The following is a 56,405-nucleotide window of genomic DNA, read 5'->3' as shown; positions in this document are numbered from 1 at the left end:
GGACTGCGGTCCTGCCGGGCATGGTGCATCTCGGACTTGGCGCCTTCCACCGCGCGCATCAGGCGACCTTTGTCGATGACTGTATGAAAAGCGGCGAGACGGAATGGGGCATCGTCGGCGCCTCGCTTCGCAGCGCCGATACGCGGGATGCGCTGGCTCCACAGGACGGTCTTTACACGCTGTCGATCGTCGACGGTGATGGCGAACGGCTGCGGGTGATCGGCTCTTTGCTGGAGACTCTGGTCGCGCCTGACGATCCCGGCGTTTTGCTTGACGTCATGAGTGCCCCGCATATCAGGATCGTCACGCTGACGGTGACGGAGAAGGCCTATCTGCGGGCTTCGACGGGAGACCTCGACCTGAACCATCCCGATATCGTCTGGGACCTTGCCAATCCCTCCAAGCCACGCACGATCCATGGCTTTCTAGCCGAGGCGATCGCGCGCCGAAGGGCGGCAAGATCAGCGCCGTTCACCATCCTTTCGTGCGACAACCTTCCCTCCAACGGCGCCACTCTGAAGCGGCTTCTCGTCACCTTTGCAAAGGCGCGCAATGCGGAACTCGGCGCATTCGTGGAGCGTGAAATTGCCTGCCCTTCCAGCATGGTGGACCGCATCGTTCCGGCAACGACCGACGAGGATCGCGCCCGTATTGCCGAAAGGCTCGGTGTTGACGACGCCTGGCCGGTGACGACCGAGCCGTTCCTGCAATGGGTGGTGGAGGATGATTTTCCGGCCGGCCGCCCACAGTGGGAACGGTTCGGCGTCCAAATGGTCGGGGATGTCGCGCCCTTCGAAGAGATGAAGTTGCGCCTGCTCAACGGCTCGCACTCGTCCATTGCCTATCTCGGCCTGCTGCTCGGTAAGCCTACGGTTTCTGACGCATTCTCCGATCCGCTGATCCGGCGTTTCGTGGCAAGGCTCTGGGCAGAAGCGATCCCGTCGCTTCCGGCGGATGCCGGCCTGAACCCGGTTGCCTATACCGCGCAGCTTGAAAAGCGCTACGACAATCCCGCGCTGCGGCATCGCACGGCACAGATCGCCAATGATGGCAGCCAGAAACTGCCTCAGCGCATCATCGCGGTTGCACTGGAACGGTTGGCGGCAGGTGGCTCGGTCCGGCATCTGATGCTGGCTCCAGCGGCATGGCTCGCGGCGGCGTTGGCGCGTGGGCGAACCTTGCCCGCCAATCATTTCACCGATCCGCTGGACGCGGCACTTGAGGCAATATTCGCGCGGAATGCCGATGCGCTGCAGACAGTCTCCGCGGCTTTCGAGGCCGCCGGTTTCGCGGCGGGATCGCCCCATCGCGATACGCTGGTCCGGATTGCTGCGGACCATCTCGATTCGCTTCGGCGTCATGGCGCGGAAGCCACATTGAAGGAGTTGCTGGCATGAAGGAGACCTGGCGCTGGTTTGGGCCGGACGACACGGTGAAGCTCGCCCATGTGCATCAGGCGGGTGCGAGCGGTATTGTCAGTGCGCTGCACCACCTCAATGATGGCCGCGCCTGGCCGGCGGACGAGATCGCCAAACGCAAGGCAGAAATCGAGGCGGCGGGGCTAACCTGGGATGTCGTCGAGAGCATCATCGTGCACGAGGACATCAAGACACGCTCCGGCCGTTACAAGGATTATATCGAGAACTACAAGCAATCGGTGCGGGCGATCGCGGCCGCGGGCATCAAGACGCTCTGCTACAATTTCATGGCGATCACCGACTGGACGCGGACCGACCTGCACGCCCCGATGCCGCATGGCGGCGACGCGCTGCGCTTCGATATCGTCGATTTCTGTGCCTATGACCTGTTGGTTCTGAAGCGGAAGGGCGCGGAGGGCGAGCATCCGCCGGAACGGATCGCCGAAGCGCACAAACGCCTTGCGGCGATGAGCGAGAGCGATCTCGCCCGGCTGGAAAACAATCTCATCGGCTGGGTTCCGGCGCGCGAATTCGTCTTCGACCGCGACAGCTTTCGCCGGGCGCTCGCCGTCTATGATGACCTGACGGTCGATGGTCTGCGCGAAAATCTCTTTGCCTTCCTGCGTGAAATCGTGCCGGTCGCGGAAGAGGTCGGCGTGCGCATGGCAATCCACCCCGACGATCCGGCGTTCCCCATTTTCGGCCTGCCGCGCGTTGTCTCGACGGCGGATAGTGCGAGGGCGCTGCTCGACGCGGTCGATTTGCCCGCAAATGGCTTGACGCTGTGCACCGGTTCCTACGGCTCGAACGCCGCCAACGATCTGCCGCACATGGCCAAGGCGTTCGGCCCGAGGATCCATTTCGCCCATCTGCGCAATGTGACCAAGGAGCCGGACGGCTCGTTCCACGAAGCAGAGCATCTGTCGGGGGATACCGATATGGTTCGCGTTGTCGCCGGCCTGATGCGAGAGGAGGCGCGGCGAAAGGACGAAGGCCGGGCGGACTGGCAGATCCCCATGCGCCCGGATCACGGCCACGCCATCGTCGATGATATCGGCAAGAAGGTAAACCCAGGCTATTCCTGCATCGGACGCCTGAAGGGGCTGGCGGAGTTGCGCGGCATCCAGACCACGCTGACCGCGACAGGAATTCCGGACTGGCTGTAGACGAGGTGCCGCCCATGAACGCTTCCGGCAGATATCGTGCGGGCATTGTCGGCCTCGGCATGGCAGCGCCGCCGCATGTGCAGAGCCTGATCGATCTCGGGGGCCGGGTTGAGGTCGCCGGTTCCTTCAGCCCGAGTGCAGCGCGGCGGGATGCCTTCACGCGACGTTTCGGCCTGCCGGTCGTTGATGATGCGGCGGCGATCTTCGAAGATCCGTCGATCGACTATGTTGTCATCCTCACGCCGCCCAACACGCATCTCGAACTGGTGCAGCGCGCTGCGCGCGTCGGCAAGCATGTGCTCCTTGAAAAGCCGCTGGACGTGACGCTCGAACGCTCGGCGCAGGTCGTCGAGAGTGCGCGGCAAACCGGAATCAAGCTCGCCATCACTTTCCAGCGCCGCTTCTGTCCCACGATCGCGGCGACGGCGAGGCTGATCGCGGATGGGGAGCTGGGCCAGATCATTTCAGCCTCCCTGCAGGTGGCGAACTGGCGGCCGCAGAGCTATTACGACGAGCCCGGCCGTGGCACCTTCGCCCGCGACGGCGGCGGCGTGTTGCTGACCCAGGCCATCCATACGATCGACCAGTTCATCGCGCTTGTCGGTATGCCGACGCGGGTTCATTGCCTCTCGGTCACGAGTGCAGCCCATCGCATGGAGACCGAGGACCTCGTCCACGCGACCTTGCGCTTTGGGAATGGTGCGATCGGTGCGCTCTCGGCGACCACCGCAGCCTATCCCGGTTTCCCGGACCGGATCGACATCCTTGGAACCAAGGGATCGGCACGGCTGGAGGGCGACCGTGGCACCATCAGTCTGATGGACGGGCGAACGCTTGTTCTTGAAGACGGTTCTGACGGCGGAGGGGCAGGGGCGGATCCAATGGCTTTTTCCCATCACAACCATCGTGCCCTGCACGAGGACTTCCTCGATGCCCTGTCCGAGGATCGCCAGCCGCTCGTGAATGGTCACGAGGCACTCAAGGCGCATCGACTGATCGATGCGCTCCTTCGTTCCGCGAAAACAGGCGAAACGCTGTTCGTGGATGAACCGGTTTGACGTTCACGCGCCTGCCTAGAAGCGCGCGAATCTTGTCGAACGAGGCTTGAGCGTCGCCCGTTACGACATGATCAGGCCGCCATCGACATTGATGGTCTGGCCGGTGATGTATGCAGCATCAGCCGAGGCGAGGAAGGCGACGAGGGCACCGACTTCGGCGGGCGTGCCGGCGCGGCCCATCGGGATGCCTTCGACCCATTCCGCCATCAATTCACCCGGACCATATTCGCCGAGCATCTGGCCCCAGACGCGGTCGTTATAGTCCCACATCTCCGTGTGGATGATGCCGGGGCAAATGGCGTTGGCGGTAATGCCTTCGCGGGCGAGTTCCTTGGCAAGGCTCTGGGTCAGGCCGACGACGCCGAATTTCGAGGCGGCGTAATGCGGGGTGTAGATGAAGCCCTGACGGGCCTGGCCGGATGCGGTGTTTACCAACCGCCCCTTGGTTCCGCTGGCCCGAAAACGGCGGATCGCCTCTTGGCAGCAGAGGAAAACGCCCTTGGTGTTGACGTCGAGGTTGAGGTCCCATTCCCTCTCGGTCAGGTTCTCGACCTTGGCGATGGTGATGACGCCGGCGTTCTGGACGGAAACCAATAGTGCGCCCAGCTTGGCCTCGGCCTCGCCATAGGCTTCCTTAACAGCCTTTGCATCGGTGACATCAAGCACTAGGCCGAGGATTTCGGCGCCGGTTTCGTGGGCGAGCACCGCCGCGGCCTCGACCGTATCCTTTTCGATCGCGGCAATCGCGACCTTTGCGCCTTCTTCGGCAAAGCGCTTGGCGATGCCGCGCCCAATGCCCTTGTTGCCCCCGGTGACGAATACCGTCTGGCCTGCGAAACGTCTCATGGTCTTTCCTCCATAAAGCGCAGCAGGCCAGCGGTCGATCCGGGATGGATCAGGCCGTGAGCCGTGCTGCTGTGAACTTGTCTGTGACAAGCACATCAATGACGCCCAGTTTCAGGGCGCCGGCGATGGCCTGGGTTTTGGATTCTCCGCCGGCGAGAGCCATGACGCGGTCGGTCTTGCGCAGTTCTTCGAGCGACAGGCCGATGACCCGGTCGTTGAGCGGGGTTTCGACCGGTTTGCCGTCCTTGTCGTAGAACCGGTAGGAAATTTCGCCGACCGCGCCGGCATCATGCAGCATGGTCATTTCCTGCCGCGAGAACGTATTGCCCGAACGAGCCAGCAGTTCCGACGGTTCCACGGCGCCAATACCGACGATGGCGAGGCTCAGGCGGCTGAAGAGATCCATCGTTTCGCGCACGACGGGGTCGGCAAGCATGACGAGCTTGGCTTCACGCGAGGAGGTGATGCCTTGCACCAAGAGCAAGCGGGGCTCGCCGCCGGTTAGCTTGGCAAGCCGCGCGGTCAACTGCGTCGCGTGGGTCTGCACCGACGCATCGCCCATGCCGCCGAGGATCTGGACGATATATTTTGCCTTGGCATTCTTCAGCGGGTGGATGTTGTCGACCATCCGCAAGATCGTCTGGCTCCAGCTGGAAACGCCGACAATCTCGTCCTGCTGGAGCGTGACTTCGAGAAAATGCGCAGCGGCTTCGCCGATCCGGGCCATGATGGCGCCGTCGCGATCTTCGGAACAGTCAATGACGATGGCTTCTGTGAGGCTGTATCTGTCACGCAGCGCCGTTTCGAGTTCTGCGAAGGTTCCAGCCGGTGGAATGACCGTCGTGCGGACGATGTCTTCCTGCTCCGCCCGCTTCAGCATGCGCGAAACGGTGGCCTGCGACATGTGCATGATCTCGGCGATCTCTGCCTGCCGCTTGCCTTCGACATGGTACATCTGGGCAATTCGGGCGATCAGTCGCAGCTCGTTCAGTCGTCCCACGGAGGCCTCCATTAGTGAATTTTTATTCACTCATAAATGAAGGTTTGGAGACGGTCGAGCGATAGATTGCGTCCTGCCAAACTTGAAGACGTGCTGGTGCATCGGAGGCACGCGGCGTGATCGGATTGTTCGAACGCGGCAAGGCGGCGATCGCGGCGATATCCGGCCAGATGCCCAGCGAAAGACCAGCAAGGTAAGCCGCGCCAAGGGCGGAAGCTTCCGGCGCGTCGCACTGGATGATGGCGTGGTTCAACATATCCGCCACGCATTGCATCAGGAAATCATTTCGGCTCGGGCCACCGTCCGCATAAAGCCGGCCGAGTGCGGTGGGAGACTGCGACGACATCGCCTTGAAGACGTCGTGAACCTGGAATGCGATCGAATCGGTCACGGCGCGCGCCATCTGGGCGCGGGTGGTGTTAAAGGTGATTCCGGAGAAAAGCGCGCGCGCGTCGGCGTGCCAATAAGGCGCACCGAGGCCGACGAAGGCGGGAACGAAACCGGGGCCTTCCGGCTCCGCTGTTGCCGCAAGCTCCGTCAGTGCCTGCACATCGGTCAGCCCGAGCATCTCGGCCATCCATGGAAGCGAGGCTGCCGAGACGAGAATATTGCCTTCGAAGGCATAGGTGGGCTTGCCGGCAATCGACCAGGCGATGGTCGTCGTGATGCCCTGTTCCGGCGCGATGAAGCGCGGCAGGGTTGTCATGATCGATGAGCCGGTGCCGAAAGTCACCTTGCCGTCACCGGGCTCGAAGGCGCCATGACCGAACAGGGCCGCATGGCTGTCACCGATCGCAGAGGCAATTGGAATGCCGTCCCGGAGACCGGGCACGTTCCTTGTGACGCCGAAATGAGCGGCACTGTCGCGAACTTCGGGCAGGGCGGATTTCGGTACGCCGAAGAGGTCGCAGAGTTCGTCGCTCCAGACCTGACGGTTGAGATCGTAGAGCTGGCTGCGGGCGGCATTGGCAGCGTCGCAGGCGTGAACCGCGCCATCGGTGAAGCAGTGGATCAGCCAGGCATCGATCGTCCCGAGCCGGACATCGCTGCCAGCAGGCACTCGATCCAGCAGCCATTTCATCTTGGGGCCGGGGAACATCGGGTCGATGGGAAGGCCGGTCAGTGCCTGGACACGCGGCGCATGGCCGGCAGCGATCAGGTCGGCGCAGGTCGGCGCGCTGCGGCGGCATTGCCAGCTGACCACCGGGCCAAGCGGCCTGCCCGTCCTGGCATCCCAGATGGTGACGGATTCACGCTGGTTGGAAATGGCGATGCCGAGAATATCGACGGCGGGTGCTGCCTGAAGGCATGCAGCAATTGCCTCCTGGACGGACTGCCAGAGACGGACCGGGCTCTGTTCGACCCAGCCGGGCTGTGGGTGTTCGATGCCGACCGGCGACGCTCCGCGCGAGATGATGTCGCCGGAGGTAGAGACGAGCACGGCTTTCGAGTTGGTCGTGCCCTGGTCTATGGCAAGGATGGCGGTCGTCATGGGTTGCTCCGGCAGGCAAAAATTAGAGGGCGCGACCAGGGAGGTCTCGTCGCGCCCCACACGGGATCTAAACGCACATCAGGATATGCGGGAAGACGTCCGTGCAATCAGTGCAATGGCCGCCTCGGCAATGGCTGCCGGCGACATTCCGAATTCATCCAGCAGAAATTCCGCGGAGCCGGTCGGGGCGAAGATACCTGGCACGCCGAGAATTTTCATCGGAACCGGCGCTTCGGCGACAACCACTTCCGCGATCGCCGAACCGAGCCCGCCGAAGGTCGAATGCTCTTCCGCTGTCAGGATGGCGCCGGTTTCTCGGGCGGCGGCAACGACGGCATCGACGTCGATCGGACGAACCGTCGCCATGTTGAGCACGCGCGCCTCGATGCCTTGTTCGGCAAGAAGGGCGGCGGCCTTCATCATGCGATGGGTCACCGTACCGTTGGCAATCAGCGTAATCGCATCGCCATCGCGCAGCAGGTTCGCCTTGCCGAGCTCGAACTTATGGCCTGCCGGCAGCAGATCCGGAACGCCGACGCGGGAGAGGCGGAGGAAAACAGGGCCATCATAGCTCGCGGCCCATTCCACGGCGGCAGCCGTTTCGATCGAATCGCACGGGGCGACGACCGGCAGGTTCGGCAGAACGCGGGTCCAGGCGAAGTCCTCGATCGAATGGTGCGTCGGGCCGAGTTCGCCATAGGCCATGCCGGAGGAAATGCCGATCAGCTTCACATTGGCGTTGGAATACGCGATGTCGGCCTTGATCTGCTCCAGGGAGCGACCCGTCAAAAAGCAGGCGGCGCCGCAGACGAAGGGCAGCAGTCCGCCATTGGCGAGACCAGCCCCGACGCCGACCATGTTCTGTTCGGCGATGCCAACGTTGACCAGACGTTCCGGCCACTTGGACTTGAAGCCGCCGAGCTTGGAGGAGCCGACGGAGTCGTTGCAGACGGCGACGATCTTCGGGTTTTCGGCGCCAAGACGTTCCAGCACGCTGACGAAAGCGTCGCGGCAGTCATGCAGCTTGGGCGAGGATATTACGTCTTTCATCACAGGGTCTCCGAAAGCTCAGCAACGGCAATCTTGTACTGGTCGGCATTCGGCACCTTGTGATGCCAGTCGACCGTGTCCTGCATGAAGGAGATGCCGTGCCCCTTGTTGGTATGGGCAACGATGCAGTGCGGACGATTGCCGCGCTTTTCGAGCGCCGGAACGATCTCGTCCATGGCATTGCCGTTGATCTCGGTGACATCCCAGCCGAAAGCGGAGAGCTTGGCCGGGAAGGGGGCGAGGTTGTTGGTATCTTTCAGCGAAGCGCCCTGCTGGAATCGATTGTGGTCGATGATCAGGGTCAGGTTGTCGAGGCCGAACTGCGCTGCCGATGCGATCGCTTCCCAGTTGGAGCCTTCCTGCATCTCGCCGTCACCGGTCATGACATAGGTGTGGTATTTCGCACCCGTCAGCTTCGCCGCCTTCGCCATGCCGACCGCGACCGGCAGGCCATGGCCGAGCGGGCCGGTATTGGTCTCGACGCCCGGTACCTTGTTGCAGTTCGGATGGCCGTTGAGGCGCGAATGCGGCTTCAGGAACGTGGCGACCTCATCCTCCGGAATGAAGCCGCGTTTGGCGAGCGTAACGTAGAGCGCCAGCGCAACGTGCCCCTTCGACAGGACGAAGCGGTCGCGGTCCGGATTTCTCGGCTGGTCCGGCCAGATGCGCAAAACGCGGAAATAGAGCGCCGTAAGGATGTCGATAGCCGACATTTCCCCGCCGATATGGCCGGCGCCGGCTTCGAAAACCGCTTGCAGATCGCGAAGGCGGATCTGTCGAGCGATGCGGTCGAGATCGTTCGGCTGCATGTAATCCTCTCAGTGAATAAATATACAGTTGTCTTTATATTTGCACGAGAAGGCGGCAAGTCAAGTCAAAAATATGCGGCGTTCGCCTAAATTAAGTTTCTCGTCATGTGTTGACACTCGGAATTTCGCAGGTTACGAATTTACACACATTACTGAATATTTATGCGATGCGCTGTATGGATGCGGCGCATCGGCCCTGGAGGAGACGTGCTGATGGTGGCAGCGGTAAAGGAAAGACAGGCATTCGCAGGCGGACTTCTTCCGTCGCTTCGCGGCGCGACCGGTCCTTTGATCGGCCTGATCGTGCTCTGCCTGTTCCTGACATTGGCGACCGACAAGTTCCTGTCGATCCGCAACTTCCTCAACGTGCTGGATCAGATCACGGTTCTGGGTGTGATGGCCGTCGGCATGACGATGGTCATTCTGATCGGCGGTATCGATCTCGCCGTTGGCTCGGTGCTGGCGCTGGCGATGATGGTACTCGGTTATCTCAATGTCGTGCTCGGCGTTCCGATGTGGCTGGCGATTACGCTGGCGCTTGGCGCCGCGTCATTGAATGGTCTTGTGGCCGGCTTGCTGATCACGCGGTTCAACGTGCCGCCATTCATTGCGACATTGGCCATGATGTCGATGACGCGTGGTCTCGCCAACATGATTACCGACGGCCAGCAGATCATCGGCTTCCCGGCCTGGTTCAACATGATGGCCATCGTCCGCTTCGGTGGCTTTTTGACGCTGACGGTCGCCGTGATGGTCGTGGTCTTCATCGTCGGCCTTCTCTATCAGCGCTATCGTCACGGCGGGCGCGTGCTGTACGCCATCGGCGGTAACCCGGAAGTCGCCCGTCTCGCCGGCATCAACGTCCAGCGTGCGACGGTCCTCGTCTATGTCGTCTGCAGCTTCCTTGCCGGTCTTTCGGGCATGGTTCTCGCCGCCCGGCTCGACTCGGTGCAGCCGTCCTCGGGCGTTTCCTACGAACTCGACGCCATCGCGGCGGTCGTGATCGGCGGCACCTCGCTGTCGGGCGGTACGGGTGGTATCGGCGGCACCATCATCGGCGTCCTCATCATCGGCGTCCTGCGCAACGGCCTCAACCTGCTCAGCGTCTCGCCTTTTCTGCAGCAGGTCATCATCGGCGCGGTCATCGTGCTCGCCGTTACGGCGGAAACCTACCGCAAGCGCAAATAACGGCTTTCCCCTCGCAGCTGGAGCGTGGCGAGGGGCTGAAAACGGTTCGCAATGGTGCGGACCGGCAAAAGGGAAGGTGGCACCTGTAAGCGCAGGAGATCACCGGGTAACTCGGAGGAGAACCATATGAAACTGTCCAAATTGCTGCTCGCAGCCACCGCCGCTTCCATGCTGGCACTGCCGGTAACGGCTGCCGAAATCAAGAAGATCGGCCTTGCCGTTCCGAACCTGCAGGCCGACTTCTTCAACCAGATCAAGCTGGGCGTCGAAAAGTACGCCAAGGAAAAGGGCATCGAAGTCATCGTCGTTGATGCGAAGAACGACACCAACACCCAGGTCAGCCAGGTGCAGGACCTGATGACGCAGGACATCAACGCATTCATCTATATCCCGGCCGGTGCTGCCGCTGCCGCCGTCCCGACCCGCCTTGCCCGCGAAGCCGGCATTCCGGTCATCAACGTCGATCGCGTTCCCGAGGGCGCACCGGGCGACACATTCATCGCTGGTGAAAGCGTCGAATCCGCCTATCAGGTGTGCAAGCACATCATCGAAAAGGCTGGCGGCAAGGGCAAGATGGCGATCATCCACGGCCAGAAGGGCACGACGCCGGAAGTCGATCGCTTCACCGGTTGCAAGCGCGCCATCGACGAGAATTCAGGCGTCGAACTGGTCGATCAGCAGTGGAGCCAGATGTGGTCGGCTGACGAAGGCTTCTCGATTGCCCAGAACATGCTGCAGGCCAACCCGGATATCACCATCATCTTCGGTCAGGCCGATGGTCTCGCCATGGGTGCCGCCAAGGCTGTCGATGTTGCCAACCTCTCCGACAAGGTGATCATCGGCGGTTACGACGGCGACGTCTCGGCTCTCGAATATCTGGCGAAGTGCAAGGGTCCGTTCATCGCAACCGCGACCCAGAGCACGCAGAAGATGGGCGTTCTCGCCGTTGAATCCGCAATCGCTGTCGCTGCCGGCCAGAAGGTCGAGGAGCGCCAGACCCCGAATGCGGTTCTGACGACCTGCGAAAACGCACCGGAATTCGTCAAGAGCCACCCGTAATCCGTCCTGATGCGAAAGGCAGCGCCATGACGACCCGCTCTCCCATCCTCTCGCTCCGTGGGGTTCAGAAATCCTACGGTCCGATCAAGGTTCTCCATGGTGTCGATCTCGACATCTATCCGGGGGAGGTCGTGGCACTGCTCGGTGAAAACGGCGCCGGAAAATCGACCCTGTCGAACATCATTTCCGGCACTGTCCAACCGTCCGCAGGAGATATGACCTGGTCGGGGGCGCCCTACGCCCCCGCCAACCCGCGTGCCGCCATCGATGAAGGTGTCGGCATGATCCACCAGGAGTTGAAACTGCTCCCCAAGCTCTCGATCGCCGAAAACGTCTTCGTTGGTCGCTATCCGATGAAGGCTGGGCGGATCGATCGCAAGGGCATGGAGGAGCGGGCGCGCAGTGGCCTGAAGAGGCTCGGGCTCGACGTTTCGCCCGATCGTCTGGTCGAGGGGCTGTCGACGGGAAAACAACAGCTCATCGAAATCGCCAAGGCGCTGACGCTGAATGCGCGGCTTCTCATTCTCGACGAGCCGACAGCCGCACTCGGCGGGGAAGAAACGCAACTTCTGTTCCAGCAGATCGCCCGCCTGAAGGCGGATGGCGTCGGCATCATCTACATTTCGCACCGGCTCGAGGAAATCCGCCAGATCGCCGACCGCATCGTCGTCATGCGAGACGGCGCCAAGGTTCAGGAATTCGACAGGGGCGATGTGCCGATCCGCACGATCGTCGAGGCCATGGTAGGCCGTTCGCTGGAACGGATGTTCCCGGCGCTCCCGACGCCGTCCGATCACGTGGCGCTTGAGGTTCGTGGCCTGTCTTCGCCCGCCAACACGTTTCGCGACATCAATTTTTCCGTCCGCAAGGGTGAGGTCTTCGGCATTGCAGGCCTGATGGGCGCCGGCCGCACCGAATTGGTTCGCGCCATCACCGGTGCCGACCCGATCTCGGCCGGCGAGGTTCTGCTGCACGGCAAGCCGGTCACACCGCGCTCTCCCATCGATGCGATCCGCAATGGCATCGTTCTGGTGCCGGAGGATCGCAAGCTGCAGGGCGTGGTTCTCGATCACTCGATCGCGGAAAACATCGGCTATGCCAATCTCCGCGAAATCTCACGCAACGGCTGGATCTCGTCGCGCCGCATCCGCGAATTTGCTGACGGGTTCATCCAGCAATTTGGCGTCAAGGGACGCGGCGGGCAGAATGCCGGCGAACTGTCCGGCGGCAATCAGCAGAAGGTGGTGCTGGCCAAATGGCTGGCGCGCAAGCCGCAGGTGGTCGTTCTGGACGAGCCGACGCGCGGCATCGATGTGGGCGCGCGCTCGTCCATCTACGATCTCATCATCAATCTCGCCCGCGAGGGTGTCGCCGTGATCGTGGTCAGCTCAGACCTTGAGGAAGTGCTGGGCGTGTCCGGCCGCATCATGGTCATGGCCCAGGGAAAGCAGGCCGGTATCCTCAACCGTGAAGACGCGAACGACGTCTCGGTGATGGAACTGGCGACGATCTGAAAAGGAAATGTTTATGTCTGACATCACGCTCAATGCGCCGAAGCTGTTCGATCTCTCCGGAAATGTCGCGATCGTGACGGGTGCGGGCAGCGGTATAGGCCAGCGTATCGCGATGGGGCTTGCCCAGTGCGGCGCCGATGTCGCGCTGCTCGACCGGCGTACCGACGATGGCCTTGCCAACACAGCCGATTTCATCGCGCGGGCAGGTCGCCGCAGCATCCAGATAGCGGCCGATGTGACGAGCAGTGCGGCGCTCAATGACGCCGTCGCGCGCATCGAGGCCGAACTCGGCGTGCTGACGCTTGCCGTCAACGCCGCCGGCATCGCCAATGCCAATCCGGCGGAGGAGATGGAAGAGAGCCAGTTCCAGACGATGATGGACATCAACCTGAAGGGCGTCTTCCTGTCCTGCCAAGCGGAAGCGCGCGCCATGCTGAAATCCGGCCGCGGCGCGATCGTCAACATCGCCTCCATGTCCGGCGTCATCGTCAACCGTGGCCTCAACCAGTGCCACTATAATGCGTCCAAGGCCGGCGTCATTCACATGACCAAGTCGATGGCGATGGAATGGGTCGATCGCGGCATCCGCGTCAACACGATCAGCCCCGGCTACACGGCGACGCCGATGAACACCCGGCCGGAAATGGTGCACCAGACCAAACTGTTCGAAGAACAGACGCCGATGCAGCGCATGGCCAATGTCGATGAAATGGTCGGGCCTGCCGTCTTCCTGCTGTCTAATGCGGCAAGCTTCGTGACTGGCGTCGATCTGCTGGTCGATGGCGGCTTCTGCTGCTGGTGATGACGCTTCCGAAGCTCGTTCGGTTATTTTGAACAGATCGTTGCAATTTTTTTGCTTGAACAGGCCTCTCGCCTCAAGCTATTGAAAGAATGTTCTCAGGGCGGGGCGAAACTCCCCACCGGCGGTATCCGGAGCGATTCGGGAGCCCGCGAGCGCCTTCCAATGGAAGGGTCAGCAGATCCGGTGCGATGCCGGAGCCGACGGTTAGAGTCCGGATGGAAGAGGACAAGTCTGTGGAACCGCTCGTGTGAGCGGTGCCTGGGCCTGTTCGCCCAAGGGATGAATGGCGGCTGAAAGCCGTGGTTTAACGCTGTAACCGGCACCCTTGAAAGGCAATGAAATGGCAGTCTCGAAAATTGAAGATGCGATCGCGGCTCTTGCGCGCGGCCAGATGATCGTGGTGGTGGATGACGAGGACCGCGAGAACGAAGGCGACATCATCGTTGCGTCCGAAGCGGTCACCTCCGAGTCGATCGCCTTCATGATGAAATACGCGCGCGGACTGATCTGCGTGGCGATGGAAGGCCAGCGGTTGGAAGCACTGGATATCCCGCTGATGGTTCCGCAGAACACCGAGCTGCACAAGACCGCCTTTACTGTCTCCGTCGATTATCTGCCGGGCACGACCACCGGCATTTCCGCGTCGGATCGCGCAGCAACCGTCAAGGCTCTGATGGATCCCGCCGCGCAGCCGGCGGAATTTGCCCGCCCGGGTCACATTTTCCCTCTGCGTGCTCATCCCGGCGGCGTTCGCGCCCGCCCGGGCCACACGGAAGCTGCGGTGGAACTGTCGCGTCTGGCCGGAATGGCGCCGTCGGGCGTCATCTGCGAAGTGGCGAACGACGATGGAACGATGGCGCGGCTGCCGGATCTCCTAGTGTTCGCAGAGGAGCACACGATGCCCCTCGTCACGATCCAGGATCTGATTGCATTCGTCAGCCGGGATACGGCTGTCGCAGCTTGAGCGCAAACGGAGCGGGCGGGCCGATCAGAGCCCGCCGTCTTCGGCCATACTCGCCTTATGCTACCGGCTGAAAGGTATAGGCCGCTATCGACTCCGGCTTCATCTCGATCGAGAAGCCCGGCAGTGACGGCGGCATATAGGCGGCGTTTTCGATGCGGCAGGGGTCGAGGAAATGCTCGTGCAGATGGTCGACGAATTCGATGACGCGGCCGTCCTTTGTGCCGGAGATCGCGAGATAATCGATCATGGACAGGTGCTGCACATATTCGCAGAGGCCGACGCCCCCGGCATGTGGCCAGACCGGAAGGCCGAATTTCGCGGCCATCAGCAGGACGGCAAGCACTTCGTTGAGACCACCCATGCGGCAGGAATCGATCTGGACAATGTCGATCGCGCCGCCGGCGATCATCTGCTTGAAGACGATGCGGTTCTGGCACATTTCGCCGGTCGCGACCTTCACAGGATGAATGGCTTCGCGGATCGCCTTGTGGCCGGCAATATCATCCGGGCTCGTCGGTTCCTCGATGAAGAAAGGCTTGTAGGGCTGGAGTTCCTTCACCCAGTCGATGGCCTGGCCGACTTCCCAGACCTGATTGGCGTCGATCATCATGTAGCGATCGTCGCCGATCACCTCGCGGGCGATGCGCAGGCGGCGCTTGTCGTCCTCCAGATCGCGGCCGACCTTCATCTTGATATGGGTAAAGCCCTGATCGACGGCCTCCTGGCAGAGCCGGCGCAGCTTCTCGTCCTCGTAACCGAGCCAGCCGGCAGAGGTCGTGTAGCAGGCGTAGCCTTCCTTTTCGAGCGTGGCGATGCGTTCGGCCTTGCCGGCTTCCGCCTTCTTCAGGATGGCAAGCGCCTCATCCGGCGTCAGGGCGTCCGTCAGATAGCGGAAGTCGATGATATCGAGGATTTCCTCGGGGCTCATCTCGGCAACCAGACGCCAGACGGGCTTGCCGGATTCCTTGGCGAGCAGGTCCCACACCGCATTGACCACGGCGCCGGTCGCCAGATGCATCGCGCCCTTGTCCGGGCCGATCCAGCGCAACTGGCTGTCACTCGTCACATGACGCCAGAAGCGGCCGGGATTTTCGCGTACCCATTCCAGATCCAGGCCAACGACCAGATGCTTCATCGCCTCGATCGCGGCGCAGCAGATGTCGTTGCCGCGACCGATGGTGAAGGTGAGGCCATGGCCTTCCAGACCGTCCGTATCGGTGCCCAGGATGACATAGGCGGCCGAGTAATCCGGATCGGGATTCATGGCGTCCGACCCATCGAGGCTCTGCGAGGTTGGAAAGCGCAGATCGAGCGAACGGAGGCTGGTAATCTTGGTCATGGGATGGCCCTTGGTCTATGGTTTCACCGTCGATCGTTCGCCGGCGGTCGTGAATGCTTCAGATGGTCCAGCCGCCGTCGATGGCGTAGGCCTGTCCGGTCGTGTAGGTGGCGCAGGCGAGATAGACGGCGAGATCGGCGATTTCCTCCGGTGTGCCGATCCGGCCGATCGGCTGGCGAGCGATGAAGGCGGCGCGCATGGTCTCGTAATCGCCCTGGGCCTTCAGGCGGTCCTGCAGGGACGGGCTTTCGACGGTGCCTGGGCAAATGCAGTTGCAGCGGATGCCCTGGGCGACATAATCGGCGGCGACGGATTTGGTCAGGCCGACGACGGCGGCCTTGGTGATGGTGTAGGCAGCGCGGTTCGGCACGCCCTTCACGCTCGAAGCGACCGAAGCCATGTTGATGATCGCCCCGTCCTTCTTCTCCAGCATGGACGGCAAAACCGCGCGGATGGTGCGCACCATGGCGCGAACGTTGAGGTCGAAGGCGAAATCGAGATCCTTGTCCGGCATGTCGAGGATGGAGCCGGCGTGAACGAAACCGGCGCAGTTGAACAGCACGTCGAAGGGGCCAGCCTCGGATACAACGGTGCTAACGGCTGCATCGTCGAGCACATTCAGGATGCGGGTCTCGATGCCAGCCTCTCCATCCAGGGCCTTCAACGCCTCGGCATTGATATCGGTGGCGACGACGCTCGCACCGGCGCGGGCAAAGGCCAGCGCGCTTGCGCGGCCGATACCCTGGCCGGCTGCGGTGATGAGGACGCGCTTGTTTTCGAGGGAAAGCGACACGGGTGGCTCCTTCAATGTTCGGCTCAGGCGGTGGCCGGCCGGCGTTCGACGATGTAGATGTGGTCGGCGGCGAGCACGACCTCACCCTTCTGATTGATGACTTCCGTGCGTTCGATAACACGGCCATGGGTCGCGCGTTTCGGATCATCCTCCTTGCCGGTGATCGTAACGCGCGTGTGGATCGTATCACCGATGAAGACCGGTTTGATAAAGCGCATGCGGTCATATCCATATGAAAATGCGACGGGATTGATGACGCTCGCGGTCAATCCCACGCCGATGGCAAAGACCATCGTACCGTGGGCAATGCGCTGGCCGAACGGCTGCGTCTTCATGAACTCGGCATCCATATGGTGCGGGAAGAAGTCGCCGGTATGGCCGGCATGCACGACGAAGTCCGTCTCGGTGATCGTACGCCCGCTCGTCTTGCGTCCCTCGCCAATTTCGTAGTCTTCAAAATATTTGACCTGTTCCATGTCTGGTTCCTGTTCAGGGCCGGGCGGCGAGCGGCGTAGCGGGGGCGGCACTGGAGGCATAGGCGGCCTCGACGAGCGCCATTGTCATCCACGCATCCTCGACCGAAGAGACGAGTTCGGCATCCTCACCGGTAACGAAGCGCTGGAGATTGGCCATGCGGCCGACAAAGGCATCTGGGAACCATGTTCCCTCAAGCGCCACCGGCACCCAGCCATCGCCACCCTTCGAGTGGATTTCCAGAATGTCCGACTCGCCGCGCGGATAATCGAGATTGACGCCAAGCTGGAGATAGGCCGCACCCTCGGTTCCCGAAACGCGAAACTCGCAGGCCTGATGCTTGCGGCCGAACTTGTGATCGTGATTGATCGACAGCGCGCAGCGGACGCGATCGCCGTAATCGAGGATCGCGGTGGTGCGCGTCTGCGCCATCCTGTGGTTGGGGTGGCCGATTGACTTGGCGTGCACACCCTGCGGATCGCCCAGAATCTGGCGGATGGCGTCGAGATAGTGGATCGAGTGCATGGCGATCTCGATGCGTGGCAGACCTTCGAGAAAGGACCACAGTTCCCACGGCGTATCGAGTGCCAGATAGACGTCGAAATCGACGACCTCACCGAGCAGGCCCTTGGCGATGGCATCCTTCAATACCAACAGCATCGGCGCGAAGCGGAGCTGGAAATTGACGGCCGCCTTGAGCTTCTTGTCTCTGCAGATGTGCAGGATTTCCGTTGCCGCTTTAAGGTCCGAGCCCATCGGCTTCTGGATCAGCACAGCCGCACCGTCCGGCAGAGCCGCGAGCACCTTCGCATGGGCAGCCGGCGGCGTGGCAAGATCGAAGATCGCGCCTTCAACGGACGCCGCTTCCTCGACCGTGCGATAGGCCACAACGCCCCATTTTTCGGCCAATGCCTTGGCCTTGTCGTGATCGGGGTCATAGACCCCGGCAACCGGAAAACCGCCCTTGCGATAGGCCGGATAATGGGCGTCGCCGACGATCGAGCCGGCGCCGAAGGTGACGATCGGGCGGGGATTTGACGGCAGGGGCCAGGATTGGGCGAGCGATGTCGGGTTGAAATCAGGCATGGAAGAACACCTCTTCCATGCCTGCCCACCACTCGCCTTCCTTGCGGGTGTCGAGCGGCGTTTGGCAGGGCATGCAGACGGCCCACCATTCCTGCGTCTTCGGATCGGCTGCCATCTTCGCCATGTCGGCGGCATAGTCGGTGCCGTGATATTCGAAGAAGGAGAACAGCAGGTTCTCCGGCTCTTTCAGGAAGATCGAGTAGTTACGTATGTCGCAAGCGGAGATCATCGCCAGAATGTCCGGCCACGCAGCCGCGTGCAGGCGCTTGTATTCCTCGATCTTCTCCGGCTTGACGCCGATCACCATGCCGATGCGCTGCATGTTTCAGGCTCCCTTGCGGATTTCGCGCTCGAACTCGGAGATCGAGCGTGCGCGAATGGCGTCCCAGTCCCAGTCTATGCCAAGGCCCGGCACCGTCGGCGCCAGTGCCATGCCGTTCTCGATCTGCAGGCGCGAGGTGGTGATATCGTCGAGCTGCGGGATGTATTCCACATATTTGCCGTTCTGCACGGCGCAGGTCAGGCTGACATGCAGTTCCATCAGAAAGTGCGGGCAGACCGGCATGTCGAAAGCCTCCGCCGCATGCGCCACCTTCAGCCAGGGCGTGATGCCGCCGATACGGCCGGCATCGACCTGCACGATGGAGCAGGCACCCTTCTGCATATATTCGCGGAAATGGCGGATCGAATAGAGGGATTCACCGATGGCAATCGGCGTCGATGTGGACTGGTTGAGGCGCACATGGCCATCGATATCGTCGGCCGGCAGCGGCTCCTCGATCCAGCCGAGATCGAGATCGCGCAGGCGCTCGGCCCGGCGGATCGCCTCGTCGACAGAAAAGCCCTGATTGGCGTCGGTCATTATCTCGTAGCCGTCGCCAACCGCCTTGCGGACGGCTGAGAGACGCGCGACATCCTCGGAGCCATGCGGCTTGCCGATCTTCACCTTCGAGCCGGTAAAGCCTTGTGCTTTGGCGTCCAGCGCGTCCTCGACCAATGCTTCCACCGGAATATGCAGCCAGCCGCCTTCGGTCGTGTAGAGCGGGCAGCGGTCCTTGGCGCCGCCGGCGAGCTTCCAGAGCGGCAGGTTCTGTTTGCGGGCGCGCAGATCCCACAGCGCGGTGTCGATGGCGGCAAGCGCGATCGAGGTGATGGCGCCGATCGTCGTTGCGTGCGTTGCGAACTCGAGTTCGTGCCAGATCGCCTCGATCTGATCCGCATCGCGACCGATAATCCTTGGCACCAGGTGATCGGCGAGCAGCCGCATGACGGAGGAACCGCCGGTGCCGATCGTGTAACTGTAACCGGTACCGACTGCGCCGTCGCTGTCGGTGATGGTGACGAGCGGCGTTTCCTGGCTGACGAAGCTCTGGATGGCGTCCGTGCGTTCGACCTTTGGGCGAAGGTCGACCATTTTCAGTTCGACGCGTTCGATCTTCGCCATGTCAGCCTCTCAGCGTGCGGCCGCTTTCGCGGTCGAAAAGATGGGCCTGGGAGAGGTCGAAGCAGAATGGCAGCGTTTCACCCGGCGAAAGCCGCCGCGGATTCAGCATGCGGCCGACCCATTCGGCGCCAGCAAAATCGGAGAAGACCAGCGTTTCGTTGCCGAGCGGTTCGGTCAGGATGACGCGGAGGTCCTGCTTGTGGACATCGGCGTCCTCACCGGAATGAATGCCGTGGCCGGCGGGGTAGAGATCGTCCGGCCGCAGACCGAAGGTCACCTTCTGGCCGGCCGTCACACGATCCTTGAAACGTGCTGGCAACGGTAGGCGGTCGCCGTTGGTGAAAACGAGCTGTCCATCGACGACTTCGGCGTCCTTCAGGTTCATCGGTGGCGAACCGATGAAGCCGGCGACGAACTTCGACTGCGGCCGTTGGAAGACATCCTCCGGCGTGCCGACCTGCTCGATATAGCCGTCGCGCATGATGACGATGCGGTCGGCAAGCGTCATCGCTTCCACCTGATCGTGCGTGACGTAGATCACTGTCGACTGCACCTTGGCATGCAGCTTCTTGATTTCGACTCGCATCTGGGTGCGCAGTTTCGCATCGAGGTTCGACAGGGGCTCGTCGAACAGGAAGACATCCGGATTGCGCACGATGGCGCGGCCCATGGCGACGCGCTGGCGCTGGCCGCCGGAAAGCTGTGAGGGACGACGGTCAAGCAGGTGCGTGAGATCGAGCGTTTTGGCGGCTTCTTCCACCTGCGGCGCGATCTCCTCCGGCTTCTGGCCGGCGATCTTCAGCGAGAAGCCCATGTTCTCGCGCACCGTCATATGCGGGTAGAGCGCGTAGGACTGGAACACCATGGCGAGGTTTCGGGCGCGTGGCGGCAGGTCGTTGACGATGCGGCCACCGATCTTCAGGTTGCCGCCGGAGACCGGCTCGAGGCCGGCGATCATGCGCAGCGTCGTCGACTTGCCGCAGCCGGAGGGGCCGACCAGAGCGATGAATTCGCGGTCCGCCACCTCAAGATCGATGCCATGCACCACTTCGAGCGCGCCGTAGCGCTTCACCAGCTTTTCAAGGGAAACGGTTGCCATGGATTATCCTTTGACTGCGCCGGAGGTGAGGCCGGAAACGAGATGCTTCTGCACGATGAAGGTGAGGACGAGGGCCGGAATGATCATGATCACCGCCAGCGCACACATGCCGCGCCAGTCGATGGTGAACTCCGACGTATAGTCGAGCAGGCCGACCGGCAGGGTCTTTGAGTTGACGGAACGGGTGAGCTGCGAGGCGAGCGCGAATTCGTTCCACGAGGTGAGGAAGGCGAAGATGCCGGCCGATGCGATGCCGGGGCCGGCGAGCGGAAACTCCACCTGCCAGAAGGCCTGCCAGCGGGTGCATCCATCGATTTGCGCGGCCTCGGCGAGGTCCTTCGGCACCTGCCGGAAGAAACCGTCGATCAGCCAGATCGTGAAGGGCACGTTGAGCGCGACATAGGCGGTAATCAGGCCGAAATGCGTGTCGATGATGCCGAGCTTCGAATAGACGAAGAACAAAGGCAGCGACAGCGCGATGCCGGGCACGGTGCGCGTCAGCATCAAACCAAGGAAGATCGACGACTTCGCCTTGAAGCGGAAGCGCGCGAAGGCATAGCCGCCAGCCATGCCGATGGCGAGCGCGATCGCCGTCGAGGTGACGGAGATGATCAGCGAATTGCGGAAATATTCGATGATCGGGATGCCCCCTTGTCCGACGCCGGAGAACATCGCGATATAGGCATCGAAGGACAGGTCCTGCGGTATCCAGACCGGCGGCTTTGCCATGATCTCGACTGTCGGACGGAAGGAGGCGAGCACGATCCACAGGCCGGGCAGGCAGATGACGGTCATCGCCAGGAACAGGCCGATCTTGTGGGCGGTGGAGAGAAGGATGCCGTTGATACGGGCTTTTGCGTTTTCGTTCATCTGACCACTCCTCCTACCATTCGGCCGCAATCTGGGTCCGCGCCGCCGCAAGCTTGCGGTAGAAATAGACGGTGAAGAGGATGGAGAGCAGGATCGCGACATAGGCCATGGCATTTGCAAGGCCCATGCGGGCATCGGCGTAAGCCGTGCGCGAGACGAGCGTCCAGAGCAGTTCGGTGCGCTTGGCCGGGCCGCCATCGGTCATGATCTTCACGATGTCATAGGCGCGGGCGACGTCGAGAGAGCGGATTGTCATGGCGATGTAGGCAAAGGGCATGATGAAGGGCCAGGTAACATAGCGGAATGTCTGCCAGGGGGTGCAGCCATCGACGCGCGCCGCCTCGATCGGCTCCTTCGGCATGGCAAGCAGGCCGGCCAGGATGAGGATGGCGAAGACCGAGGTGGACGACCAGATTTCAGCGACGAGGATCGCAAAGAAGGCAAGCGACCCGTCGATCAGCCACGGGATCGCCTGATCGGTCAGACCGAGCGACTGCAGCGCATTGTTCACGAGACCGATATTGTCGTTGAATATGAACTTGAACTGGAAGCCGACGAGGATCGGCGAAAACATCATCGGAAACATCATGATGGTGCGCAGCAGCCTTTGGCCGCGCGTCGCCTTCTCGACCAGCATGGCAAGGCCAAGGCCGAGCAGCATTTCGACATTGAGCGCGACGGTGAGCAGCAGCACGGTGCGGCCGAACGCCGTCCAGAACTCGATATCGGTCAGGATGCGCACATAGTTGCGGAAGCCGATCAACGTGAAAAGCGACGCCGGCTGTGTCAGCCGGAACGGCGTGAAGCTCGAATAGAGCGACAGGATCAGCGGAATGATAACAACGGCTGCGAGCACCAGAATGGCGGGCAGCAGAAGCAGAAACGGTGCCGGTGGCCTCCAGCCTTTCATATCGGCTTCTCCTGTCTTTACGAATGCAAGGAAAACCCGCCTGCCGAAATCGGCGGCGTTCCAGTTTTCCGAAATGTCATTAGGGGTGGCAAGTGGCGCCGCGATGCGGCGCCACAAGATGCGCTTAGAGAGCGCCGGCGTCCTCGAGGATCTGCGTGGCCTTCTGGGCGGCGGTATCCAGGGCTTCCTTCGACGTCTTGTCGCCTAGGATGGCGGCCTGAAGCTCCGGATAGACGGCGTTGGAGATTTCGATCCAGGACGGCGTCTGCGGAACGGCGAAGGCATGCTTCGCAGCTTCCTGGAACGCGCTCAGGACTTCCTTCTTGTACGGGTCGCTCTCGGCCTGCTTGATGTTGTAATCCCAGACGGCCGTGCGTGTCGGCAGCGGGCCGGCGGAGGATTCAAGCTTCTGGCTGTCCTCGTTGGTGAGGAACCAGACCAGCGAAGCGGCCGCTTCCTTGTTGGCGCAGCTTTCCGTGACCGAGAAGCCGTGGTGGCCCGACCAGCCCGTGCGCTTGCCGGACGAACCGGCCGGCTGCACCTTCACGCCGACATTGCCAGCGACCTTGGACGACTTCGGATCGTTGAAGAAGCTCGCCCAGCCAGGCCAATCGAGATTGACCGCGATGGTGCCGGACGCAAAGCCTTGTCCGAGATCGTCCCACAGATAGTTCGTGGTGCCGGCCGGAACGGCCTTTGCCTTGTAGAGATTGACGAACCAGTCGAGTGCGCGAACGCCAGCTTCGGAATTGAAGGCGGGCTTGCCGTCGGCGTTGAGATATTCGCCGCCCTCGGCCACGACCATTTCGTAGAAGCGGCCGTTGATGGCCTCTTCCTTGCCGGCATACTGCGTGCCGTAGAAATCAGGCGGGCTGGAGAAGAAGGTCGCCTGGTCCGTGACCTGCTGCCAGGTATCCGGCGGCGTCAGCTCGTAGCCGTACTTTTCCTTGAACGCCGCCTTCTTGGCTTCGTCCTGGTAGAGGCTCTTCTGGTAATAGAGCGCCGACACGTCGAACTGCGCGCGCGGCAGCATTACCAGCTTGCCGCCAAGCGTCGAGGACGAAATGTTGGCCGGCACGAAGGCGGCAATCTCTTCCTTCGGCAAGAGCGCGTTCAGATCCGTGTAGATATCCGGATACTGCGGTGCGAACGACGAATGGTTCGAGCCGACGCACCAGGTGATGTTGCCGGTCGCGATATCCGATTTGATTTCCTTGTCCAGCTCGAAGTGGTTCTTCTTCGAGAGAACGTTCACTTTCGCGCCGGTCGCCTTTTCCCACTCGGCGATGCGCGCGTAAAGCGCTTCATACTGCTGTCCACCGATGAGCTTTGCATCGATGGTTACGCCTTCGAATTTTCCCGGCAGATCCGCAGCGATAGCGGACCCAGACCATGCGCACATCACGGCGACAGCCGCGACCCCTGCTAGAAATTTCGACATCTTCTCCTCCCAATTTGGCCTAAGCCAGCCCTCACCAATGAGAACTTCATTCATATACAAACTATTTATTCATGCATCGTCAAGAGGAAACTGACATTTCCAGATTGTCAGGCCAAATTCCTGCGTATATGAATTAATCTATTCACAGGAGAGGTGGGCCGGTGTCTGAAGACGAAAGTGATCGCTACAGGGCACCCGCCCTCGACAAGGGCCTCGACATTCTCGAGCTGCTCGCCGCCGTCGATGGTGGTTTGACGCAGGCGGAAATCGCCAAGCGCCTAGACCGAAGCCCGAACGAATTCTACCGGATGCTGGATCGGCTAGTGCGGCGCGGTTATGTCACGCGCATCGATGGAGACCGGTTTTCCCTGACGCTCAAGCTGTTCGGTCTCGCGCAACTCCATGCGCCCGTGCGCCGGCTCGTATCCTTCGCCGTGCCGCTCATGCGCGAACTCGCCGAATCGTCCCGGCAGGCGAATCAGCTCGTGGTTTTCGACCGTGGCAATCCGGTGGTCATCGCCCAGCAGGAAGCGCCGGGTTACTGGGGGATTTCGATCCGTGTCGGCTCGCGTATCAGCCTTTTCGACACGGGGTCGGGCCATGTGCTGCTGGCCTTCCGTTCGCCGGCCGAGCGCGAGCGGATGATCGCCGAGAACATCGGCAGCAGTGGCGAAGATGCCCGTGTGACGTCGGAGTTTCTGGCGCGGCTCGATCTCATCCGCTCGCGCGGATATGAGATGATGCCGAGCGCCCAGACGGCCGGTGTCATCAACTTGTCCGCGCCGGTCCTGGGGGCGGATGGCACGGCCATCGCCGCGCTCACTGTCCCCTATATCACGCTGATCAACGCGCCGCTTGCCCCCGATATCTCCACGACGATCCATCTGCTCAGCGAAACGACACGCGGCCTTTCAGAGATGGCGGGAGCTGGTTTCAACGCCGGCGAATGAATTAAATTCGTATTTGAATAGGCAATTCTTCTGTGCCAGTGTCCGTTCCGTCGCGGGAGGACGGCTCATGATTTTCGATACCCATCTGCATCTCATATACCGGGACCGGCTGTCCTATCCGTGGCTCGCCTCCGTGCCGCCGCTCGACGCCGATTTCACCCATGATCTCTACGCCCGGGAAGCCCGCCGGCTGGGCATTGCCGCGTCGCTGCACATGGAAGTCGATGTCGCCGAAAGTGATATCGAGCGCGAGACAACGACTATCCGCGCGCTGGCGGCGGAGGAGGGCAGTCTGCTTGTCGGCGCGATCGCCGCTTGCCGCCCCGAGGCTTCCGACTTTCCGGCCTATCTCGAGCGTGTTCGCGCCGAGCCGTTCGTGCGCGGTTTCCGCCGCGTGCTTCACGTCATGCCAGACGACCTGTCCGAGGGCGCAACTTTCCGGGAGAACATCCGGCGGCTGGCGGGGACGGGTCTCAACTTTGACCTCTGCGTGCTGCCGCACCAGATCGGCAAGGCGATCGCGCTGGCGGATCTCGCGCCCGATGTTTCCTTCGTCCTCGATCATTGCGGCGTGCCGGATATCAAGGGCGGCGGCTTCGATGTCTGGAAGGGGCCGCTGGCGGAAATTGCGCGCCGGCCGAATGTCACCGTCAAGCTTTCCGGTATTCCCGCCTATGGCGCTGACAACTGGACACTGGAAGTCCTGAAACCTTATTTCGCCCGCGTCGCAGAAGCCTTCGGCTTCGAGCGCATGGTCTGGGGCAGCGACTGGCCGGTTTGCACGCTGGGCGGCGGTCTCTCGACCTGGATCGGGACGACGCATGCGCTCCTGTCAGGGGTGAGCCTGGAGGACAAGGCGCGCGTGCTGTCCGAAAACGCACGGCGCCTCTGGAAGGTGGACATCGGCAAGGGAAGTTAGCGAAAGCTCTTCAGGAAGAGGTCGTTCAGGTCGGCAATGGCCTGTGCCGCCGGCTCACGGCTGGTCACCGCCCGGTTGATCCGTTGGGACGCTTCCTCTTGGAATGGCATGTAGCCGTCATGCCGTGGTCTCAGCCATCCTCCCTCCAGCGCCTTCCGCGTTGCGCGGTAGAAGTCGAGCGTGGCGTCGTTCGCCCCGTCATCTTCCCAGCCTGCTGCATGGCCCGGCTGGCCGCCGGAGCGCCAATATCGGTCCGCCTGCACCGGTCCGCTGGCGATCCAGTAGGCGAAATCCACGGCTGCGTCGCGATTGGCGGAAAAGGCGGAGACGGCGATGCCGGTGCCGCCCAACGCGGAGCCTGTGGGTCCGTTGGTACCGGCGACGGGCATGTCGGAGAATGCGATGCGGTTGCTGCGAAATCCGGCGAGCGAGTAGCTGACATAACCGTAGATCAGCGGCGATACGGTATAGGGTGATCCTTCCCGGCCCATCACGTCGAAGACCGCTATGGGATCCATGCCGAGGCAGGCTGGATCCACCAGCGCGGCGAGTTCACGGATCAGTTCGATGGCTTGAGCCCCGATCTCGGCATCCGCGAAAGGTTGATCCCGATCGACCGAGCAGGGACGGCCGAGATTGCCGCATAGGCTGAAAAAGCACATCAGCGAATGCGGCGGGCGCAATGTCAGAAGCACTTCGCCATTCCTGGCGAGTTGCAGAACATCGTCCCACCGGGTCGGGGCCGAGGGTAGCCGATCTGGCCGCCAGGCCAGCACCTGCGTCGCCGCATCGAGCGGGAATGCCCACTGGCGACCCTGCCAGTTGTAGCTCGGGAAGGATGCGCCGACCGTCCCTTGCGCGAGGGCCGTGAACGCATCGGCGCGGGCGGGTTCGTCCAGCGGTGCGAGGCAGTTTTCGGCGGTGATCTGCCCCACATGCGGATGGTCTATCACGATCAGGTCATAACTGCGCGCCAGTTCCTCGACCGGGAAACTCTCGAAATCCTGCAGCGAGCGCTTGTCCCATTCGACCGAAACCCCCGTGCGCTCCAGCCAGTCCTGCGAACAGGCAACCATGGGGTCATAGCCCCGGGGGTGGCTCCAGGTCATGCCTTTCAGGGTGATCTTGCTCATTGGGCAAACTCCGCGCGAATGCGATCCGTGTGTTCTCCGATGCGCGGCGCCGCCCTTCCGCCTGCCGGGCGCTTGCCGTTGACGCGCACGGGGCAGCGGGTCGTGCCGATCGAGACATCGTCCTCGCGGGTGACGGTTTGCAGCATGTCGAGAATGCGGAATCCTTCGCTCTGAAGCAGGTCCGGCCATTCCAGCACCTTGGAACACCAGATATCGGCGGGCTCCAGGATGGAAAGCCAATGATCGACCGTCGCGGTCGCGATGCGATCCGCGATGATCGCCTTGATCTCATCGCGGTGGGTGAACCATGCCCTGCTGTCATCGCGGTAGGGAGAGAGCGTTTTGATGTCGAGCAGATCCTGAAGCCGGCCGATCGGCGTCATGGCGATGGCGAGATAACCGTCCTTGGCGGGATAGACCCCATAGGGAGCGGACAGATAGGCATGGGCGCTGCGGAAGCCTGAACGCTTCGGCTTGCGGCCGCCATCGTTCAGATGCGTCGTCAGCACTTCGAACTGGAAATCGACCAGGCTTTCGAGAAGGCTCGTCTGGATATGGGCACCCTTGCCGGAAATGCCCCGGCGAACCAGCGCGGCGAGAATCCCCTGACAGGTATTGGCGCCCGCCAGCATGTCGGCAACGGCGAGACCGAAGGGGACCGGTCCCTGCTGCTCATCGCCGTTCAGCCACATCAGGCCAGAGCGCGCCTGCGCCAGCAGGTCCTGGCCGGGACGCATGACCCATGGCCCTTCCTCGCCATAACCGCTGATCGAGGCGTAGACGATGCCGGGATTGATGGTCTTCACGGCTTCATAGTCGAGGCCGAGGCGCTCAATGACGCCGGGCCGGAAATTCTGGATGACGACATCCGCCTTGCCGATCAGCGTGCGGAGAAAGGCGAGATCCTCGGCCTTCTTGAGGTCGATCCCGAGGCTCTCCTTGCCGCGGTTGATCGCGTGAAAAAGGGTGGAGTCGCCACCGACTTCCGTATCACTGAGATAGAGCCGCCGGGAGAGGTCGCCGCCATCGGGCCTTTCGATCTTGATGACCCGCGCACCGAGATCGAGCAGGCGCAGCGAACAATAGGGGCCGGACAGAAACTGACTCAAGTCGATCACGGTCAAGCCGCTCAGCAGCCCATCCTCATCCTGCATTCTATCCTCCCGCAACACTTTCAAAAATTCTTATTTGAATTTATCCTTCATATATGAGGTGAAATTTCATGTTGTCAACATCATGAGACGATTAAGCTTCGAATAGGCATGGCCGCGGAAGCCCTCGTCCCGGAAGGCGACTCCGGGCATGCACGAGCAATCCGATTGGAATGAAGAGTCGGATGAGGCAGCAAATGGCAGGCGTCGACCGGCCGTCCTTTGTCCATCGGCTTCAGCGACAGGGAAGGGAAATATATGCTAAGGGGGCAGCGCTATCGCTCGAACGGCTCGCCCAGAGAAGCGACGCCGTTGAGTTTCAACAGGCGGCGGTCGGCGGAGATGATACCGAGCACGATGATGGTAACGATATAGGGCAGGCTCGACAGGAGCTGCGAGGGTAGGTCGAGGCCGGTTGCCTGGGCGGCAAGGCTCATCAGCGATACCGCACCGAACAGGCAGGCGCCAAGAAAGATGCGGCCGGTCAGCCATGTGCCGAACACCACCAGCGCAATCGCGATCCAGCCGCGGCCGGCGATCATGCCGTCGGCCCAGAGGGGGGTGTAGATGACCGAGGCATAGGCGCCGGCAAAACCCGCCATCATGCCGCCGAAGGCGATGGCCGCGACGCGGACAGTGATGACCGGATAACCGATCGCATGCGCCGCCTTCGGGTTTTCGCCGACGGCGCGGATGACGAGGCCGGTCTTGGTGAAGGCGAAGGTGGCCCATATGGCGAGCGTGGCGAGAAGCGACAGCCAAACGACGATATCCTGCTCGAACAGGCCACCGATGACGGGGATGTCCGAGAGCCCGGGAATGGCGATCTTCGGCAGGCCCTTCACCGTCAGGCTCTCATAGGTCTTGCCGAACAAAGCAGACAGGCCCTGTCCAAGAATTCCGATGGCAAGGCCGGTCGCCACCTGATTGGCACGGAAGCCCAGCGCGACGAAGGCGAAGACGAGGGAGAGCAGGGTGGCGCTGAGGCCGGCGGCGATGAAGGCAAGGAAGTGCCCGCCGCCGTGATAGACGACGATGAAGGCGATGACGGCACCGAGCGCCATCAGCCCCTCGACACCGAGATTGAGCACGCCGGCGCGCTCCGTCACCATTTCGCCAAGGGCTGCAAGCAGGAAAGGCGTGGCGGCCGCCAGCATGCCGGCGAGAATGAACTCGATGGCGTTCATGTCGTGCTCCCCGTTGTGGCCGGTCGGGCTTTATGGGGCCATTCAAGGCGGTAGCGCACGAAGGCGACGGCGATGAGATAGGCGAGCAGCAGGCTACCCTGGAAGACGCGCACTGCAGCAATCGGCAGGTTGGCTGAGACCATGGCATTGTCACCGCCGATATAGATGACCGCCATCACGACGGACGATATGATGATGCCGATTGGATGCAGGGCGCCGAGATAGGCGACGATGATCGCGGCGTAACCGTAGCCGGTGGAGATCGAGCGCTGCAGCTGGCCGAGGGGGCCTGCGACTTCCGCGGCTCCGGCGAGACCTGCCGCAAAACCGCCGATCAGGAGCGACAGCCAGATCGCCCGGCTTTCCTTGAAGCCGGCATAGCCGGCCGCACGCGGAGCGAGGCCGCCGACCTGCAGCTTGTAGCCCATGAAGCTTTTTTCCATGAATACCCATGCGACGATGGAAAGCGCGAGCGCGATCAGGATCGAGACATTTAGCCGCGTGCCGGCAATCAGCGTCGGCACCATGGCGTCGTACTGGAACATGACGGATTGGGGGAAGTTGAAACCGGCGGGGTCTTTCCAAGGCCCGAGCAGCAGGTAATAGAGAAACTGTGCGGCGACGAGGCTCAGCATCAGCGAGACGAGGATTTCGTTGGCGTTGAGCCGCACGCGCCAGAAAGCTGTGATCGAGGCCCAGAGCGCGCCACCGATGGCGCCGAGCAGCAGCATGACCGGCCAGATCCAGCCGCCGGTCGCCTGCGGAAACCAGACGGGAATGGCGGAGGCGAAGATCGCGCCGAGGATAAACTGGCCCTCCGCGCCGATGTTGAAGACTTTCGCGCGGAAACCGATAGCGAGACCCTGCGCGATCAGAAGCAGCGGCCCGGTCTTCAATAGAACTTCCGAAAACGACGCCCAGGAGAGGAAGGGTTCGAGGATCATGGCGTGCAGCACGGCCAGAGGATCGCGGCCCATGATTACATAGAGGATGAGATTGAGCACGATGGCCACGGCGAGCGCGGCCGGTGGCGCGATCAGCGTGGCTTTCAGCGAGGCGCGCTGGCGGCGAACGAGGGTCGGCAGGGCAAACGAACTCATGCGAGGGCTTTCTCGGGTTTCGCCCCGATCATGTAGCGGCCGATCTCTTCCGCCTTGGTGTCGCGGGTGACCAGCGATTCGCTCAAGGTGCCGTGGTACAGGACCTGAATGGTGTCGGAGAGTTCGAACAGCTCTTCCAGCTCCTCTGATATGACGAGGATGGCCATGCCTTCGTTGCGCAATCTGATCAGGCGCTGGCGGATGGCCGAGGCTGCCCCGATATCGACGCCCCATGTCGGCTGCGCCACAAACAAGAGCTTCGGGGCCAGCATGATTTCGCGGCCGACGATGAATTTCTGCAGATTGCCGCCGGAGAGCGCGCCGGCTTCGGCTTCGGGGCCGGGGGTGCGGACGTCATAGTCGCGGATGCAGTCATTGGTAAACGCGGTGGCGCGGGCCTTGTCGACAAGACCGTTTTTCAAAAGCTTCAGTGGATGGGCCGTCAGGAGGCTGTTCATGACCAGCGACATTTCAGGCACCGCGCCGCGGCCAAGCCGGTCTTCCGGCACGAAGGCGAAGCCGAGTTTGCGGCGAGCAGCCGCCGGAAGTTGGCCGACATCCTTGCCCATCATGAAGATGCGGTCGTGCTGCTCGCGTGACAGCACGGTCTCACCGGAAATCAGCCCGGCAAGTTCGCTCTGGCCATTGCCGGAAATGCCGGCGATGCCGAGGATTTCGCCGGCGCGTACGCTGAGGGTTATATCGGAAAGCGGTACGGCGAAGGGGTCGTCCGGCGTATAGGTGAGACCGATGATCTCAAGCTGCTTGTCGCCGCCTGCGGTCTCCACGGCCGGCATCGGCTCCGGCATATCGCGGCCGATCATCATGCGGGCAAGGTCATGGGCATCGTGCTCGCGCGGATCGACATGGCCGGTGACGCGGCCGCCGCGCAGGATGGTGGCGCGGTCGCAGATGGCGCGGATTTCTTCGAGCTTGTGCGAGATGAAGAGAATGGAGACCCCGCCATCGCGCAGGCGACGCAGCGTCTCGAACAGTTTTTCCACGAGTTGCGGCGGCAGCACCGAGGTCGGCTCGTCGAGGATCAGCAGTTTCGGGTTGGTCATCAGGCAGCGGATGATTTCCACCCGCTGGCGCTCGCCGACCGAAAGCGCATGCACCGTGGCGAGCGGATCGACTTCCAACCCGAATTCTCGGCCAAGTGTGCGGATGCGCTCGGCAAGTTCGGCCGGACGGCCCGGCACGACGAGGCGGATATTTTCCACCACCGTCAGGGTCTCGAACAGCGAGAAGTGCTGGAAGACCATGCCGATGCCCCGGCGCCTCGCTTCGGCGGGCGAAGCAAGGTGCAAGGGGCCCCCTTGCCAGACGGCGGTTCCGCCGTCCGGCTGTTCGACGCCGTAGATGAGTTTCATCAGCGTCGATTTGCCCGCCCCGTTTTCCCCGAGGATCGCGTGGATCGAGTTTTCAGCCACATCAAGGTCAATCTCCTGATTGGCCTTGATCGGTCCGTAGCTCTTGGAAATGCCGCGCAGCGACAGGAGCGGGGTGGTCATCGGCGACTTACTTCGGCAGCGGGGTGGCGACACCCTTCACATGCCAGTCCATGGCAATGATATCGGCATCCGCCAGCGTCGCACCGGCAGCAACCCCTTCCGATCCATCCGCCTTGGCGATCGGGCCGGTGAACGGCGAGAAGCTGCCGTCGGCGATCTTGGCCTCGGCCTCCTTGATCTTCGTCATGGTCTCGGCCGGGATGGCCGGGTTCCAGTCGACGACCTCGACCACCTTGTCGGCAACGCCGAGGAACGCGTTCGCACCCTTGAAGCTGCCAGCGAGATGCGCATCGACCGAAGCCTTGAAGAAGGGCGACCAATCGGTGGACACGCAGCCGAGATAGGTCTTTTCAGCATATTTCTTCATCGAGGAATTGAGGTTGAAGGCATAGACGCCGGCTTCCTCGCACGCAGAGATGACCGAAGGTGTGTCCTGCGCGTTGGAGAAGATCACGTCGCATTGCTGGGCGATCAGGGCCTTGGCGGCTTCCTGCTCCTTCGCCGGGTCGAACCAGGAATTGACCCAGACAACCGAGACTTCGATGTTCGGGTTGACGGTCTGGGCGCCGAGCGTAAACGCGTTGATCGAGGTGATCAGTTCCGGAATGGCGAAAGCCGAGACGGAGCCGAGCTTGCCGGTCTTGGAAAGAGCGGCTGCGGCCATGCCGAGCAGATAGGTGCCCTGGAAATACTTGGCGGCGAAGGGCGAGAAGTTCGGCGCGACCTGGAAGCCGGACGCGTGCAGAACCGTGACACTCGGGTCGCGGCGGGCGATCTGCAGGGCGCCGTTCTGGTAGCCGAAGGAGCCGGCGATCAGGACCTTGTTCCCGTCGGCGACGGTCTTGTTCATGATGCGGTCGGCATCCGGGCCTTCCGCGATATTTTCGAGAATGGTGACTTTCACCTTGTCGCCATAGGCGGCCTTGATCGGCTCGAGGCCAGCCGCAAGAGCGTGGCCCCAACCGACATCGCCGATCGGCGAGGGGACGACGAGGGCAATGCCGAGCGGTTCGTCGGCGGCAAAGGCCATGCGGCCACCGAGCGCGCCGGCGAGACCGGTGGCGGCTGCGGCCTTCATCAATGTTCTGCGGGTAATGTTGGTCATGGTTTCAGTTCCCTTTGTTGGTTTTTATGAGAATTTCACGGTGGCAAGCGCGGCTTCGGCGTCCGCGGCAAGCTTAGCTTCGTCAAGGCCCGGAAACGCGCCGTCCTGCCAGACGATGCGGCCGTTGATCATGGTCATGTCGGTTGCCATGCCGATGCCGACGCGCGGAATGAGGCTCAGGGGATCGTGCCGGGTGCCGACATAATCCATGCGGCGGGTGTCGATGGCAAAGAGGTCGGCGGCCATGCCGGGTGCAAGGCGGCCGATATCGGTGCGGCCGAGCAGGCTTGCGCCGCCTGTCGTGCCGTAGCCGAGGAAATCGACCGGCGGCGGAACCGGGTGGCTGCGGCTGGAGGCGACGAGGCATTGCAGCATGTAGGCCGAATGCAGGCAGTGCATCAGGTTGGAATTGTCATTGGAGGCCGCGCCATCGCAGCCGAGACCGACGCGGACGCCGAGCGCGGCCATGGCCGGAATATCGGTGACTTCGGCGCCGACGAGATAGACGGGTTCCGGGCAGTGGGCGACACCCGTGCCGCTCGCCGCCATCGTCCTCAGCTCGTCATGGGTCAGTTCCCAGCAATGGGCGTAGAAGGCGTCCGGGCCGGCAAAGCCGAGGTCTTCAAGGTAATCGACGGTGCGCTTGCCGTGGCGGGCGAGGATGACCGGGCTTTCGCCTTCGCCGACATGGGTGTGCATCAAGACGCCCTTGTCGCGGGCAAGCGCCACCGATTCCACGAAGGTTTCGCGGTAGCAGTTCACCGGCTGGCACGGTGCGACCACGACCTGGCGCATGCTGAAGGGGCTGGTGTCGTGATAGGTGTCGATCAGACGGGCGCAATCGGCGATGAATTCGTTCGTCGTTTCCAGCATCTCGTCGGGAATGGTGGACCCTTCCGACTTCGGCAGCGTGTTGCCGCCGCGGCCGGCGTGGAAGCGCATGCCCAGGAGATCAGCCGCTTCGAACTGACGGTCGATCAGCCGTTTTCCGGCATGGCGCGGGAAGTTATACTGATGATCGAAGGCGGTGGTGCAACCGTGCTTGATCTGCTCGGCCATGGCGGTGACCGAGGAATGATAAAAGCATTCCTCGTTGAGCTGCGAGAAGATCGGATAGATCTTGTCCAGCCACTCGATGACCGACAGCTTGGTCCAGTCGAGATCGGCGCGGTTACGCACGAAGCACTGGAAGAAGTGGTGGTGGGTGTTGACGAGGCCGGGATAGACGAACCAGCCGGTGGCATCCTGAACCGTGACGCCCGCCGGGGCGACGAGGTTTTCGCCGATCGCCTTGATGGCCGGACCATCGGTCAGGAGGTCGACATCGCGCTTGACGATCGGACCCTTGCCCTCATCGACGACCACGGCCGCGCAGTTTTTCAGGAGGTATCCGCTCATGCCTTGCTTTCCTCGACCGTGGGCTCGGGCTTCAGTTCATGCAGCCGGTGAATACCCGGCATTTCGACGAAGCCATGGAGCGAGCGTAGCGCTCGCGACCAGAGACGGATCGCCGGGTAAGGATCAAGCGAAACCCCGCCATCCGGCGCCAGCGCCACATAGGGAAAGCAGGCGATGTCGGCGACGGTCGGCCGGTCTGCCGCAAGGAAGCGTTGGCCGCGCAGGTTCTGTTCGACAAGCCCGGCTTCGAGTTCGCGAAGGGCAGCGATGCCCTGGGCCTGCAGCGCATCGATATCACCGGTACGCAGTAGCATTTCGTGCAGCCGCGCGCCGCCGAGATTTGCCGTCAGGCGGCCGGAGAAGGACAGCCATTGCTGTACCCGCGCGGCTTCTTCGGGCTTGGTGCCGGCGAGCCATTCAGGGGCGGCCTGTGCCGCGAGATAGACGAGGATCGCCGAGGATTCGGTGAGGATCAGGTCGCCGTCTTCGATGATCGGGATCGAGCCTGCCGGGTTGAGCGCCAGAAGCGCTAGGCCGCGATGCTCAAGGCCGGGATGGAAATCAACGGGGCGGAGTTCGAGCTTCACGCCGGTCAGCGCCGCCATCAGGCGAACCTTGTAGCAGCTGGGCGAGAGGATGTAGTCGTAGAGCTTCATTATTGGGCCACCAGCTGCGCGCCATAGGTATAGTTGTGGCGCTTCAGCCAGCGACGATAGGCAATCGAGGTCATGTCCGCCCGTGTGGGGATTTCCATGCCGGGATCGAGCGGCAGGAGGCGCGGGATCTGGTTTTCCAGGATCGAGCGGTCCTGCAGGAAGATCGTCTGCTGGAAATGGATGAGATCGGTCATCGACGTCTCGTCATCGAACAGCGCCATCCACGGCCAGACATCGCAAAGCTCTTCCGTCAGCGGCTGGACGAACAGCGTGATCACATCCCATTCGGTGGGGCGCGGCGGGCAGGTCTTGTAGAGAACCGTGCAGGTCGGGGCGGCGACGCGGTACATGTATTCCGTGGTGATGCCGCCACTTGCGGATTTCGCTGCCTGCGGCTGGTAGAACTTCACCTGCGTCGCCCAGACTTCATCCACATCCTCGCGGATTTCCACCTTGTAGTTCTGCACCTCTGTATGCGGCTCGGCACCGAGGATATCGGTATGCACGAAGGGGAAATGGGCGATATCGAGGAAGTTTTCGACGGCGCGCAGCGGCGAGCAGCGCACGCGGACAACGCCGACATCGACGAAGCGGCGGCCGGGCTGATCTGCCTCGGGGATCGGGAAAAGGTCTTTCTTCGGTTCGCCGAGCGAGGTCCAGACATGGCCGTAGCGCACCTTGACCGGAAGCGAACGGCCATTGCGCCCCGTCACCCTGGCATTGCCATCCTTTGTCACAACAATCGGCTCGCCCATCAGCATGGTGTTGCGGCCCGCTTCATCAAGCTGGGCGAAGATGCCCACCGGATACCATTCGTCGATCATCGCCTGAATGCTCATGCTGCGATCCCCTTCTTCTGAAGATCCTCTGCCGCCCGGCGCAGGCTTTCCGCAACGCGCGACGCGGCAATGCGGCTGTCAGCGGTTGTTTCGCCCTTGAGCAGCACATGGATCAGTGTCTGCCCATCATCACGGGCAGACAAGAGAAGACAGAGAGTGTCGGCATTTTCCGCCGGCACGACAAGCCCTTCGGCGGTTGCTTTTGCGCCTGCTGCGGCCTCAATGGCAGCAATACCGGCGCTGGTCGTCATCGAACGCAGCGGCATCAGGCCTTCAAGGACAGGCGGTGTCGTTGCAGCTTCATCGGTGGCCACCCAGATCACGCCGCCAGCTTCTTCGACGGCAAAGGTCTTGGCACGGATCGCTTCCGGCGGTTCCAGGCCGGGATGGGCGGGAATGCGAACGCATTTCCCGCTCCGGGCGTAGCTCCAGCCATGATAGATGCAGGACAGGTTTTCGCCGCGCACGAAACCGTGCGACAGGCTCATGCCTCGATGGGGACAGCGATCAGCGGATGCGGAGAGGCGCCCGCTTTCGCTGCGCCAGAGGGCAATCGAACCGGCAGGAATACGCGCCGGAATAACGGTTCCCACCGGCAGATCGGCGGAAAGCGCGACTGGCGTCCAAGGGCCGGTCGTAAGGGTATGCATGGGTAAGCTCTCTGAACAATTTCAACGTTTTGCCGGTTAAAGATGGGCCACCTGAAGTGTTGTCCGTCTGTTCAGCGGCTTCAACGTTTGCATAAAAAATCCGCAATGGCAAGAATGATTAAATAAGATGCGACGGGTGTTTTTCATGACGGTTCGCGTCCACCGTGCAGCTGCGCTTTTGGTGCATTTCAACCATCCCCGGTCACCAGAGATTTCCGTTCGATCGCATCGACCCAGACGTCGATCGGGCCAAGCGAGCAGCCCATCTCCATCATATCGATCAATTCCTCCGGGCCGTCGAGTTCAAGCTCGATACGCTCGGCGTCAGCATGGGAAATCGCCTGCGACAGCCCGAGCTTTGCCGCGTGACGATTGATCCATGGAAGAAAGGTGGTCGTGTCGAGTTCGCCCAAAATCGTCATCCGTTCCCGGTTCTGGTTTTCCTTCACCATCAAGGCCTCTCGTCCTTCCGCTGGGTTGGTCTGCTTTTGAGCGCACGCAATGCTGCCGTCAATCATGGTTTTGCTGCGGACATAAGCGGCAGCAACATTTCGCGACAAGCCAAGAATAACATCCTTGACAAAGTTTGCGTGCCTGTCTTTTATGCAAGCCTGAAGATTAGGCAGCGCTGGCTGCGTTTCACATGACTTCGTTTGTCGAAGGGCAATATCGCCCCACAACGCCCCGGTTTCCGGGACCCGCGTTGTGGGTTTTTTGTGTTTGGAAAACCGATGCGGGACACGGCTAAGATAGGCATTCTCTACTCGACCACCGGGCCGTATGGCGCTTTGGGACGGGACGGCTGGGCCGGTGCGGAATGCGCGCTTCACGACTGGCAGGCTGCCGGCGGTGAGGGCGTCGAGCTGGTCTTCGTCGATGCCCATGCCGATCTCTCCGCCTATCTGGAAGGTGCGCGCAGCCTGATCAAGGATCATGGCTGCCGCAATATCGTCGGCACGATCACGTCTTCGGCGCGCAAGGAAGTCATTCCGCTGGTCGAAAAGCACGACGGGCTTCTGTGGTACATGTGCCCCTATGAAGGCTTCGAGGCGAACGAGAATGTCATCTACATTGCCGGATGCCCGAACCAGCATCTCATCCCGCTGCTCGATTACCTCATTCCGCGCCACGGCAACCGGCCCTATCTGCTCGGCGCGAACTATGTCTGGGGCTGGGAAACCAACCGCCTTGCCCGCGAACTGATCACCAAGGCCGGCGGCCAGATTCTGGGCGAACGTTACCTGCCGCTGGAAGAGACGGCCGTCGAGCGCATCATTGCCGATATCGCCGAAAAGCGGCCGAGCTTCATTCTCAACAACCTGATCGGTCCATCGAGTTACGCGTTCCTGGCAGCCCTGCGTCGTCTCGGCGAACAAGACCCAGCCTTCCTCCCGGAAAACTGCCCGGTCGCGAGCTGCGACCTGACGGAATGCGAGCTTTCCGATATCGAAAAGGGCGTTGCCGTCGGCCAGCTTTGCGCGCTTCCCTATTTCGACAGCCTCGACACCGTCGAAAACCGTGCATTCAAGAAGCGCGTGCAGGCTTGGCGACCCGAAATTACCCATATTTCCAGCATCTTCGCCAGCGCCTATGCGGCCGTGACGCTCTGCATCGCTGCCATCCAGTCCTGCGGCAGCGATGATCCGATGGCGATCCGCCGCGAGGCCACGTCCCACACTTGGCCGTCCGTGCTCGGTAATCTCGATATCGACCCGGCGACCAACCATTCGGCGCTGCCGTTCCATCTCGGCCGGATCAATGCCGAGGGCGGCTTCGACGTCATCGCCTCGCGGCCGGCCATCGTTGCCGATCCCTACCTGACCGGGGAGCGCGCCCGCCCCGCGCCGTCGCTCAGGGTGGTGTCATGATCAACACCCCGAATTTTGCCGGCTGGCGAGCCACGATCCTTGCGGAAGAGGATAGCAATACCGACAGGCTGCGCCGCCAGCTCGCGCTTCTCGGCGTTTCCGCTGCGTTGCAATGGCTGCCCCTGTCTCCCATCGATCTGCCGGATTTGGTCATCGTCGATGCCGATCGTGGCTGGGATGAATTGCTGCCCTGGCCGGAAGGGAAACCGGCGCGTCCGGTTGCTGCGCTTCTGGGCTCGGAAGCCCCCGGCCGCATCGCCTGGGCCATCGGCTGCGGCGCCTCCGCCATCATTCCGAAACCCGTTTCCGCCTCGGCGATCTATCCGGCCCTCGTGCTGGCTGTCGCATCCCATCAGCAGCGCATGGAGGCTGACGCCCGTGTGGCGAAACTCGAAGAACGCCTGCGCCTGCGACCTGTCGTCTTTGCCGCCATCAACCGGCTGAAGACGGAGCGGCAGATCGACGATGAGGAAGCCTACCGGCTGCTTCGGGAATGCGCGATGGAACGCCGCATGCCGATGGAGCAGCTCGCCGCTTTGTTTCTGGGCGGATCAAAAGCCCTGAAGGATGCCGGCTGATGCGTGTTCTCAAAGAAATCTGCCGCCAGCCGACCGCGCTTTTTGGCCTTGCGGTCGTCCTTATCGTTATCCTCATGGCGATCGCCGCCCCGCTGATCGCACCGTTCAATCCCGATGAGCAGATGTTCGACGGCCTGACGCTCGAAGGCGCACCGATGCCGCCCGGGAGTCAATTCCTGCTCGGCACCGATACCCTGGGGCGCGATCTGTTTTCCCGCATGTTGTTCGGCGCCCGGACCTCGCTGATCATCGGCCTTGTCGCCAATGGCATCGCCGTTGCCATCGGCCTTTTCGTCGGCATCACCGCCGGATACATGCGCGGCTGGGCCGGCAATCTGCTGATGCGCTTCACCGATCTGATGATGGCGTTTCCGGCTCTGTTGCTCGCCATTGTGCTCGCGGCCCTTCTGAAGCCCAGCCTCTGGATCGTCGCCATGGTGATCGCGCTGGTGAACTGGGTACAGGTCGCGCGCATTGTCTATACCGAGACACGCGGACTGGTGGAGCGCGATTTCATTCTCGCCGAACGCTCCCTTGGCGCAGGTCACGGCCGCATCCTGCTCCTGCATATCCTGCCGCACCTCGTTCCCACGGCGATCGTCTGGGGCACGCTCGGCATTGCAACGACCGTGCTTCTCGAAGCAACCCTCTCCTTTCTCGGTATCGGCGTGCAGCCGCCCAATCCGTCCTGGGGCAATATCATCTTCGAAAGCCAGAGCTATTTTCAGGCAGCCCCCTGGCTTGTCTTCTTCCCCGGCGCCGTGATCCTGTTGACCGCGCTCGCCTTCAACCTCGTAGGAGACGCGCTGCGCGACATTCTCGATCCGACCCAGCGGGGGAGGGGCTGATGCTATCCGTCCTCGCCAAGCGTCTCGTCCAGTCCGCGCTCATCCTCTTCGGCGTCGCCGCCATCACTTTCGTTCTGCTCTATGCACTGCCAGCCGATCCCGCACGGATGCTGGCGGGTCGTAGCGCAACGGCGCAGACGGTGGCCAATATCCGCCATGAACTTGGTCTCGATCAGCCGCTGCTCGTCCAGTTCATGCACTATATCGGCGGCCTGGTGCAGGGCGATCTTGGCCGCTCCTATGCACAGAAGACCGAGGTCATCACCCTCATCTTCGCCCGCCTGCCGGCAACGCTGACATTGATGGCCGCCGGCATCCTGATCGAAGTCATCATTGGCGTGACGCTCGGCACATTGGCGGCGCTCAATCGTGGACGTTTCATTGATCGCGCCGTGATGACCACGGCTTTCGTCGGCGTGTCTGCACCGCAATTCGTGGTCGCCCTATTGTTGCTCTATGTTTTTGCAGCAACGCTTGGCTGGTTCCCGATGTCCGGCTACGGCACGCTTTCCCATGTCGTGCTGCCGGCCGCCACCCTCGGCATTCTCGGCGCTGGCTGGTATGCGCGCATGGTGCGCTCGGCGGTTGTCGATGTGCTCAATCAGGATTACGTCCGCACCGCCCGCGCCAAGGGGCTTTCCCAGCGCCGCATCATCCTGCGCCATGTGCTGCCCAACGCCGTGCTGCCGATCATCGCCATGATCGGCATCGATATCGGCCAGTTCATGGGCGGCGTTGTCGTGGTGGAGGCCGTCTATGGCTGGCCGGGTATCGGTCAGCTCGCCTGGCAGGCGATCCAGCAGGTGGACATCCCGATCATCATGGGTGTCACGCTCACCTCTGCGCTTGCCATCATTATCGGCAATCTCATCGCCGATTTCCTCGCGCCGGTCATCGACCCGCGCATCCGTTCAAACTGAAGCCCAGCGATCAAAAAAAGGGGAACCAAAATGTTCAGACGCATGCTTCTCAGCACCACCGCAGCGGCGTTTCTAGCGCTTACGCCGTTCGCAGCCAGCGCGCAGGATGCACCTGCCCAAGGCGGCGATATCGTCGTGACCTACAAGGACGACATCACCACGCTCGATCCGGCCATCGGCTATGACTGGGTCAACTGGTCCATGATCAAGAGCCTGTATTCGCGCCTTGTCGACTACGAGCCGGGCACGGCCAACATCGTTCCTTCGCTTGCGGAAAGCTTCACCGTCGCGCCGGATGGCCTGAGCTACGAATTCAAGCTGCGCAAGGGCGTCAAGTTCTCGAACGGCCGCGAAGTCGTCGCTTCCGATGTCAAGTATTCGATCGAGCGTGCCGTCAATCCAAAGACGCAAGGCCCCGGCGCCGGCTTCTTCGGCGCCATCGCCGGCTTCGACGACCTGACCGGCGGCAAGTCCGAAACGCTTTCGGGTATCGAGACGCCGGATGACGGCACCGTCATCTTCAAGCTGTCGCGCCCGGATGCCACCTTCCTGCACGTGCTGGCGATCAACTTCGCCTCCATCGTGCCGAAGGAAGCGGTGGAAGCGGCCGCCGGCGATTTCGGCAAGAAGCCGGTCGGTTCCGGCACGTTCATTCTCAAGGACTGGACGATCGGCCAGCAGCTCGTTTTCGAGCGCAACAAGGACTATTTCGTCAAGGACATGCCGCATATCGACAGCTTCAAGGTCGAGGTCGGCCAGGAGCCGCTTGTTGCGCTGCTGCGCCTGCAGAAGGGTGAAGTCGATATTGCCGGCGACGGCATTCCGCCGGCCAAGTTCCTAGAGATCAAGAACTCGCCGGAAGGCGCGCAAATGATCGTCGATGGCGAACAGTTGCACACCGGCTACGTGACCCTGAATACCAAGGTGAAACCATTCGACGACGTGAAAGTGCGCCAGGCGGTCAACATGGCCATCAACAAGGAGCGCATCACCCGCATCCTGAACGGCCGCGCCACGGCCGCCACCCAGCCGCTGCCGCCGTTGATGCCGGGTTACGACAAGGCCTTCACCGGCTATGCCTATGACGTCGAAAAGGCGAAGGCTTTGCTTGCCGAAGCTGGCTACGCAGATGGCTTCGAAACGGTTCTCTACGCGACCAACACCGATCCGCAGCCGCGTATCGCCCAGGCAATCCAGCAGGATCTCGCCGCGATCGGCATCAAGGCTGAAATCCGTGCTTTGGCGCAGGGCAACGTGATTGCAGCCGGCGGAACGGAAGGCGAAGCACCGATGATTTGGTCGGGCGGCATGGCCTGGATCGCCGACTTCCCGGATCCGTCCAACTTCTACGGCCCGATCCTCGGTTGCGCCGGGGCGGTACAGGGCGGCTGGAACTGGTCGTGGTACTGCAACGAAGACCTCGACAAGCGGGCAACGGCGGCTGACGCCATGTCCGATCCGGCTCAGGTCGCGGAGCGTCAGGCCGTCTGGGGCAAGATCTTCACCGATATCATGGCGGATGCGCCGTGGGTGCCGGTCATCAACGAGCGCCGTGTCGTTGCCAAGTCGCTGCGCATGGGCGGCCCGGACAACATCTACATCGATCCGACCCGCGTCATCAATTACGACGCGATCTTCGTAAAGCCGTAAGCTGAAGCACAGGCCTTCTCCCGCCAATGCGGGGGAAGGCGCCGTATTGAGGAAACAACCAAGAAACGTCGAGGCATCGCCATGTGTGTCGCTTGCAAATACACCATCCACAGCGCTCAGCACAATTTCGGCTGGAACCGGGATTTCCCGCCCGCTCTGACCGCAAAGCCGGGTGAAACGATCCTGTTCGAATGCCTGGATTCGTCCGGCGGCCAGCTTGGCCCCGATGCCACGCTCGATACGCTCGCCAATCTCGATTTCGGCAAGATCAATCCCGTTTCCGGGCCGGTCTATGTCGAAGGCGCGGAGCTGGGTGACGCGCTGAAGGTGACGATCCGCAAGTTTCATCCCTGCGGCTATGGCTGGACGGCGAATATTCCGGGCTTCGGCCTGCTGGCTGACCAGTTCAAGGATCCCGCTCTGCATGTCTGGACATACGATACGGCTTCGATGGCGCCATCCGCCTTCGGTCCCGGCGGCCGCGTGCCGCTCAAACCCTTTACCGGTACGATCGGTGTCGCCCCGGCGGAAGCCGGGCTTCATTCCGTCGTTCCGCCCCGTCGAGTCGGCGGAAACATGGATATCCGTGATCTCTCGGCAGGCGTAACGCTCTATCTGCCGATCGAGGTGCAGGGCGCTCTTTTCTCCGTCGGTGATACCCATGCAGCGCAGGGCGATGGTGAAGTTTGCGGCACGGCCATCGAAAGTCAGATGAACGTCGAGCTGACGCTCGATCTCGTCAAGGGCGCCAATCTCCAGACGCCGCGCTTCACCACCACCGAGCCCGTGACCCGCCATCTCGATGGCGCAGGCTATGAGGTGACGACCGGCATCGGCCCCGACCTGATGACCGGTGCCCGCGAGGCCGTTATGCGCATGGTCGATCTCTTGACCGCCGAACACGGCATGAACCCGGTCGATGCCTATATGCTCTGCTCGGTCTGCGGTGATCTCCGGATCAGCGAGATCGTCGACATGCCGAACTGGGTCGTTTCCTTCTACTTCCCGAGAATCGTTTTCGCATGAACGACATCGCGTCCCGCCCCGCAACCGTTCTTTCGGTCCGCGACCTCTCGATCGACGCACGCACGCCGAGCGGGCTGAAGCGCATCCTCGACGGCATCAGCTTCGATCTCGCCGCCGGGGAAACGCTCTGCCTTGCCGGCGAATCCGGCTCCGGCAAATCCGTGACCTCGCTTGCGATCATGGGGCTGCTGCCGAAAGCATCGCTCAGGGTCGCCTCCGGCGAAATCCGTTTGGGGGAAACCGACCTGCTGCGCCTGTCTGAAAAGGCGATGCGGCGGGTGCGCGGCGGCGACGTGGCGATGATTTTTCAGGAGCCGATGACATCGCTCAATCCGGTAATGAACATCGGCACGCAACTGGTGGAGGCGATCCGCGAGCATCAGGATACGGCCAATGCCGAGGATGTGGCGAAGCGCATGCTGGATGCAGTCCACATCTCAGATCCTGTCAAGCGCATGACACAATATCCGCATGAACTTTCCGGCGGCATGCGCCAGCGCGTGATGATCGCCATGGCGCTCTCTTGTCGCCCGAAAGTGCTGATCGCCGATGAGCCGACGACCGCGCTCGATGTCACGGTCCAGGCGCAGATCCTCAAGCTGATGCGCGAACTGAAGCAGGAATTCGGCACGTCCATCGTCATGATTACGCATGACATGGGCGTTGTCGCCGAAATGGCCGATCGCGTCGTCATCATGCAGAACGGCAAAACCGTCGAGCAGGGCGACGTGCTGGACATCTTCCGTCGCCCCTCTGCTACCTATACCCGGGAATTGCTTGCCGCAGTCCCGCGACTCGGCACCTATGCCGGCACGGACGAGCCGCCGCGCATCTCCTCCGCACCGGCGCACCTGCATTTCCCGAAACCCGTGCTCGAAGTCTCCGATCTCACCGTCATCTATGGCGGCAAGAGCGGCTGGTTCGGCCGTGGTGCGGAAGCGCCACCGACGGTGAAGGGCATCAGCTTTCGGCTGGAAGCCGGCCAGACGCTTGGCCTCGTCGGCGAAAGCGGCTCGGGAAAATCGACCACCGGCAAGGCGGTGCTCGGTCTCATCCCCTTCAAGGGCAGTGTCCGTATCGACGGACAGGATATCGCCGGCCTCTCGGCCCGCGCCATGCAGCCGATCCGCCGCACCGCGCAGATGATTTTCCAGGACCCCTACGCCTCGCTCGATCCGCGCATGAGCGTCGGCGCAGCCATCGCCGAACCTCTGGTCATCCATACCATCGGAAATGCCTCCGAACGCCGCGACCGGGTGGCGGCGCTCCTGAAGCGCGTTGGCCTGACGCCGGATGCAGCGGAACGCTACCCGCACGAATTTTCCGGCGGCCAGCGCCAGCGCATCTGCATCGCCCGCGCGCTTGCGCTCGAACCCAAGCTTCTCATCGCCGATGAAAGTGTCGCTGCCCTTGACGTCTCGGTACGCGCCCGCGTGCTCGACCTGATGCTCGAACTGCAGGAGCAGATGGGCCTCGCTTATCTCTTTATCTCGCATGACATGGCCGTGATCGAAAAGATGGCCCATTCCGTTGCCGTGATGCGGGGCGGTGAACTGGTGGAAATGGGCACGCGGCGACAGGTGTTCGAGGAGCAGCGGGACGAATACACCCGCAAGCTGATCGGCGCCGTTCCAATTCCGGATCCGGAAGTGTACCGAAAGGCCGCGCTTGGTTGATCGTCATTCAAGAAACGTGGTCTGAGTTGCATTTCCGCACAGACCAAGTGGATTTTTGTCACTATCGATGCGCAATCTCGCAACACGTCCCCGCCTCTTGAAGTGTTTCCTTGTGATCTCCCAAATTATATGACAATTAAAGTCAAGTTATATGCGGGAATTTCTGCCCATTGAATTATCCGGGCTGGCAGTTGATACGGTTCTCGCGACATCTTGCGGGTTGGGTAGATCGACATGGGCTTCTGGCATTCGATGGCTTGGAGAACCGAGGGCATCAAGGTTACGGCACCGGTCCAATGGCGCCAGTTCGATGGACTGGTCAGCGTTCTGTGGGAGGCTGAAAGCCAGCGTGGAGCCAGCGGCTATTATCTCGCCGACGATCCGCGCATCATGTTTTTTTTCAATGACGTGTCTCCGAACGTGCGTATCTCCAACCGGGACGACAGTTTGACACGCGGCGCGAGGCCGATGTCCCGCGCCGTCTATGTCCCGGCCGGCGTGCCGATGTGGACGAACAGCACGGAAACACACCGGTTCACGCATCTTAATCTCCACCTGCACAAGGACCGGCTGCTTCGATACCTGATGCCGTCCGTCGGAAGTTCGGCGGCGCAGACAGCGCTTCATCGTCCGGTCGAGATTCAGGATGTCGCTGCGATCGAGGTGCTGGCGAAGCTGCTGGCCGAGGAGATCAAGTCGCCCGCCAGGCATGCCGTCTATGCCGAAAGCCTGATCGGCAGCATCGTTGCTGGTCTGCTGGATATTCCGGCCGAAACTGAAGAGAAGGCCGGCGGGAGGCTGACGCAGGGGCAGATGAACAAGCTGCTTTCGCATATCGACGGGCTCGGCGACTATCGAATGTCTGTTGCCGACATGGCGGCTACTGTTGGATTGTCGGAAAGCTGGTTCGCGAGCGTCTTCAAACAAACGACAGGCAAGACACCGCTGCAATGGCAGCTTGCCAAGCGCGTCGAACTGTCCAAGCAATTGCTCGGCGAAAGCGACCTTTCGGTTGCCAGCATTGCCGCCCAGCTTGGGTTTTCCGATCAGGCGCATCTGACCAAGGTGTTTCGCCAGATCGTCGGTGAGACACCCGCCGCCTGGCGGCGATTGCAGCAACTTCGGCAGGTTTGAATGTTCCGCCCGAAGGGATCGGACGGAACGTCATTTCCGTTACCAGGTCTGGCGCAGCGTCGCCTTGATGGCGCGGCCCGGGTTGTAATAGACAGCCCCGAAGTCCTGGCTCGCCACATGCTTCTCGTCGAACACATTGTTGACGTTCAGCTGGAATGTCGTGTTCTCCTGGATCTTGTAGGTAAAGGCGGCGTCGAACACGACAGCGCTTTCCGATTCCGTGGAATTGTCGAGATTGGTGAAGTACGAACCGGTGTAGCGAGCGCCGGCACCAAACGTCATGTCGCCACGGGCACCTTCACCCTCCAGCGTATAGGTGCCCCACACCGAAGCGAAATGCTTGGGCACGCGCATCAGGCGGTTGCCGTCGTTGGTGCCGCCGGGCTCGACAACCTTGGAGTCGATATAGCTGTAGGCGGCAATGATGTTGATGTTGTTCGTCACTTCCGCCTTGGCTTCGAGCTCGAAGCCGCGATGCCGGACCTTGTCGACCGTTTCGGGAATATAGGTAACCGAATCGAACACGGTGATGTTGCCCTTGGTCAGGTCGTAGATCGACGCTGTGATCAGTGCCGGGAAAGCTTCCGGACGATACTTGATCCCGATTTCATACTGCTTGCCGGTCGTCGGCTTGGCGCCCGATGCCGGCGGAGCGGCTGATTCCGCATAGCTGATATAGGGAGCCAGTTCCTCGGTGATCTTGTAGCTTGCGCCGATGCGGGTGGTGAACTCGCTATAGTCCCCGGACTGCGTGGTGCCGGCAAGCAGGTTCGTTTCGCTCAGATCGAGCCAGTCGTTGCGCAGGCCGGCGCTGACCGTCAGCCTGTCGAAGAATGTCAGATCTTGCTGCAGATAGATCGCATTCGTCTGCTGGTCGTTATTCGTGCTGGCATAAGGCGACATCGAGCCCGGTCCGCCCGAATAAATCGGGTTTTCCCAGTTGATCGGCGGTGCGCCCGTATAGAAGTTGTCGCTGTCGGACTCGTAGTTGTTGTAATCCGCGCCGAGAAGCGTGCGGCTCTCGACATCGTTGAAGTTCGTTTCGTAGACCAGGTTGGCATCGATCACGAACTGTTCGGAAGACGAGCCGTTCCCGAAGAAATAGCGGCTGGCGATGTTCGAGCCGTCCGTCGACGTACTGCCGATGTAGGCGCTGCCGAACCCGCTGTTCAGATTGGTGTAGCGCGCATTGGAGCTGAAGCTCAGCCCATTGCCGAAATCATGATCGAACATCACACTGTAGGTGTTGCGGTTCGTGTCGGTGAAGTAATAGTCCGGCTCTCCGAAGAACACGTCCCTGTCGAAGTCCGTGCCGAGCGGATGGCCGCCGCTGCCGGGAACGCCGTCCTTGTCGAGATGATCGTAGACGAAGGTCAGGCTCGTCGCATCGGTCGGGCGCCAGGTAATACCCCCTAGGAAGAAGTTCTCGTCGTCCTGGGAATGGTCATACTCGGCGTCGGCGCGCTGGAACTTGCCGGTCAGGCGATAGGAAAGCGTGTCGTCTGCGGTGAGATTGTCGCCGAAATCGAAGCCGACTTCCTTGTGCGAGAACGAACCGCCGGTGCCGTAGACTTTGCCGAAACGCTCGCTCTTCGGCGTCTTGGTGACGTAGTTGACCGATCCGCCGGGTTCCGATGCGCCGAAGGCGGAGGAGCTTGACCCCTTCAGCACTTCGATGCGCTCGAACGCATAGGGTTCCTCGCGCACGCCGGCGAACGTCCTGCCGACCGCCAGGCCATCGCGGTAGGTGTAGGGCGTGAAGCCGCGAATGTCGAAATAGTCGTAGCGGTCGTCCGAACCGTAGAAGTCGGTGACCACGCCGGCGGTATATTGCACGACCTGCTCGACCGTGTCGGCGCCGCGTTCCTCGATTTCCTTGGACGTGATGACGGAAACGGAGGCAGGCGCTACGAGGATATCCGTCGGCAGCTTGCCGGTACCGGTCGTTTCCGTTGCGACGATCGACTTCGAATCGTTTTCCGTATTGAGGACCGTTCCGCCGGTTCCGCCTTTGACAACCAGTGTCTCCAGCTGGGTTGGGGCGTTCGTCGTGCCTGCATCCTGCGCAAACGAAAGGGCAGGCACCAAAGCGATGAGTGCCGTGCAACCCAGAAGGAGTGCGTTTCGGTAGCGGATCGGTGTCGGCATAACGCGACGGCCTGTTTGATCGAAGTCCATGTTCATGTCCCAACTGACGTAACTGCGGAAAGCGACCGGCGTCATTGCCGGTCCTGTTCGAGGTCGCCGAATTCAATCGCGCTCAGTCGCTCGCAGCGCTTCAATCATGCGCCCGACCGGCCCCGGCTCGAAATCGTTGTCCCCATGATGGCTATTAACTGGAGCGGAATAGTCCAGTATTGTATATTTCTCCGGTTTTGTAGGATTCAATGGAAATCTACAGGCGCTTTTTGGAGATCGGCCGCTTTGTCGTTGACGCCGCCGGATTAAGCTGAGAGTTGGGGTCAACTTATCAATCTCGGATGGAGTGTGGCGTGAAGCTGTTCCGTTTCGCCGTACTGGCAATGATCGTTTCGATCTGGTTTGGCGCCCATGGAATCGCCCTTGCGGCCGAGACCGCTTCCTATCCCATCACCATCAAGCATGCCTTCGGCACAACCGTCATCGAGAAGAAGCCGGAGCGGGTCGCGACCGTCGCCTGGGCGAACCATGAAGTGCCGCTGGCGCTTGGTATCGTGCCGGTCGGGATGGCGCGCGCCAATTTCGGCGATGATGACGGTGACGGCATCTTGCCATGGGTCACCGCAAAGCTGGAGGAACTGAAAGCCTCTCCTCCGGTCCTGTTCGACGAGGGTGACGGCATCGACTTCGAAGCGGTTGCCGTGACCCAGCCCGACGTCATCCTTGCGGCCTATTCTGGCCTCAGCCAGGCTGACTACGACACCTTGAGCGCAATCGCGCCTGTGATTGCCTATCCGCAGGCTCCCTGGTCGACGGACTGGCGCGAGATGATCCGGCTCAACAGTGCGGGTCTCGGAATGGCCGGCGAAGGCGAGGCGCTGATCACCAGCATCGAGGCCGACATTGCCCGGACGCTGGAAGGTCATCCCGAACTCAAGGGCAAGTCGGCGATGTTCATCACCCATCTCAGTTCCTGGGATCTGAGCATCGTCAATTTCTACACGACCAACGACACGCGCGTGAAGTTCTTCGCCGATCTCGGCCTTGCCTCGCCGAAAAGCGTCGTGGAGGCATCGCAGCCCGGCAAGTTCTCGGGCTCCGTCAGCGCCGAGGAGATCGATGCCTTCGACGATGTCGACATTCTTGTCACCTATGGCGACGGAATGCTTTTCGATGCCCTGAAAGCCAATGCGCTGATGCTGCATATGCCGGCGGTGGCGCGGGAATCGATCGTCATGCTCGGCAACAATGCAGTCGGGACCGGGGCAAATCCGACGCCTTTGTCGATCAGTTGGGTGCTGAAGGATTACGTGGCGCTTCTGAGCGAGGCGGCCAAGAAGCAGAAATGACCGCCGGGATCCTCAAGACATCGGATGGCCAGTGGTCGGCCGCATCCGGCTCCAACCGGACGAGAAGTCTCTGGCTTGCCGGGTTGCTCGTGCTGTTGGCCATCTTCGTCGTCCTGTCCGTCACGGTCGGGACGCGCAATGTCGCTTGGGCCGACATCATCGCCGGCATCGGCGGCGCACAGGACAATATCGGCCGGGCGTCGGTCGCACTGCGCATTCCACGAACATGTTTGGCTCTGCTTGCGGGCGGTGCGCTGGGGCTGGCGGGAGCAATCATGCAGGGCGTGACCCGCAATCCTCTGGCCGATCCCGGCATTCTCGGCGTCAACATGGGCGCGTCCCTGGCCGTCGTCGTCGGGGTCGCCTGGTTCGGGATGTCATCCGCGCATGCCTATATCTGGACAGCGGTCCTCGGTGCCGGATGCGCGGCGACCTTCGTCTATGCCATCGGATCGCTGGGGCGCGGCGGTGCGACACCGCTGAAGCTGGCGCTCGCGGGCGCTGCGACATCCGTGGCGTTTGCCTCGCTGGTGATCGCTATTGTCCTGCCGCGCGGCGATATCGCAGGCGGTATACAGTCCTGGCAGATCGGCGGCGTCGGCGGCGCGACCTACGAGCGCATCCTTCCGGTCCTGCCGTTTCTCGGCATCGGCTTTCTCATCAGCCTGCTTTCGGCCAGGAAGCTCAATTCCCTGGCGCTCGGCGATGATCTTGCGGCGGGCCTTGGCGAAAATGTCGCGGTTGCGCGCGCCGTCGCATCCCTCGGTGCCATCCTGCTCTGCGGCGCGACAACAGCGGTCTGCGGCCCGATCGGTTTCCTCGGTCTTGTCGTGCCGCATGTCTGCCGTTTGCTGATCGGCATCGATCATCGCTGGCTGCTGCCGTTTTCGGCCCTCGGCGGTGCGTGCCTGCTGCTGGCGGCGGATGTTCTCGGCCGTATCGTCGCGCGCCCTGCGGAGATCGATGTCGGCATCGTCACGGCTTTGATCGGCGGGCCGTTCTTCATCTGGATCGTCAGGCGTCAGCGGGTGAGGGACCTGTGACCGTGCACGCCTCCACCATCGATTTCGTCATTTCAAATCGCCGCCGCCGGGCGTCGCGGTATGCCGCTACACTCGCCATCATGCTTGCCCTCGTGATGGCAATCTTTGCCATCACGCTGTCGATCGGCCAGTCCATCACGCCACCAGCGGATGTCTTGCGGGTGCTGATGGGAGAGACGGTTCCGGGAGCCAGCTTCACGGTCGGTCAACTCCGGTTGCCGCGCGCCGTCATGTCGGTTCTCGCCGGATTCTGTTTCGGCCTTGGCGGCGTCGCGTTCCAGATCATGCTGCGCAATCCGCTCGCCAGCCCCGATATCATCGGCATCACCTCCGGCGCCGGGGCGGCTGCCGTCTTCGCCATCGTGATCCTGTCGATGAGCGGGCCGATGGTCTCGATCATCGCGATCGTGGCGGGACTCGGCGTGGCGCTGGCCGTCTACGGCCTCTCCTTCCGGAACGGCGTTGCTGGAACGCGTCTCATCCTCGTCGGTATCGGCGTGTCGGCCATGCTGCAGAGCATCATCGCCTATATCCTGCAATCGGCCCCGGCCTGGAGCCTGCAGGAAGCGATGCGCTGGCTGACGGGGAGCGTCAACGGCGCGCAACTGGATCAGGCTTTGCCGCTGCTGACGGCTCTCGTCGTCTTCGGCGGACTTTTGGTCAGCCGCAGCCGTGATCTGGAGGCCCTGCGTCTGGGTGATGATATGGCGGCCGCCCTGGGCACGAAGGTTGCCCAGACCCGGATGCTGGTGATGATCGCGGCCGTCGGCCTCATCGCGTCGGCAACCGCCGTGACCGGACCGATTGCCTTCGTCTCCTTCCTGGCGGGGCCGATCGCCGGCCGGATCGTTCGAAACGACGGTTCGTTGCTGCTCCCCTCGGCGCTCACGGGTGCTCTCCTCGTGCTGGTAGCCGATTATGTCGGGCAGCACTTCCTGCCGGGACGTTATCCCGTCGGGGTCGTCACTGGAGCGCTCGGAGCGCCCTACCTCATTTACCTGATCATCCGCGTCAACCGGATCGGAGGCTCGCTTTGACCGACCATCTGCTCGTGGCCAAGGAGCTCTCGGCCGGCTACGACAAGGCCGAAATTCTGCATGGGCTCGATCTCACGGTGCCGCCCGGCAAGATCACCGTGATCGTCGGGGCCAATGCGTGCGGCAAGTCCACCTTCTTGCGCACGCTGTCGCGGCTGATTTCGCCCAGTGAGGGACATGTGCTGCTCGATGGCAAGTCGATCCATCGCATGCCATCCCGTCTCCTGGCGCAGACCCTTGGTCTCCTGCCGCAATCGCCGATCGCGCCGGAAGGCATCACCGTCGCCGATCTCGTCAGCCGAGGGCGGCATCCGCACCAGGGCCTGTTCTCCCGCTGGACACGGCAGGACGACGAGGCCGTTGACAATGCTCTGACGGCGACGAAGACGTTCGATCTGGCCGAGCGGCCGGTCGACGAGCTCTCCGGCGGGCAGCGCCAGCGTGTCTGGATCGCCATGGCGCTGGCGCAGCAGACCGATATCCTGCTGCTCGATGAGCCTACGACCTTTCTCGATATCAACCACCAGATCGAGGTTCTCGATCTTCTGACCGACCTGAACCACACGCGCGGAACGACCGTGGTGATGGTTCTGCACGACCTCAATCTCGCCGCCCGTTATGCCGATCACCTCGTCGCGCTTGCGGATGGCCGCGTGCATGTTTCGGGGAAGCCGGAGGAGGTGCTAACGGAAGAGACCGTGCGGCACGTGTTTGGTCTGGAGAGCCGGGTGATCGTGGATCCGACATCCGGGCGGCCGATCATGCTGCCGATCGGGCGCCACCGGATGGCGGCTACCGCCGATAAAATGACTCGCGATACGTCGCAAAAGGAGAAAAGCGCATGAATGCCTTCCCGTCCTTCAAGCTTTCCGGCGTGGCCATTCCCAGCAATGCTTCCGATATGCTCGACGAAATCTGCGAGCATTTCGTCGAGCATGCTGAAGTGGAACGGGCCGGCGACGTGGCAATCCTGCGCAGTCCTGCCGGGTTGGCCCGTATCGGCATCGATACCGGCCGCCTGCTGATCGATCTCGATTGTCCGTCACCGGAAATGCTGCACATCAGCCGAACGATCCTGGCTGAACATCTCTTCTATTTTGCCGAGGACCAGCCGTTTGAACTCACATGGTCGGAAGCGACGTCCCTGTCCGTTCCACCGAACCTGCGCGAGGTCACGGTCGTTTCGGCACACGACATCACGCCGCACATGCGCCGGGTCATCTTTTCCTGCGTTGATATCACGCCTTTCACCGAGGGCGACATGCATGTGCGCTTGCTGGTGCCGCCGAAAGGCAGGACGCCGGTCTGGCCGGGTTTTCGGGACGATGGTCGTATCTCCTGGCCGGAGGGAGAGGACGAACTGGTCGTTCGCGTCTACACGATCCGTGCCATCGATGAGGGGCGCAAGGAGTTGACCATCGATTTCCTGCAGCATCCGACCCCCGGCGTGCCCACACCCGGTGCCGACTTCGCGCGCGATGCGCAACCCGGAGATATTGCGGGGCTGATGGGGCCGGGCGGCGGCCATGTGCCCGAGGCACGGTCCATGCTGCTGATCGGCGACGAGAGCGCCCTGCCGGCCATTGCCCGGATCGCCGCCGAGGCTCCGGCGGGAACCCGAATGCGGGCGATCATCGAAGTTGGCGATGGGGCAGAGGAACAACCGCTTCCGACCAACGGTGTGCTCGATGTGCGATGGCTGCACCGGAGCAGCTATCCGCAGGACGCGGCCCGAACCCTCCTGGCGGAGGCTGAGCGGGCGGTCGATGCCGTGGCAGACGATACATTCATTTGGGCCGCATGTGAGAAGGACGACATCCGTGTCATCCGAGCGCAACTGAAGGCGCGTGGGCATGACCGCAAGAAAATGTACGTTGCGTGGTACTGGGAGAAAGCTTCCTAGCCGCCAATGAGATGCCGCCGCAGGTATGCGGCCGAGTGAAGCACGTCACCAGCTGTCAGGCAATGTGTGCCAGACATTGATCAATCCGCATGGTGACAGGCCGTCAGCAAGCCGGGCGCCGCCGTTCTCTCGATGAGGCGCGGATCCTGTTCCGCACAGATCGAAGTTGCCTTCCAGCAACGGGTGCGAAATCGGCAGCCGCTCGGCGGGTTGGCGGGGCTCGGCAGGTCGCCTTGCAGGACGATACGTTTGCGTGAACCGCGCAATTTGGGGTCCGGCGTCGGAACGGCTGACAACAGGGCCTGGGTATAGGGATGGGCCGGCGCGTTGAAGATCGCGTCCTTCGGGCCGGTCTCGATGATCTTGCCGAGATACATGACCATCACTCGGTCGGACACATGCCGAACCACGGCAAGGTCATGGGCGACGAACAGCATCGCCAGATTTCGCTCGCTCCGCAGTTTAGCAAGGAGATTCACGACCTGGGCCTGAACCGAAACGTCGAGGGCTGACACAGGCTCATCGCAGACAAGCAAAGTGGGATTGAGGGCAAGAGCACGTGCAATGCCGAGGCGTTGTCTTTGCCCACCGGAAAACTCGGAAGGGTAGCGCTCGGCGTGTTCGGCACGCAGGCCGACGGATTCCAGCAGGTTGACGGTCTCGTCGCGCCAACGCGATTTCGGCAAGACATCCGGATGGAGCGCCCAGGGTTCGGAGATCAGGCGGTCGACGCGCATCCGGGGATTGAGCGACTGGTAGGGATCCTGGAACACGACCTGCATTTTCCGGCGCAGCGCATGGAGCTGTTTTCCGCTCGCGGTCGTTATATCAACATCATCCAGAAACGCGCGGCCGCTTGTTGCCGGTCCGAGTTTCAGTAGTGTGCGGACGAGGGATGTCTTGCCGCAGCCGCTCTCGCCGACAAGCCCCAGTGTTTCGCCGCGGGCGATTTCGAAGCTGACATTCTCGACAGCGCGAACCGGTGCCTGTGCGCTGCCGAAATGTCGGGAGAGATTTTCGACCTTGAGAAGCGGCTTGTTCATGCGGATACAACCGGGAAATGGCACGCGACCTGCCGGCCGGGACCCATGGACTGAAGGGCGGGGACGTCTTTGGCGCATATATCCGCCGATCTGGGACAGCGCGTCCTGAAAGCACAGCCGGAGGGCAGGGCGGCCGGATTGGGGGCCGAGCCCGGGATCGGCAGGAGTTCGGCCTCCTCGCTGTCCATACGCGGCTGCGACGCCAGCAATCCGTTGCTGTAGGGATGGCGCGGATCTTCGAACAGTTCGAAAACATCCGCCGTTTCGACGATGCGGCCGGCATACATGACGGCAACGCGATCGGCGAGCTCGGCCACGACACCAAGATCATGGGTGATGAAGATCATGCCGGCATCGCTGCGCTTGCGCACGCGGTCGAGAAGGTCGATGATCTGGGCCTGGATGGTGACATCGAGCGCCGTTGTCGGCTCGTCCGCGATGATAATGTCGGGCTCCAGCGCCACGGCCATGGCAATCATGATCCTTTGGCGCATGCCGCCGGAAAACTCGTGTGGGTATTGTCTGGCGCGCCGGATGGGGTCCGGAATTCCGACCGCCGTCAGCAGGTCCAGAACCGCCTTGTCGATGCCTACCTCTGGCGTACGGCCGTGGATCCGGAACATCTCGGCGATCTGCCAACCGACGGGATAGACCGGATTGAGGGCGGCAAGGGCATCCTGGAAGATCAGGGCGATACGGCTGCCGCAGAGGTCCCGGCGCTCGTTCTGGGGAAGCCGGAGAATGTCGGCGCCGTCGAAATGGATGGTGCCTTCATTGATTGCACCCGGCGGATCGGGGATGAGGTCCATGATCGCCGCTGCGGTCACGGATTTTCCCGACCCGCTTTCGCCGAGCAGCGCCAGCACTTCACCACGCTCCAGCGAGAAGGAGACGCCGTTGAGCGCGAGGATGCGCCCGGCCGCAGTGTCGAAACTGACCTGAAGGTCCTTGATTTCCAGAAGCGCCATTATCGTCTCCGGCTCACGAGGCGCCAATGCTGCGAGGGGTCGTTGACGATCCGGAACCAATTGGCGAGCAGATTGAAGGACATGGTAGTGAGCATGACGGCAAGGCCGGGGAAGAACCCGAGCCACCAAGCGGAGGAGAGATAACCCTGACCCTGCGCCACCATCAGACCCCAGCTGACCGCGGGGGGCTGGATGCCGAGGCCGAGATAGCTGAGGCCGGATTCGAACAGCATGACCATGGCAAGATTGACGGAGGCCAGCGTCAGCATCGTCGGGGCAACGCTCGGGAGGATATGCACCCGCAGAATCCAGAGCGATCCGCCGCCAAACACCTTGGCCGCATCGACAAACAGGCGTTCGCGGGCCTCCAGCGTTTCTGCCCGGGCAACTCGGATGTATGCCGGCATGCGGGTAATCGCGAGAACGAGGATGAGGTTGAGTACACTCGGCCCGAACAGGTAGAGGCCAAACAGCGCAACGAGCAGCGTCGGAAAACCGAGGATGATATCGGAAATACGCATGATGACATTGCCGATGATGCCGCCGAAATAGCCGGCGATGACGCCAAGAACGGTGCCGCCGACAAGACTGGTCAGCACGGTAACAAGGGCAATCCCGATCGTCGTCGATGCCGCCTGTATCAACCGCACGAGAAGTGGCCGCCCGAGTGCATCGGCACCAAGCCAGAGTGTCCACGCCTGGCTGAAATCGAATGGCGGTAGGTTGCGGGCCTTCAGCGAAATACGGTTTTCGCCTAGCAGGGAGAGCGCATCCGCCAGAATGGCGAAAACCACGATCA

At 62.0% G+C, this 56,405-nt stretch carries 53 protein-coding genes and 1 riboswitch (2 of these 54 running past the window's edge); of the genes, 23 read left to right on the top strand and 30 right to left on the bottom strand.

The genetic code is table 11. The annotated features are described in order from the left end of the window. The 3 genes in view from ASG68_RS05475 to ASG68_RS05465 are tightly spaced (at most 14 nt apart) and all read left to right on the top strand, a layout consistent with a single transcriptional unit that may run on beyond the window. A protein-coding gene (locus tag ASG68_RS05475; RefSeq protein WP_062585267.1) for a mannitol dehydrogenase family protein crosses the window boundary here: on the top strand, positions 1 to 1,397 show its 3' portion. The gene continues 91 nt to the left of window position 1, outside the view; only the last 1,397 of its 1,488 coding nucleotides appear in the window; its start codon lies beyond the left edge, outside the window; the stop codon is at positions 1,395 to 1,397. After that, positions 1,394 to 2,584 (top strand): mannonate dehydratase, encoded by a 1,191-nt coding sequence (uxuA, locus tag ASG68_RS05470; RefSeq protein WP_062585265.1) that lies wholly within the window; start codon positions 1,394 to 1,396, stop codon positions 2,582 to 2,584. The genes ASG68_RS05475 and uxuA overlap by 4 nt, the downstream gene beginning before the upstream one ends. Before the next feature lie 14 nt (positions 2,585 to 2,598). Further along, complete coding sequence (locus ASG68_RS05465; RefSeq protein WP_062585261.1) at positions 2,599 to 3,642, top strand: Gfo/Idh/MocA family protein; 1,044 nt, start codon at positions 2,599 to 2,601, stop codon at positions 3,640 to 3,642. A 60-nt stretch (positions 3,643 to 3,702) separates the two neighbouring features. On the opposite strand, the gene ASG68_RS05460 is transcribed toward ASG68_RS05465, so the two are convergent. The 5 genes from ASG68_RS05460 to ASG68_RS05440 form a co-directional block, all read right to left on the bottom strand. Next, positions 3,703 to 4,488, bottom strand: coding sequence for an SDR family oxidoreductase (locus ASG68_RS05460; protein ID WP_062585259.1), 786 nt, complete (start codon positions 4,486 to 4,488; stop codon positions 3,703 to 3,705). Between the two features lie 49 nt (positions 4,489 to 4,537). Further along, complete coding sequence (locus ASG68_RS05455; RefSeq protein WP_062585837.1) at positions 4,538 to 5,488, bottom strand: sugar-binding transcriptional regulator; 951 nt, start codon at positions 5,486 to 5,488, stop codon at positions 4,538 to 4,540. Between the two features lie 22 nt (positions 5,489 to 5,510). Further along, a complete protein-coding gene (locus tag ASG68_RS05450; protein WP_062585257.1) occupies positions 5,511 to 6,980 on the bottom strand; it encodes an FGGY family carbohydrate kinase in 1,470 nt (489 codons plus the stop codon). A 78-nt stretch (positions 6,981 to 7,058) separates the two neighbouring features. Next, positions 7,059 to 8,030, bottom strand: coding sequence for a transketolase family protein (locus ASG68_RS05445; RefSeq protein ID WP_062585255.1), 972 nt, complete (start codon positions 8,028 to 8,030; stop codon positions 7,059 to 7,061). Then, positions 8,030 to 8,839: a transketolase gene (locus ASG68_RS05440; RefSeq protein WP_062585253.1), complete on the bottom strand. Its 810-nt coding sequence runs from the start codon at positions 8,837 to 8,839 to the stop codon at positions 8,030 to 8,032. The genes ASG68_RS05445 and ASG68_RS05440 overlap by 1 nt, the downstream gene beginning before the upstream one ends. A 213-nt stretch (positions 8,840 to 9,052) precedes the next feature. On the opposite strand from ASG68_RS05440, the gene ASG68_RS05435 reads away from it, so the two are divergent. The 5 genes from ASG68_RS05435 to ribB all read left to right on the top strand — a co-directional run bounded on the left by ASG68_RS05435 (position 9,053) and on the right by ribB (position 14,366). After that, complete coding sequence (locus ASG68_RS05435) at positions 9,053 to 10,027, top strand: ABC transporter permease (RefSeq protein ID WP_062585251.1); 975 nt, start codon at positions 9,053 to 9,055, stop codon at positions 10,025 to 10,027. A gap of 126 nt (positions 10,028 to 10,153) precedes the next feature. Beyond that, the gene (locus tag ASG68_RS05430; protein ID WP_062585249.1) at positions 10,154 to 11,086 is read left to right on the top strand and encodes a substrate-binding domain-containing protein; all 933 of its coding nucleotides are present in this window, start codon (positions 10,154 to 10,156) and stop codon (positions 11,084 to 11,086) included. Between the two features lie 26 nt (positions 11,087 to 11,112). Further along, the gene (locus tag ASG68_RS05425) at positions 11,113 to 12,600 is read left to right on the top strand and encodes a sugar ABC transporter ATP-binding protein (RefSeq protein WP_062585247.1); all 1,488 of its coding nucleotides are present in this window, start codon (positions 11,113 to 11,115) and stop codon (positions 12,598 to 12,600) included. Positions 12,601 to 12,613: 13 nt separating this feature from the next. Then, complete coding sequence (locus ASG68_RS05420; protein ID WP_062585835.1) at positions 12,614 to 13,402, top strand: SDR family oxidoreductase; 789 nt, start codon at positions 12,614 to 12,616, stop codon at positions 13,400 to 13,402. A gap of 87 nt (positions 13,403 to 13,489) precedes the next feature. Then, positions 13,490 to 13,633, top strand: a riboswitch (FMN riboswitch). Between the two features lie 109 nt (positions 13,634 to 13,742). Further along, positions 13,743 to 14,366 (top strand): 3,4-dihydroxy-2-butanone-4-phosphate synthase, encoded by a 624-nt coding sequence (ribB, locus tag ASG68_RS05415; protein ID WP_062585245.1) that lies wholly within the window; start codon positions 13,743 to 13,745, stop codon positions 14,364 to 14,366. 55 nt (positions 14,367 to 14,421) lie between these two features. Here the strand turns inward: ribB and ASG68_RS05410 are convergent, their stop codons facing one another. The 10 genes from ASG68_RS05410 to ASG68_RS05365 all read right to left on the bottom strand — a co-directional run bounded on the left by ASG68_RS05410 (position 14,422) and on the right by ASG68_RS05365 (position 23,822). Further along, a complete protein-coding gene (locus tag ASG68_RS05410; protein ID WP_062585243.1) occupies positions 14,422 to 15,705 on the bottom strand; it encodes an L-fuconate dehydratase in 1,284 nt (427 codons plus the stop codon). 58 nt (positions 15,706 to 15,763) lie between these two features. Then, positions 15,764 to 16,498 (bottom strand): SDR family oxidoreductase, encoded by a 735-nt coding sequence (locus ASG68_RS05405; protein WP_062585241.1) that lies wholly within the window; start codon positions 16,496 to 16,498, stop codon positions 15,764 to 15,766. A 23-nt stretch (positions 16,499 to 16,521) separates the two neighbouring features. Next, on the bottom strand, positions 16,522 to 16,974 hold the full coding sequence (locus ASG68_RS05400; protein WP_062585239.1) for a MaoC/PaaZ C-terminal domain-containing protein: 453 nt from the start codon (positions 16,972 to 16,974) through the stop codon (positions 16,522 to 16,524). Between the two features lie 13 nt (positions 16,975 to 16,987). Further along, the gene (locus tag ASG68_RS05395; protein WP_062585238.1) at positions 16,988 to 18,058 is read right to left on the bottom strand and encodes a Gfo/Idh/MocA family protein; all 1,071 of its coding nucleotides are present in this window, start codon (positions 18,056 to 18,058) and stop codon (positions 16,988 to 16,990) included. After that, positions 18,051 to 18,380: an L-rhamnose mutarotase gene (locus tag ASG68_RS05390; RefSeq protein ID WP_062585236.1), complete on the bottom strand. Its 330-nt coding sequence runs from the start codon at positions 18,378 to 18,380 to the stop codon at positions 18,051 to 18,053. The genes ASG68_RS05395 and ASG68_RS05390 overlap by 8 nt, the downstream gene beginning before the upstream one ends. A gap of 3 nt (positions 18,381 to 18,383) precedes the next feature. Next, positions 18,384 to 19,502 (bottom strand): mandelate racemase/muconate lactonizing enzyme family protein, encoded by a 1,119-nt coding sequence (locus ASG68_RS05385; protein ID WP_062585234.1) that lies wholly within the window; start codon positions 19,500 to 19,502, stop codon positions 18,384 to 18,386. 1 nt (position 19,503) lies between these two features. Further along, positions 19,504 to 20,601 carry an ABC transporter ATP-binding protein gene (locus ASG68_RS05380; RefSeq protein ID WP_062585231.1) on the bottom strand — a complete coding sequence of 366 codons (1,098 nt, stop codon included), beginning with the start codon at positions 20,599 to 20,601 and terminating at the stop codon, positions 19,504 to 19,506. A 3-nt stretch (positions 20,602 to 20,604) separates the two neighbouring features. Next, entirely contained in the window at positions 20,605 to 21,471 is an 867-nt protein-coding gene (locus tag ASG68_RS05375; RefSeq protein ID WP_062585229.1) for a carbohydrate ABC transporter permease, read from the bottom strand. Positions 21,472 to 21,484: 13 nt separating this feature from the next. Further along, positions 21,485 to 22,381: a carbohydrate ABC transporter permease gene (locus tag ASG68_RS05370; protein WP_062585833.1), complete on the bottom strand. Its 897-nt coding sequence runs from the start codon at positions 22,379 to 22,381 to the stop codon at positions 21,485 to 21,487. Positions 22,382 to 22,505: 124 nt separating this feature from the next. Beyond that, complete coding sequence (locus tag ASG68_RS05365) at positions 22,506 to 23,822, bottom strand: hypothetical protein (protein ID WP_062585226.1); 1,317 nt, start codon at positions 23,820 to 23,822, stop codon at positions 22,506 to 22,508. A 161-nt stretch (positions 23,823 to 23,983) separates the two neighbouring features. Between ASG68_RS05365 and ASG68_RS05360 the strand changes: the two genes are divergently transcribed. Then, complete coding sequence (locus ASG68_RS05360) at positions 23,984 to 24,772, top strand: IclR family transcriptional regulator (protein ID WP_062585224.1); 789 nt, start codon at positions 23,984 to 23,986, stop codon at positions 24,770 to 24,772. 67 nt (positions 24,773 to 24,839) lie between these two features. Then, positions 24,840 to 25,691 (top strand): amidohydrolase family protein, encoded by an 852-nt coding sequence (locus ASG68_RS05355; RefSeq protein ID WP_062585222.1) that lies wholly within the window; start codon positions 24,840 to 24,842, stop codon positions 25,689 to 25,691. Here ASG68_RS05355 and ASG68_RS05350 read toward each other — a convergent pair. The 11 genes from ASG68_RS05350 to ASG68_RS05300 all read right to left on the bottom strand — a co-directional run bounded on the left by ASG68_RS05350 (position 25,688) and on the right by ASG68_RS05300 (position 36,876). Then, the gene (locus ASG68_RS05350; RefSeq protein WP_062585219.1) at positions 25,688 to 26,824 is read right to left on the bottom strand and encodes an extracellular solute-binding protein; all 1,137 of its coding nucleotides are present in this window, start codon (positions 26,822 to 26,824) and stop codon (positions 25,688 to 25,690) included. The genes ASG68_RS05355 and ASG68_RS05350 overlap by 4 nt on opposite strands. Continuing rightward, positions 26,821 to 27,978, bottom strand: a complete 1,158-nt coding sequence (locus tag ASG68_RS05345; protein ID WP_062585217.1) for a CaiB/BaiF CoA transferase family protein — start codon at positions 27,976 to 27,978, stop codon at positions 26,821 to 26,823. Before ASG68_RS05345 ends, ASG68_RS05350 begins: the two co-directional genes overlap by 4 nt. Positions 27,979 to 28,250: 272 nt before the next feature. Then, positions 28,251 to 29,162, bottom strand: a complete 912-nt coding sequence (locus ASG68_RS05340) for an ABC transporter permease (RefSeq protein WP_062585215.1) — start codon at positions 29,160 to 29,162, stop codon at positions 28,251 to 28,253. Further along, the gene (locus ASG68_RS05335) at positions 29,159 to 30,262 is read right to left on the bottom strand and encodes an ABC transporter permease (RefSeq protein ID WP_062585213.1); all 1,104 of its coding nucleotides are present in this window, start codon (positions 30,260 to 30,262) and stop codon (positions 29,159 to 29,161) included. The genes ASG68_RS05340 and ASG68_RS05335 overlap by 4 nt, the downstream gene beginning before the upstream one ends. Then, positions 30,259 to 31,776 carry an ABC transporter ATP-binding protein gene (locus ASG68_RS05330; RefSeq protein ID WP_062585211.1) on the bottom strand — a complete coding sequence of 506 codons (1,518 nt, stop codon included), beginning with the start codon at positions 31,774 to 31,776 and terminating at the stop codon, positions 30,259 to 30,261. Before ASG68_RS05330 ends, ASG68_RS05335 begins: the two co-directional genes overlap by 4 nt. A gap of 7 nt (positions 31,777 to 31,783) precedes the next feature. Continuing rightward, complete coding sequence (locus ASG68_RS05325) at positions 31,784 to 32,881, bottom strand: BMP family ABC transporter substrate-binding protein (protein ID WP_062585209.1); 1,098 nt, start codon at positions 32,879 to 32,881, stop codon at positions 31,784 to 31,786. A gap of 24 nt (positions 32,882 to 32,905) precedes the next feature. Beyond that, positions 32,906 to 34,279, bottom strand: a complete 1,374-nt coding sequence (locus tag ASG68_RS05320) for an amidohydrolase (protein WP_062585205.1) — start codon at positions 34,277 to 34,279, stop codon at positions 32,906 to 32,908. Further along, the gene (locus tag ASG68_RS05315) at positions 34,276 to 34,935 is read right to left on the bottom strand and encodes a glutathione S-transferase family protein (RefSeq protein ID WP_062585203.1); all 660 of its coding nucleotides are present in this window, start codon (positions 34,933 to 34,935) and stop codon (positions 34,276 to 34,278) included. Before ASG68_RS05315 ends, ASG68_RS05320 begins: the two co-directional genes overlap by 4 nt. Then, positions 34,935 to 35,774 carry an aromatic ring-hydroxylating oxygenase subunit alpha gene (locus tag ASG68_RS05310; protein ID WP_062585201.1) on the bottom strand — a complete coding sequence of 280 codons (840 nt, stop codon included), beginning with the start codon at positions 35,772 to 35,774 and terminating at the stop codon, positions 34,935 to 34,937. Before ASG68_RS05310 ends, ASG68_RS05315 begins: the two co-directional genes overlap by 1 nt. Continuing rightward, complete coding sequence (locus ASG68_RS05305) at positions 35,771 to 36,424, bottom strand: Rieske (2Fe-2S) protein (protein WP_062585198.1); 654 nt, start codon at positions 36,422 to 36,424, stop codon at positions 35,771 to 35,773. Before ASG68_RS05305 ends, ASG68_RS05310 begins: the two co-directional genes overlap by 4 nt. A 188-nt stretch (positions 36,425 to 36,612) precedes the next feature. Beyond that, complete coding sequence (locus ASG68_RS05300) at positions 36,613 to 36,876, bottom strand: acylphosphatase (protein WP_062585196.1); 264 nt, start codon at positions 36,874 to 36,876, stop codon at positions 36,613 to 36,615. A 279-nt stretch (positions 36,877 to 37,155) separates the two neighbouring features. Between ASG68_RS05300 and ASG68_RS05295 the strand changes: the two genes are divergently transcribed. The 8 genes from ASG68_RS05295 to ASG68_RS05260 all read left to right on the top strand — a co-directional run bounded on the left by ASG68_RS05295 (position 37,156) and on the right by ASG68_RS05260 (position 46,124). Next, positions 37,156 to 38,292, top strand: coding sequence for a transporter substrate-binding protein (locus ASG68_RS05295; protein WP_062585194.1), 1,137 nt, complete (start codon positions 37,156 to 37,158; stop codon positions 38,290 to 38,292). Further along, a complete protein-coding gene (locus ASG68_RS05290; RefSeq protein WP_062585192.1) occupies positions 38,289 to 38,870 on the top strand; it encodes an ANTAR domain-containing response regulator in 582 nt (193 codons plus the stop codon). The genes ASG68_RS05295 and ASG68_RS05290 overlap by 4 nt, the downstream gene beginning before the upstream one ends. After that, on the top strand, positions 38,870 to 39,718 hold the full coding sequence (locus ASG68_RS05285) for an ABC transporter permease (protein WP_062585190.1): 849 nt from the start codon (positions 38,870 to 38,872) through the stop codon (positions 39,716 to 39,718). The genes ASG68_RS05290 and ASG68_RS05285 overlap by 1 nt, the downstream gene beginning before the upstream one ends. Then, positions 39,718 to 40,638: an ABC transporter permease gene (locus tag ASG68_RS05280; protein WP_062585187.1), complete on the top strand. Its 921-nt coding sequence runs from the start codon at positions 39,718 to 39,720 to the stop codon at positions 40,636 to 40,638. The genes ASG68_RS05285 and ASG68_RS05280 overlap by 1 nt, the downstream gene beginning before the upstream one ends. A gap of 30 nt (positions 40,639 to 40,668) precedes the next feature. Next, entirely contained in the window at positions 40,669 to 42,288 is a 1,620-nt protein-coding gene (locus ASG68_RS05275) for an ABC transporter substrate-binding protein (protein ID WP_062585185.1), read from the top strand. 81 nt (positions 42,289 to 42,369) lie between these two features. Further along, a complete protein-coding gene (locus tag ASG68_RS05270; protein WP_062585183.1) occupies positions 42,370 to 43,314 on the top strand; it encodes an acetamidase/formamidase family protein in 945 nt (314 codons plus the stop codon). Then, on the top strand, positions 43,311 to 44,990 hold the full coding sequence (locus tag ASG68_RS05265; RefSeq protein ID WP_062585181.1) for an ABC transporter ATP-binding protein: 1,680 nt from the start codon (positions 43,311 to 43,313) through the stop codon (positions 44,988 to 44,990). Before ASG68_RS05270 ends, ASG68_RS05265 begins: the two co-directional genes overlap by 4 nt. Positions 44,991 to 45,224: 234 nt before the next feature. Then, on the top strand, positions 45,225 to 46,124 hold the full coding sequence (locus ASG68_RS05260) for a helix-turn-helix domain-containing protein (protein WP_082478120.1): 900 nt from the start codon (positions 45,225 to 45,227) through the stop codon (positions 46,122 to 46,124). A 39-nt stretch (positions 46,125 to 46,163) separates the two neighbouring features. Here ASG68_RS05260 and ASG68_RS05255 read toward each other — a convergent pair whose 3' ends face one another. Beyond that, positions 46,164 to 48,302 (bottom strand): TonB-dependent siderophore receptor, encoded by a 2,139-nt coding sequence (locus tag ASG68_RS05255; protein WP_062609157.1) that lies wholly within the window; start codon positions 48,300 to 48,302, stop codon positions 46,164 to 46,166. A gap of 314 nt (positions 48,303 to 48,616) precedes the next feature. Here ASG68_RS05255 and ASG68_RS05250 point away from each other — a divergent pair, with 314 nt between their 5' ends. From ASG68_RS05250 to ASG68_RS05230, 5 genes are read left to right on the top strand one after another with little or no spacing between them, the layout of a single operon-like run. Then, positions 48,617 to 49,612 carry an iron-siderophore ABC transporter substrate-binding protein gene (locus ASG68_RS05250; RefSeq protein WP_082478118.1) on the top strand — a complete coding sequence of 332 codons (996 nt, stop codon included), beginning with the start codon at positions 48,617 to 48,619 and terminating at the stop codon, positions 49,610 to 49,612. Further along, a complete protein-coding gene (locus tag ASG68_RS05245) occupies positions 49,609 to 50,655 on the top strand; it encodes a FecCD family ABC transporter permease (protein WP_062585179.1) in 1,047 nt (348 codons plus the stop codon). Before ASG68_RS05250 ends, ASG68_RS05245 begins: the two co-directional genes overlap by 4 nt. Continuing rightward, the gene (locus tag ASG68_RS05240) at positions 50,652 to 51,692 is read left to right on the top strand and encodes a FecCD family ABC transporter permease (protein ID WP_062585177.1); all 1,041 of its coding nucleotides are present in this window, start codon (positions 50,652 to 50,654) and stop codon (positions 51,690 to 51,692) included. Before ASG68_RS05245 ends, ASG68_RS05240 begins: the two co-directional genes overlap by 4 nt. Beyond that, complete coding sequence (locus ASG68_RS05235; protein WP_062585175.1) at positions 51,689 to 52,537, top strand: ABC transporter ATP-binding protein; 849 nt, start codon at positions 51,689 to 51,691, stop codon at positions 52,535 to 52,537. Before ASG68_RS05240 ends, ASG68_RS05235 begins: the two co-directional genes overlap by 4 nt. Beyond that, on the top strand, positions 52,534 to 53,595 hold the full coding sequence (locus ASG68_RS05230; protein WP_062585173.1) for a DUF2218 domain-containing protein: 1,062 nt from the start codon (positions 52,534 to 52,536) through the stop codon (positions 53,593 to 53,595). Before ASG68_RS05235 ends, ASG68_RS05230 begins: the two co-directional genes overlap by 4 nt. An 80-nt stretch (positions 53,596 to 53,675) precedes the next feature. Here the strand turns inward: ASG68_RS05230 and ASG68_RS05225 are convergent, their stop codons facing one another. The 3 genes in view from ASG68_RS05225 to ASG68_RS05215 are tightly spaced (each overlapping or abutting the next) and all read right to left on the bottom strand, a layout consistent with a single transcriptional unit that may run on beyond the window. Beyond that, positions 53,676 to 54,638, bottom strand: coding sequence for an ABC transporter ATP-binding protein (locus ASG68_RS05225; RefSeq protein WP_062585171.1), 963 nt, complete (start codon positions 54,636 to 54,638; stop codon positions 53,676 to 53,678). Beyond that, on the bottom strand, positions 54,635 to 55,606 hold the full coding sequence (locus tag ASG68_RS05220; protein ID WP_062585170.1) for an ABC transporter ATP-binding protein: 972 nt from the start codon (positions 55,604 to 55,606) through the stop codon (positions 54,635 to 54,637). The genes ASG68_RS05225 and ASG68_RS05220 overlap by 4 nt, the downstream gene beginning before the upstream one ends. Continuing rightward, a protein-coding gene (locus tag ASG68_RS05215; protein ID WP_062585167.1) for an ABC transporter permease crosses the window boundary here: on the bottom strand, positions 55,606 to 56,405 show its 3' portion. Its footprint extends 118 nt past the window's final position; the window shows 800 of its 918 coding nt (coding positions 119-918); the start codon falls outside the window, past its right edge; its stop codon occupies positions 55,606 to 55,608. Before ASG68_RS05215 ends, ASG68_RS05220 begins: the two co-directional genes overlap by 1 nt.

Source organism: Rhizobium sp. Leaf453, from assembly GCF_001425605.1.
In the GTDB taxonomy this organism is placed as follows: Bacteria; Pseudomonadota; Alphaproteobacteria; order Rhizobiales; family Rhizobiaceae; genus Pararhizobium.
This window is presented reverse-complemented; position numbering and strand designations above follow the sequence as displayed.

Excerpts from the sequence above, each read along its gene's own strand:
- uxuA (WP_062585265.1), top strand. The coding sequence starts at position 1,394 with ATGAAGGAGACCTGGCGCTGGTTTGGGCCGGACGACACGGTGAAGCTC.
- ASG68_RS05465 (WP_062585261.1), top strand. The coding sequence starts at position 2,599 with ATGAACGCTTCCGGCAGATATCGTGCGGGCATTGTCGGCCTCGGCATG.
- ASG68_RS05460 (WP_062585259.1), bottom strand. The coding sequence starts at position 4,488 with ATGAGACGTTTCGCAGGCCAGACGGTATTCGTCACCGGGGGCAACAAG.
- ASG68_RS05450 (WP_062585257.1), bottom strand. The coding sequence starts at position 6,980 with ATGACGACCGCCATCCTTGCCATAGACCAGGGCACGACCAACTCGAAA.
- ASG68_RS05445 (WP_062585255.1), bottom strand. The coding sequence starts at position 8,030 with ATGAAAGACGTAATATCCTCGCCCAAGCTGCATGACTGCCGCGACGCT.
- ASG68_RS05440 (WP_062585253.1), bottom strand. The coding sequence starts at position 8,839 with ATGCAGCCGAACGATCTCGACCGCATCGCTCGACAGATCCGCCTTCGC.
- ASG68_RS05435 (WP_062585251.1), top strand. The coding sequence starts at position 9,053 with ATGGTGGCAGCGGTAAAGGAAAGACAGGCATTCGCAGGCGGACTTCTT.
- ASG68_RS05430 (WP_062585249.1), top strand. The coding sequence starts at position 10,154 with ATGAAACTGTCCAAATTGCTGCTCGCAGCCACCGCCGCTTCCATGCTG.
- ASG68_RS05425 (WP_062585247.1), top strand. The coding sequence starts at position 11,113 with ATGACGACCCGCTCTCCCATCCTCTCGCTCCGTGGGGTTCAGAAATCC.
- ASG68_RS05420 (WP_062585835.1), top strand. The coding sequence starts at position 12,614 with ATGTCTGACATCACGCTCAATGCGCCGAAGCTGTTCGATCTCTCCGGA.
- ribB (WP_062585245.1), top strand. The coding sequence starts at position 13,743 with ATGGCAGTCTCGAAAATTGAAGATGCGATCGCGGCTCTTGCGCGCGGC.
- ASG68_RS05410 (WP_062585243.1), bottom strand. The coding sequence starts at position 15,705 with ATGACCAAGATTACCAGCCTCCGTTCGCTCGATCTGCGCTTTCCAACC.
- ASG68_RS05400 (WP_062585239.1), bottom strand. The coding sequence starts at position 16,974 with ATGGAACAGGTCAAATATTTTGAAGACTACGAAATTGGCGAGGGACGC.
- ASG68_RS05395 (WP_062585238.1), bottom strand. The coding sequence starts at position 18,058 with ATGCCTGATTTCAACCCGACATCGCTCGCCCAATCCTGGCCCCTGCCG.
- ASG68_RS05390 (WP_062585236.1), bottom strand. The coding sequence starts at position 18,380 with ATGCAGCGCATCGGCATGGTGATCGGCGTCAAGCCGGAGAAGATCGAG.
- ASG68_RS05385 (WP_062585234.1), bottom strand. The coding sequence starts at position 19,502 with ATGGCGAAGATCGAACGCGTCGAACTGAAAATGGTCGACCTTCGCCCA.
- ASG68_RS05380 (WP_062585231.1), bottom strand. The coding sequence starts at position 20,601 with ATGGCAACCGTTTCCCTTGAAAAGCTGGTGAAGCGCTACGGCGCGCTC.
- ASG68_RS05375 (WP_062585229.1), bottom strand. The coding sequence starts at position 21,471 with ATGAACGAAAACGCAAAAGCCCGTATCAACGGCATCCTTCTCTCCACC.
- ASG68_RS05370 (WP_062585833.1), bottom strand. The coding sequence starts at position 22,381 with ATGAAAGGCTGGAGGCCACCGGCACCGTTTCTGCTTCTGCTGCCCGCC.
- ASG68_RS05365 (WP_062585226.1), bottom strand. The coding sequence starts at position 23,822 with ATGTCGAAATTTCTAGCAGGGGTCGCGGCTGTCGCCGTGATGTGCGCA.
- ASG68_RS05355 (WP_062585222.1), top strand. The coding sequence starts at position 24,840 with ATGATTTTCGATACCCATCTGCATCTCATATACCGGGACCGGCTGTCC.
- ASG68_RS05350 (WP_062585219.1), bottom strand. The coding sequence starts at position 26,824 with ATGAGCAAGATCACCCTGAAAGGCATGACCTGGAGCCACCCCCGGGGC.
- ASG68_RS05345 (WP_062585217.1), bottom strand. The coding sequence starts at position 27,978 with ATGCAGGATGAGGATGGGCTGCTGAGCGGCTTGACCGTGATCGACTTG.
- ASG68_RS05340 (WP_062585215.1), bottom strand. The coding sequence starts at position 29,162 with ATGAACGCCATCGAGTTCATTCTCGCCGGCATGCTGGCGGCCGCCACG.
- ASG68_RS05335 (WP_062585213.1), bottom strand. The coding sequence starts at position 30,262 with ATGAGTTCGTTTGCCCTGCCGACCCTCGTTCGCCGCCAGCGCGCCTCG.
- ASG68_RS05330 (WP_062585211.1), bottom strand. The coding sequence starts at position 31,776 with ATGACCACCCCGCTCCTGTCGCTGCGCGGCATTTCCAAGAGCTACGGA.
- ASG68_RS05325 (WP_062585209.1), bottom strand. The coding sequence starts at position 32,881 with ATGACCAACATTACCCGCAGAACATTGATGAAGGCCGCAGCCGCCACC.
- ASG68_RS05320 (WP_062585205.1), bottom strand. The coding sequence starts at position 34,279 with ATGAGCGGATACCTCCTGAAAAACTGCGCGGCCGTGGTCGTCGATGAG.
- ASG68_RS05315 (WP_062585203.1), bottom strand. The coding sequence starts at position 34,935 with ATGAAGCTCTACGACTACATCCTCTCGCCCAGCTGCTACAAGGTTCGC.
- ASG68_RS05310 (WP_062585201.1), bottom strand. The coding sequence starts at position 35,774 with ATGAGCATTCAGGCGATGATCGACGAATGGTATCCGGTGGGCATCTTC.
- ASG68_RS05305 (WP_062585198.1), bottom strand. The coding sequence starts at position 36,424 with ATGCATACCCTTACGACCGGCCCTTGGACGCCAGTCGCGCTTTCCGCC.
- ASG68_RS05300 (WP_062585196.1), bottom strand. The coding sequence starts at position 36,876 with ATGGTGAAGGAAAACCAGAACCGGGAACGGATGACGATTTTGGGCGAA.
- ASG68_RS05295 (WP_062585194.1), top strand. The coding sequence starts at position 37,156 with ATGCGGGACACGGCTAAGATAGGCATTCTCTACTCGACCACCGGGCCG.
- ASG68_RS05290 (WP_062585192.1), top strand. The coding sequence starts at position 38,289 with ATGATCAACACCCCGAATTTTGCCGGCTGGCGAGCCACGATCCTTGCG.
- ASG68_RS05285 (WP_062585190.1), top strand. The coding sequence starts at position 38,870 with ATGCGTGTTCTCAAAGAAATCTGCCGCCAGCCGACCGCGCTTTTTGGC.
- ASG68_RS05280 (WP_062585187.1), top strand. The coding sequence starts at position 39,718 with ATGCTATCCGTCCTCGCCAAGCGTCTCGTCCAGTCCGCGCTCATCCTC.
- ASG68_RS05275 (WP_062585185.1), top strand. The coding sequence starts at position 40,669 with ATGTTCAGACGCATGCTTCTCAGCACCACCGCAGCGGCGTTTCTAGCG.
- ASG68_RS05270 (WP_062585183.1), top strand. The coding sequence starts at position 42,370 with ATGTGTGTCGCTTGCAAATACACCATCCACAGCGCTCAGCACAATTTC.
- ASG68_RS05265 (WP_062585181.1), top strand. The coding sequence starts at position 43,311 with ATGAACGACATCGCGTCCCGCCCCGCAACCGTTCTTTCGGTCCGCGAC.
- ASG68_RS05260 (WP_082478120.1), top strand. The coding sequence starts at position 45,225 with ATGGGCTTCTGGCATTCGATGGCTTGGAGAACCGAGGGCATCAAGGTT.
- ASG68_RS05255 (WP_062609157.1), bottom strand. The coding sequence starts at position 48,302 with ATGGACTTCGATCAAACAGGCCGTCGCGTTATGCCGACACCGATCCGC.
- ASG68_RS05245 (WP_062585179.1), top strand. The coding sequence starts at position 49,609 with ATGACCGCCGGGATCCTCAAGACATCGGATGGCCAGTGGTCGGCCGCA.
- ASG68_RS05230 (WP_062585173.1), top strand. The coding sequence starts at position 52,534 with ATGAATGCCTTCCCGTCCTTCAAGCTTTCCGGCGTGGCCATTCCCAGC.
- ASG68_RS05225 (WP_062585171.1), bottom strand. The coding sequence starts at position 54,638 with ATGAACAAGCCGCTTCTCAAGGTCGAAAATCTCTCCCGACATTTCGGC.
- ASG68_RS05220 (WP_062585170.1), bottom strand. The coding sequence starts at position 55,606 with ATGGCGCTTCTGGAAATCAAGGACCTTCAGGTCAGTTTCGACACTGCG.